General features: G+C 34.5%; 42 protein-coding genes and 1 tRNA gene (1 of these 43 running past the window's edge). 20 read left to right on the forward strand and 23 right to left on the reverse strand.

The window, feature by feature from the left end; genetic code table 11:
- Positions 1 to 27: 27 nt before the first annotated feature.
- Complete coding sequence (locus QLS31_RS05660) at positions 28 to 696, reverse strand: hypothetical protein (RefSeq protein ID WP_282743056.1); 669 nt, start codon at positions 694 to 696, stop codon at positions 28 to 30.
- Positions 697 to 1,101: 405 nt separating this feature from the next.
- Here QLS31_RS05660 and QLS31_RS05665 point away from each other — a divergent pair, with 405 nt between their 5' ends.
- Complete coding sequence (locus tag QLS31_RS05665; protein WP_282743057.1) at positions 1,102 to 2,376, forward strand: Y-family DNA polymerase; 1,275 nt, start codon at positions 1,102 to 1,104, stop codon at positions 2,374 to 2,376.
- Entirely contained in the window at positions 2,367 to 2,807 is a 441-nt protein-coding gene (umuD, locus tag QLS31_RS05670; RefSeq protein ID WP_099713767.1) for a translesion error-prone DNA polymerase V autoproteolytic subunit, read from the forward strand. Before QLS31_RS05665 ends, umuD begins: the two co-directional genes overlap by 10 nt.
- Before the next feature lie 108 nt (positions 2,808 to 2,915).
- Here the strand turns inward: umuD and QLS31_RS05675 are convergent, their stop codons facing one another.
- The 6 genes from QLS31_RS05675 to QLS31_RS05700 form a co-directional block, all read right to left on the reverse strand.
- Complete coding sequence (locus QLS31_RS05675; protein WP_282743058.1) at positions 2,916 to 6,092, reverse strand: efflux RND transporter permease subunit; 3,177 nt, start codon at positions 6,090 to 6,092, stop codon at positions 2,916 to 2,918.
- A 62-nt stretch (positions 6,093 to 6,154) separates the two neighbouring features.
- Positions 6,155 to 7,216 carry an efflux RND transporter periplasmic adaptor subunit gene (locus tag QLS31_RS05680; RefSeq protein WP_099713765.1) on the reverse strand — a complete coding sequence of 354 codons (1,062 nt, stop codon included), beginning with the start codon at positions 7,214 to 7,216 and terminating at the stop codon, positions 6,155 to 6,157.
- 5 nt (positions 7,217 to 7,221) lie between these two features.
- On the reverse strand, positions 7,222 to 8,562 hold the full coding sequence (locus tag QLS31_RS05685) for a TolC family protein (RefSeq protein ID WP_282743059.1): 1,341 nt from the start codon (positions 8,560 to 8,562) through the stop codon (positions 7,222 to 7,224).
- 3 nt (positions 8,563 to 8,565) lie between these two features.
- Complete coding sequence (locus QLS31_RS05690) at positions 8,566 to 9,162, reverse strand: TetR/AcrR family transcriptional regulator (protein ID WP_282713536.1); 597 nt, start codon at positions 9,160 to 9,162, stop codon at positions 8,566 to 8,568.
- A gap of 125 nt (positions 9,163 to 9,287) precedes the next feature.
- On the reverse strand, positions 9,288 to 9,473 hold the full coding sequence (locus QLS31_RS05695) for a hypothetical protein (RefSeq protein WP_282743060.1): 186 nt from the start codon (positions 9,471 to 9,473) through the stop codon (positions 9,288 to 9,290).
- A complete protein-coding gene (locus tag QLS31_RS05700) occupies positions 9,463 to 9,810 on the reverse strand; it encodes a YceI family protein (RefSeq protein ID WP_282743061.1) in 348 nt (115 codons plus the stop codon). Before QLS31_RS05700 ends, QLS31_RS05695 begins: the two co-directional genes overlap by 11 nt.
- A gap of 197 nt (positions 9,811 to 10,007) precedes the next feature.
- Between QLS31_RS05700 and QLS31_RS05705 the strand changes: the two genes are divergently transcribed.
- Positions 10,008 to 10,982 carry a polyprenyl synthetase family protein gene (locus tag QLS31_RS05705; protein WP_282743062.1) on the forward strand — a complete coding sequence of 325 codons (975 nt, stop codon included), beginning with the start codon at positions 10,008 to 10,010 and terminating at the stop codon, positions 10,980 to 10,982.
- A 137-nt stretch (positions 10,983 to 11,119) separates the two neighbouring features.
- Positions 11,120 to 11,476, forward strand: coding sequence for a hypothetical protein (locus tag QLS31_RS05710; RefSeq protein WP_282743063.1), 357 nt, complete (start codon positions 11,120 to 11,122; stop codon positions 11,474 to 11,476).
- Here QLS31_RS05710 and QLS31_RS05715 read toward each other — a convergent pair.
- Positions 11,473 to 12,033, reverse strand: a complete 561-nt coding sequence (locus tag QLS31_RS05715) for a hypothetical protein (protein WP_282743064.1) — start codon at positions 12,031 to 12,033, stop codon at positions 11,473 to 11,475. The two genes, QLS31_RS05710 and QLS31_RS05715, sit on opposite strands and share 4 nt — an antisense overlap.
- Positions 12,034 to 12,051: 18 nt before the next feature.
- Positions 12,052 to 12,594 carry a hypothetical protein gene (locus QLS31_RS05720; protein ID WP_282743065.1) on the reverse strand — a complete coding sequence of 181 codons (543 nt, stop codon included), beginning with the start codon at positions 12,592 to 12,594 and terminating at the stop codon, positions 12,052 to 12,054.
- Between the two features lie 119 nt (positions 12,595 to 12,713).
- Here QLS31_RS05720 and QLS31_RS05725 point away from each other — a divergent pair, with 119 nt between their 5' ends.
- The 3 genes from QLS31_RS05725 (at position 12,714) to QLS31_RS05735 (ending at position 20,100) form a co-directional block, all read left to right on the forward strand.
- Positions 12,714 to 15,488 carry a 2-oxoglutarate dehydrogenase E1 component gene (locus QLS31_RS05725; protein WP_282743066.1) on the forward strand — a complete coding sequence of 925 codons (2,775 nt, stop codon included), beginning with the start codon at positions 12,714 to 12,716 and terminating at the stop codon, positions 15,486 to 15,488.
- A gap of 96 nt (positions 15,489 to 15,584) precedes the next feature.
- Positions 15,585 to 16,808, forward strand: coding sequence for a 2-oxoglutarate dehydrogenase complex dihydrolipoyllysine-residue succinyltransferase (gene odhB, locus QLS31_RS05730; RefSeq protein WP_282743067.1), 1,224 nt, complete (start codon positions 15,585 to 15,587; stop codon positions 16,806 to 16,808).
- Between the two features lie 403 nt (positions 16,809 to 17,211).
- Positions 17,212 to 20,100 carry a T9SS type A sorting domain-containing protein gene (locus tag QLS31_RS05735; protein WP_282743068.1) on the forward strand — a complete coding sequence of 963 codons (2,889 nt, stop codon included), beginning with the start codon at positions 17,212 to 17,214 and terminating at the stop codon, positions 20,098 to 20,100.
- Between the two features lie 59 nt (positions 20,101 to 20,159).
- Here QLS31_RS05735 and QLS31_RS05740 read toward each other — a convergent pair whose 3' ends face one another.
- The 6 genes from QLS31_RS05740 to QLS31_RS05765 form a co-directional block, all read right to left on the reverse strand.
- On the reverse strand, positions 20,160 to 20,600 hold the full coding sequence (locus tag QLS31_RS05740) for a retropepsin-like aspartic protease (RefSeq protein WP_282713527.1): 441 nt from the start codon (positions 20,598 to 20,600) through the stop codon (positions 20,160 to 20,162).
- 284 nt (positions 20,601 to 20,884) lie between these two features.
- Positions 20,885 to 21,931 carry a WD40 repeat domain-containing protein gene (locus QLS31_RS05745; RefSeq protein ID WP_282743069.1) on the reverse strand — a complete coding sequence of 349 codons (1,047 nt, stop codon included), beginning with the start codon at positions 21,929 to 21,931 and terminating at the stop codon, positions 20,885 to 20,887.
- Between the two features lie 67 nt (positions 21,932 to 21,998).
- On the reverse strand, positions 21,999 to 23,483 hold the full coding sequence (locus QLS31_RS05750; protein WP_282717670.1) for a hypothetical protein: 1,485 nt from the start codon (positions 23,481 to 23,483) through the stop codon (positions 21,999 to 22,001).
- A 250-nt stretch (positions 23,484 to 23,733) separates the two neighbouring features.
- On the reverse strand, positions 23,734 to 24,597 hold the full coding sequence (locus QLS31_RS05755; protein ID WP_282717668.1) for a hypothetical protein: 864 nt from the start codon (positions 24,595 to 24,597) through the stop codon (positions 23,734 to 23,736).
- A 106-nt stretch (positions 24,598 to 24,703) separates the two neighbouring features.
- Positions 24,704 to 27,544, reverse strand: a complete 2,841-nt coding sequence (locus QLS31_RS05760) for a histidine kinase (protein ID WP_282743070.1) — start codon at positions 27,542 to 27,544, stop codon at positions 24,704 to 24,706.
- 3 nt (positions 27,545 to 27,547) lie between these two features.
- Complete coding sequence (locus QLS31_RS05765; RefSeq protein ID WP_282743071.1) at positions 27,548 to 28,243, reverse strand: LytTR family DNA-binding domain-containing protein; 696 nt, start codon at positions 28,241 to 28,243, stop codon at positions 27,548 to 27,550.
- Between the two features lie 600 nt (positions 28,244 to 28,843).
- Here QLS31_RS05765 and QLS31_RS05770 point away from each other — a divergent pair.
- The 4 genes from QLS31_RS05770 to QLS31_RS05785 all read left to right on the forward strand — a co-directional run bounded on the left by QLS31_RS05770 (position 28,844) and on the right by QLS31_RS05785 (position 31,979).
- A complete protein-coding gene (locus tag QLS31_RS05770; RefSeq protein ID WP_282743171.1) occupies positions 28,844 to 29,611 on the forward strand; it encodes a TatD family hydrolase in 768 nt (255 codons plus the stop codon).
- 65 nt (positions 29,612 to 29,676) lie between these two features.
- Positions 29,677 to 30,813, forward strand: a complete 1,137-nt coding sequence (locus tag QLS31_RS05775; RefSeq protein WP_282743072.1) for a 1-acyl-sn-glycerol-3-phosphate acyltransferase — start codon at positions 29,677 to 29,679, stop codon at positions 30,811 to 30,813.
- Entirely contained in the window at positions 30,803 to 31,831 is a 1,029-nt protein-coding gene (locus tag QLS31_RS05780; RefSeq protein WP_282713526.1) for an asparaginase, read from the forward strand. The genes QLS31_RS05775 and QLS31_RS05780 overlap by 11 nt, the downstream gene beginning before the upstream one ends.
- A 61-nt stretch (positions 31,832 to 31,892) precedes the next feature.
- A tRNA-Ser gene (locus tag QLS31_RS05785) sits at positions 31,893 to 31,979 on the forward strand.
- Between the two features lie 459 nt (positions 31,980 to 32,438).
- On the opposite strand, the gene QLS31_RS05790 is transcribed toward QLS31_RS05785, so the two are convergent.
- The 7 genes from QLS31_RS05790 to gnd form a co-directional block, all read right to left on the reverse strand.
- A complete protein-coding gene (locus QLS31_RS05790; RefSeq protein WP_282743073.1) occupies positions 32,439 to 34,124 on the reverse strand; it encodes a hypothetical protein in 1,686 nt (561 codons plus the stop codon).
- A complete protein-coding gene (locus tag QLS31_RS05795; RefSeq protein WP_282743074.1) occupies positions 34,121 to 36,106 on the reverse strand; it encodes a DUF87 domain-containing protein in 1,986 nt (661 codons plus the stop codon). Before QLS31_RS05795 ends, QLS31_RS05790 begins: the two co-directional genes overlap by 4 nt.
- Complete coding sequence (locus tag QLS31_RS05800) at positions 36,099 to 37,427, reverse strand: SIR2 family protein (RefSeq protein ID WP_282743075.1); 1,329 nt, start codon at positions 37,425 to 37,427, stop codon at positions 36,099 to 36,101. The genes QLS31_RS05795 and QLS31_RS05800 overlap by 8 nt, the downstream gene beginning before the upstream one ends.
- 24 nt (positions 37,428 to 37,451) lie before the next feature.
- Positions 37,452 to 40,757 (reverse strand): type ISP restriction/modification enzyme, encoded by a 3,306-nt coding sequence (locus QLS31_RS05805; protein WP_282743076.1) that lies wholly within the window; start codon positions 40,755 to 40,757, stop codon positions 37,452 to 37,454.
- Between the two features lie 234 nt (positions 40,758 to 40,991).
- The gene (locus QLS31_RS05810) at positions 40,992 to 42,410 is read right to left on the reverse strand and encodes a gluconokinase (protein ID WP_282743077.1); all 1,419 of its coding nucleotides are present in this window, start codon (positions 42,408 to 42,410) and stop codon (positions 40,992 to 40,994) included.
- A 20-nt stretch (positions 42,411 to 42,430) separates the two neighbouring features.
- Complete coding sequence (locus QLS31_RS05815; protein ID WP_282743078.1) at positions 42,431 to 43,750, reverse strand: gluconate:H+ symporter; 1,320 nt, start codon at positions 43,748 to 43,750, stop codon at positions 42,431 to 42,433.
- Between the two features lie 87 nt (positions 43,751 to 43,837).
- Entirely contained in the window at positions 43,838 to 44,737 is a 900-nt protein-coding gene (gene gnd / locus QLS31_RS05820; protein ID WP_282743079.1) for a phosphogluconate dehydrogenase (NAD(+)-dependent, decarboxylating), read from the reverse strand.
- Positions 44,738 to 45,035: 298 nt separating this feature from the next.
- Here gnd and QLS31_RS05825 point away from each other — a divergent pair, with 298 nt between their 5' ends.
- On the forward strand, positions 45,036 to 45,737 hold the full coding sequence (locus QLS31_RS05825; protein WP_282743080.1) for a porin family protein: 702 nt from the start codon (positions 45,036 to 45,038) through the stop codon (positions 45,735 to 45,737).
- Here the strand turns inward: QLS31_RS05825 and QLS31_RS05830 are convergent.
- Complete coding sequence (locus QLS31_RS05830; RefSeq protein WP_282743081.1) at positions 45,732 to 46,337, reverse strand: hypothetical protein; 606 nt, start codon at positions 46,335 to 46,337, stop codon at positions 45,732 to 45,734. The genes QLS31_RS05825 and QLS31_RS05830 overlap by 6 nt on opposite strands.
- A 379-nt stretch (positions 46,338 to 46,716) precedes the next feature.
- On the opposite strand from QLS31_RS05830, the gene QLS31_RS05835 reads away from it, so the two are divergent.
- The 8 genes from QLS31_RS05835 to dcm form a co-directional block, all read left to right on the forward strand.
- Positions 46,717 to 49,161: a bifunctional UDP-N-acetylmuramoyl-tripeptide:D-alanyl-D-alanine ligase/alanine racemase gene (locus tag QLS31_RS05835; RefSeq protein WP_282743082.1), complete on the forward strand. Its 2,445-nt coding sequence runs from the start codon at positions 46,717 to 46,719 to the stop codon at positions 49,159 to 49,161.
- Between the two features lie 85 nt (positions 49,162 to 49,246).
- Positions 49,247 to 49,663, forward strand: coding sequence for a large conductance mechanosensitive channel protein MscL (mscL, locus tag QLS31_RS05840; RefSeq protein ID WP_282743083.1), 417 nt, complete (start codon positions 49,247 to 49,249; stop codon positions 49,661 to 49,663).
- A 384-nt stretch (positions 49,664 to 50,047) separates the two neighbouring features.
- Positions 50,048 to 51,037, forward strand: a complete 990-nt coding sequence (locus tag QLS31_RS05845) for an aspartate-semialdehyde dehydrogenase (RefSeq protein ID WP_099713746.1) — start codon at positions 50,048 to 50,050, stop codon at positions 51,035 to 51,037.
- Between the two features lie 99 nt (positions 51,038 to 51,136).
- Positions 51,137 to 51,490, forward strand: coding sequence for a hypothetical protein (locus QLS31_RS05850; protein WP_282743084.1), 354 nt, complete (start codon positions 51,137 to 51,139; stop codon positions 51,488 to 51,490).
- 188 nt (positions 51,491 to 51,678) lie between these two features.
- Positions 51,679 to 53,910 carry a TonB-dependent receptor gene (locus QLS31_RS05855; RefSeq protein WP_282743085.1) on the forward strand — a complete coding sequence of 744 codons (2,232 nt, stop codon included), beginning with the start codon at positions 51,679 to 51,681 and terminating at the stop codon, positions 53,908 to 53,910.
- Between the two features lie 128 nt (positions 53,911 to 54,038).
- Positions 54,039 to 56,159, forward strand: a complete 2,121-nt coding sequence (locus QLS31_RS05860; RefSeq protein WP_282743086.1) for a prolyl oligopeptidase family serine peptidase — start codon at positions 54,039 to 54,041, stop codon at positions 56,157 to 56,159.
- Positions 56,160 to 56,406: 247 nt separating this feature from the next.
- Positions 56,407 to 56,688: a helix-turn-helix transcriptional regulator gene (locus QLS31_RS05865; RefSeq protein WP_282743087.1), complete on the forward strand. Its 282-nt coding sequence runs from the start codon at positions 56,407 to 56,409 to the stop codon at positions 56,686 to 56,688.
- Positions 56,678 to 57,671, forward strand: partial view of a DNA (cytosine-5-)-methyltransferase gene (gene dcm, locus QLS31_RS05870; RefSeq protein ID WP_282743088.1) — the 5' portion only. 251 nt of this gene lie beyond the right edge of the window; 994 of the gene's 1,245 nt are visible here — the first part of the coding sequence; the start codon lies at positions 56,678 to 56,680; the stop codon falls past the right edge of the window. Before QLS31_RS05865 ends, dcm begins: the two co-directional genes overlap by 11 nt.

Genomic DNA, 57,671 nt, shown 5'->3' on the forward strand with positions numbered 1-57,671 from the left:
AAACCATTTATATAACTAACTAACTAACTATCTTCTGTCTATTCTGATGGCTACACTTCCTGATACTCTAGTATCCTCGATTTTGGCTTTTGTACCATTTGTTCTGTAATAGTAGTAATCATCATCATTCGAGTTTTGGCTGTTGCCATAAGCGTTGCTTCCGTTGTTGTTTTGGCTATATTCATAACCTCTACCACCTTTTACGGCTCCAACAATATCAACAATTTGACCACGACGGTTGTAGATAATTTCTAAACCACCCACTCGTTCCAAAGCATAACGGTTGTATGTCATGTAAACTGAACCCACTCGTTTAACTCTGTCATTTGAGTCATAGTTGATCATCACGTTTCCAATACGTCTTACTCTGCCCATGTTGTCGTGTTCTACTTTTACACCATAATTTCCGTTGCGAACATTTGCTGGTGCACCATACGTTTTATTCATGCCACCTTTTTTGCTTGCTTTATAATACATGCCGCCAGTTGAACCGGTCGAAGGGCGTGTATTAAAATCAAATTGTCCGTCAGCGAATATGAAGAACTCAATTCCTCTTTCTGTGAACACAATTGGGTCGGCATCTCTAAAATCTACAATAGATCTTCTTTCTACAGAGAAATCGATTTTCTCTGCTGCGTTTGCTACACTACCTCCAAATACGAAGATACTAGCTACTAAAAGGGTAATTTTTTTCATGATAATTATATTTTTGAATTTTGCCTACTCTTGAGCTTTTCGGCTTTCGCTTTTTTTACTTATTTGATTAGGTATATCCAAGTAGCGTGCCAAAGATTTGAATCGTGGTTTTGTGTTTTTAGATTAAGAATTGATTTTTTGTTTTTAAAATGCTCAAAATCAGAACGTTGTTGTTTTTGAAAAAAAATAAAATAATTTTATTCAGAAGCGAATATTAAGATTTTTTTAATACAATTCTTGTTGGACCCGATATGTTTTCTTGTGCTTTTGACGAAGAAATAATCCTAAGAAAAGAGAAATCACCTCATTTTTAAAAATATTTTTATATAAAACTACTTATCAACATTACTTAAAATTAACTTTTGTTACGAACTCGCATCAATGGATATTGAGTAATTTTGTAACATGTATGCTTTAGTCGATTGTAATAATTTTTATGCTTCCTGCGAACGTGTTTTTCAACCGGAATTCGTTGGTAAACCGGTTGCAATATTGTCAAATAACGACGGCTGTGTGATTTCCAGAAGCAATGAAGCAAAGGATGTTGGAGTTCCTATGGGTGCGCCAATATTCAAGATTAGGGAATTGGTAAAAGAGAAAAATGTAAAAGTGTTTTCTTCGAATTATCCGCTGTATGGAGATTTGAGTAATCGGGTGATGGCAATTTTAGGTCAATTTACACCTAATTTAGAAATTTACAGCATCGACGAAGCCTTCCTGAATTTTGATGGTTTGACTATTTCCGATTATAAAGATTATGGAATCCAAATGAAAACCCGCGTGCAAAAATGGGTGGGAATTCCCGTTTGCATTGGTTTTGCACCCACAAAAGCATTGTCAAAAGTAGCCAATAAAATTGCCAAGAAATTCCAAGGCAGAACGCAAGGTGTTTATGTTATTGACACCGAAGAAAAGCGGATTAAAGCCTTGAAATGGACAAAGATTGAAGATGTTTGGGGCATTGGTTATCGGATGAATAAAAAGATGAAAGCCAAAAATATTGTGACTGCTTTAGATTTTATTGCACCACAACACGAAGCTTGGATCAGGAAAGAAATGGGCGTAACAGGACTGCGTTTAAAATTCGAACTCGAGGGTAAATCCGTTTTGGATTTAGAGCCCATTGTTGACCAAAAGAAAAGTATTGCAACCACCCGAAGTTTTCCAAAACAGATTGCTGATTTTGATTTGCTGCGCGAACGTGTTGCTACTTTTGCTGCGGTTTGTGCAGAGAAATTGCGAAAGCAAAACTCCTGCTGTCATACTATTATCGTAATGTTAGTTGTTGATAAACATACGGTGGAAACCTCGAAATATTATTTTAACATGGCGATTACGTTGCCTTATGCATCAAATTCTACACTGACGATTTCCAATGCAGCAATTGATATCTTGAAAAAACTGCACAAAGGAAATGAAACTATAAAATTCAAGAAAGCGGGCGTCATCGTTACCGAATTGATTGATCAGGACAAGAAACAGTTGCAGTTGTTTGACGAGGAAAACCCAAAACATTTGGTATTGATGAAAGTGATGGATGGACTCAATAACAAGATTGGAGATAAAAAAGTAAAGTTGGCTACGCAAAATTTAAGTTTGACCTGGAACATGAATCAGAATCATTTGTCACCCAGATACACCACTAATTTTAAAGATATTCTCGAAATAAAATGTCAATAAACAAAGAGCAAAAATTGAATTTTTTTCTGCCTGATTTCGAAAGTGAATTGCGAATTCCTTTCATAAACGAAGGTGTTTCGGCTGGATTTCCATCGCCGGCGGCTGATTTTATGGAAACGAATATTGATTTGAACAAGGAATTGAGTGAAAATCCGTTGGCGACTTTTTACATCAAAGTCAAAGGAAATTCCATGATTGATGCCGGAATCAATGACAAGGATGTTCTTGTTGTGGATAGAAGTTTAGAACCGCAGAACAATAAAATTGCGATTTGTTTTATCGATGGAGAGTTTACTGTAAAACGCATGCAACTCGAGAAAGACTGTTTGTATCTGATGCCAGAAAATCCAAGTTATTCTCCGATAAAAGTCACGGAAGAAAACCAATTAATCATTTGGGGAATTGTGACCTATGTGATTAAAAAGGTATAAAAAGCCAGTAGTTACCATTATTAAAATGGAATTCTTATTGGAATTTTTAACCATAAAAAAACCTGTTCAAATAAATGAACAGGTTTTATGTTTTAAAACAATTACGTTTTATACGGTATGTTTTGGATTAAATCCATCCTCGCTTAATTCGGTGTGTACGTAATCAGCAACCATTTCAGCTTCATAATCAACTTTTTCTCCTTTAGAAAGTTTATTGATGGCTTTTTCCATGATTTGGTAAATTACCGGAACTACTACTAAGGTTAAGAATAATGAGGAAATTAATCCCCCAATAATTACCCAAGCCAAACCGTTTTTCCATTCAGCTCCAGCTCCAGAAGCTAATGCAATTGGGAACATACCAAACACCATCGCGATAGTTGTCATCAAAATTGGACGAAGACGCGCATGATTCGCCTGGATTAATGCTGTTCTAACCGTTTCGCCAGCTTTACGCCTTTGGTTGGTATAATCTACAAGCATAATCGCGTTTTTACAAACTAGACCAATAAGCATAATGATACCTAAAATAGTAAAGATATTCAGTGTATTATTGGTTAAAGCCAAAGCCAACATTGCTCCAATAAAGGAAAGCGGAATCGCAAACAATACTACAAATGGATGTGCAAAACTATCGTATAACGAAACCATTACCAGGTAAACTAAGATAATCGCAGCTAATAATGCAATTCCTAATGTACCAAAACCTTCACTTTGGTTTTCCTGATCACCACCCCAAATGTAATTTACACCTGTTGGTTTTTTCAATTTTTCAATTTTTTCTTGCCATTGTGATACAATTGTTCCTGAAGCTACACCCACATTCTGACCTTTTACAGTTACCGATGCCGATTTGTCTCTTCGTTCTAATTCACTTGGTCCAGAACCTTCGGTTACGGTTGCAAATTGATTCAGTTTTATTTGCTGCCCCATATCATTAATGAAGATTAAGTTACTTACATCGGCGATACTTTTTCTGTCGAATGCATTGTATTTAATATTGATGTCGTATTCGTATTCACCAGCTCTAAATCTACCATCAGTATTTCCGCTAAAAGCAGTTTGCATGGTAATACCTACTGTTTGCAAACTCAATCCCAAAGCAGCCATTTTATCTCTATCCACTTTTACGTTCACTTCCGGATTTCCATCTTCTACTGATAATTCGATTTCTGTTGCTCCTGGAATGGTACGTAATTCTTTTTCTGCTGCTTTTGCAAATTGCATGGCGCTTTCTACATTTGGACCAGTTACAATTAATCCTAAAGTGGCATCTTCTGCAGTTCCTAAAATACCAACTGGAACCGTTTTAACTTTTGCTCCAACTAATATTTTTTCTAATTTACGTTTTGTTTTTGCAGCATACACATTTGCAGGTTCATCACGTTTATCTAATCCAACCATTTTAACGTTTATCTCAGACTTGTAAGCAGTTGCTTGCGAAGCACCAAGACCTTCACTGGTTTGCCCAATCGTTGTAATTTGACTAAAAACATACGCTTCGTTCTTCAAAAATGCTTCTGCTTTTTGCGTCATGAAATTGGTTTGCTCTAATGAAGCATCTTTTGGCATTTCTATTTGAACTAAAAACTCACCACTATCAGACGCTGCAAAGAATTCTCCACCAATAAATCCACCACCAAATAAACTAATCATAGAACCAAAAAAGATTACTAAAACGATAGCCAATGTTTTAAAATAATGATCCAAACACCATTCTAATAATCCTGAAACCCAATTTGTAAAACGTGTTAAATAGCTTTCAAATCCAAGGATAATTTTTCCAAAAAGATTTTTGCCTTCAATGTGTTCTAATTTTCCATATCGTGAAGACAACCACGGAATGATTGTAAATGAAGCTACTAAAGACAACAATGTTGAAATAATTACCGTTACACAGAATTGTGTAATAATATTAGAAACCAATCCGGTACTCATTGCAATTGGTAAAAATACCACCACAATTACTAAAGTAATCGATACAACGGTTCCACCAATTTCCGCAGTTCCATCATAGGCTGCACGAACCTTGTTTTTACCCATTTCCATGTGCCTGTAAATATTCTCCAGAACCACAATGGCATCATCCACAAGAATACCTACAACAAGAGAAAGACCTAATAAACTCATTAAGTTTAAGGTATAACCCATCAAATAAATTCCGATGAAAGTAGCAATTAAAGAAGCAGGAATAGAAACCATTACAATCAACGAGTTTCTAATACTGTGCAAGAAAAACAACATTACAAGTGCAACTAAAAGTACTGCAATAAGTAAATCATGTACAACAGCATCAGCAGCTTCAAGCGTAAAAATAGTACTGTCTTTTGCAATTTCTAATTTTAAACCATTCGCTTTATAATCGGTTTCCAGTTTAGCAATTGTTTTAACTAATTCTTCACTTACCGCAACCGCATTAGCATCCGATTGTTTAATAATTTGTAAAATAATAGCGCTTTTTTGATTGACACGTGCTACTTTTTCAGTGATTTTTTGAGTATCCTGAACATCAGCAATATCACTTAAACGTACTTGAATTCCGTTTTTAGAGGATACAACCAAGTTTCTTAATTCATCAACATTTTTATATTTTCCGGCCAAACGAATTAATATTTTCTGCTCACGAGTTTGAATGTTTCCTGTTGGAAAATCCAAATTAGAAGATAAAATATTTTGTTGTACTTGCGGAACAGAAAGTCCGTAGCCTTGCATTTTTACTGCATCAAGATTGACTTGAATTTCTCTTTCTTGACCACCAATAATATTTACTTGTGCCACACCTTCTACTCGAGAAATAACGGGTGCTAATTTTTTATCAATTAAGTCGTAAAAAGCAACTTCATCCATTTTTCCGTTGGCACCAATAGTCATAATTGGTAAATCGCTTAAGGAAAATTTACTCAACGAAGGCGTTTCAACATCATCCGGTAAATCACTAAGAATAGCGTTTATTTTACGTTGCGCATCGTTCATAGAGATATTAACATCAGCCGAAGAGGTCAATGTAATAGACACGGTAGACAAGCTTTCGTAGGACTTCGAGTCTATTTTTTTAATATTTTCTAAGGATGCAATCGCATCTTCAATTTTTTTAGTCACCGTATTTTCTACCTCACTTGGAGACGCTCCAGGATAAATAGTAGCAACAGTAATTACATTGGTTTCGAATTTTGGAATCAATTCGTAGCCCAATTGGCTGTAACTGAACAGTCCTCCTAATGTTAGAATCGTAAATAATACGATAACTAATGAGGGACGTTTTATGGATATTTCTGCTAATTTCATTTTTTTCTTTGCTTTAGGCTTTAAGCTTTAGGCTTTAAGCGGTTTCTTTATGACTTTAAGACTTATTTTATAACGTCCACTTTAGATCCGTCTTGAAGATTGATTTGACCTGTAACAATTACAGTTTCACCATCAGAAAGTCCGTTTAAAATTTCTACTTTATCACCAAGGATTCTTCCTGCTGTAACCGTTTTCAGTTTAGCAGTTCCATTTTCGATTACAAAGATTTCGTTGCTGCTCACACTTCCTACAAAAGCATTTCTAGGAACAATCATCAACGATTGTTTTTGTTGGTTTGAAGCAAATTCAGCAGTTCCGTACATTCCGGCTTTCAAATCATTTGAAGCGTTATTAGCAATTTCTATTTCTACTGGAAAGTTCAAACTTGCATCTGCTTTTGGTGCGATGAAGGTAATTTTTCCAGAGAATGTAGCGTCAGGATACACACTTGCTTTTACGGTAATTGTATTGCCTACTTTTAAACCTGCAACTTGATTTTCATTAACATTTACTTTCAATTTCAATTTTGAAACATTTACAATGTCAAACATTTGCGTTGCAGCGCCAAGAACTGATCCTGGTTCAATGTATTTTTTGTTTACGATTCCGTTAATTGTCGCTTTGATATTGGTATCGCCAATATTAACTTTTGCTTGTTGTAATCTTGATTTTGAAGTTACCAAATTCAATTTGGCCTGATCCAATTGTTGTTTCGTCACACCACCAGTTTTAAAAGCATTTTCAAAACGGCTGTAATCCGTCAATGCATTTTGATACGAAGCTTCTGCAGTTTGTAAGTCAGCCGAAATTTGTTCGCTTCTTACAACTGCTAAAGTTTGACCTATTCTTACTCTGTCTCCTTCCTCAACTAAAACACGAACTACTCTTCCTGGTTTCTCAGCAGAAAAACTCAATTCTTGTAGTGGCGCAAAATTTCCATTGGCAGAAAAATCAAGAGAAACTTCTTCAATTTTTACGGTTGCAACTTTTACAGAAACACTGGCATTTTTCTCTGCTACAATAGCAGTTTTTGCTTCATTTTCTTCTTTGTTTTTCGTTAAAGTATATGCGATAACACCTAAAGCTGCTAAAATTGCTACTATGATTATTATATTTTTTTTCATTTTTGTTAGTTATTTATAAGTGTTTTTAATTCGCCTTTTGATTTGATTAATTGTATTTCTGCCAGTTTGTAGTCTAATATTGCAGATGTATAGTTGTTTTGTGCTTCAGTCAATGAGTTTTCAGCATCCAGTAAATCAGTTAAAGAGGCTAATCCTTGTACATAATTGTTTCTGGTGTTGTCTAAAACTTCTTTAGCTAATTGCGCATTTTCTCTTTGATTGTTGATAGTGGTTAAGCTATTGTCAATTTGAGTTTTGGCATTGGCAAAAGCCAAATCAAGAGATAATTTTGTATCGTTGATGTCTTCTTTTATGGTTCTCAAATCAATATCGGCTTGTCTTACTTTGGAACGAGTACTAAATCCAGTAAAAATAGGCACCTTTAAATTCAATCCAATTGAAGAGAAATCAGACCAATACACGCCATCAGATGGTTTTCCTCCAATAGGCATTTTTGGACCCTGACCAATATAATTGTAACCTGCGTTCAATGATAATGTTGGGTAATATCCTGCTTCAACAGCCTTTTTTTGATAAAATAAAAGTTGTTCTTGTTTTTTCAAAAGCAAATATTCTGTTCTGTTTGCCGTATTTGGAACTTCTGACAATGATTGTGGGCTCACTTCAAATGCTGTTTGTGGAATCTCGATTTGAGTTTCTATTGGCATTCCCATGTAAAATTTCAATGCATTTTCTTGAATTTGAACTGCATTCAAAACTTGTTGGCGTTGCGTATTGATGTTTGAAATCCTTACTAAAGTTCGATCTAAATCAATTTTTTTGGCTAGACCATTATCATACTGACCTTTAATGATGTCTTTTACTTTTGTGGTGTTTTTATACATACTGTCAATAACAGTCAGTTTTTGTCTTTGAACATAAACCTGATAATAATTATTGGCCACACGCTCAATTACTTGCTCTTCGGTTAATTGTTCGTTGATTTGGTAAAACTCTCTAGTGGATTTTGCCGCTTTCAAACCTGTAAAAACCGTTTGGTCGAATATAGCTTGTGTCAAAGAAACACCGGCTGTTGAAACCCATTTTTGACCAAAAGCAGCCTGAATGGTTGTTCCCGGTGCGCCAAATCCTGCACCATCAATAACGGTTGTTTGTATTATAGGATTGTAAGTCAAATTACCGTTAGCAGAAATTTGTGGTAACGCTTGTGAACGCACTTCCTGAATTTGGTACTCACTATTTTCTACTTGTAGTTTTGCTTTTTTGGCTTCCGCTTTATTTTCTAAAGCGTAGTTAATCGCTTCTTTTAGCGTAAGTGATTTGACTTCTTGTGCATTGGCACCAAGTGCAAATGTTAGGGTTAATAGTATGATTATTTTTTTCATTGTTTATGTAATTGGATTAAGTAAGTTTTTTTCTAATTCGGCAATTCCTTTTTCTGTAGCCATTGCTCTGGTGTGGTATTGTAAAGCTTCCATTTCTAATGAGAACACTTCTCTTTCAGATCTTATGTTTTCATTAATGGTAAAAATTAATGAGTAATAAAAATTAACATAAACTTCGATATTTATGTCATTTCGATATAAACCTTGTGCAATTCCTTTTTCAATATTTTCTCGAAAACAAGTTTGGCACATTTCCACTTGGTAGGTTAACACTTTTTCATGGATTTCAGGATAATGCTTTTTTAATTGATAAAGAGGGGAAGTGTCAGTGGCTTTAAACATCTCTGCAAACATGCGTCTTATTTCAAAGTTTTCTTCGATTGCATTAAAGTCTTTAGAAGTAATTTCGGCAATTATTCCATTAACTTCTGTATGAATAACTTGAACACTTTCCTCTATCAATAATTCTTTATTGGCAAAATATTTATAAATCGTTTTCTTGGAAATGCACATTTCACCGGCAATATCATCCATAGTAATACTTTTGAAACCAAGTTTCAAAAACATTTCTTTTGCTTTGGATATAATTTTCTCTTTCATTTTCTTTATTCTTAATCAGTTGTGATTTATTTAAACTGTTAAATTTGGTGCAAATGTAATTTGGAAACTTTGAAAACCAAAATAGTTTCCTTAAATTTTATGTTTATTTAACATTTGCTTTCTTATTAAGCGGTTAATTCTAAGTTTGCCATGAACTTAATGTCTTGTCCTAAAGCTAAACCGCCAGTTTGATTAAACGAAGTAAAGTTCAAACCAAAGTCTTTGCGATTAATATGACCAGTTATTTCAAAAGCAGCTTTTTGATCGCCATCATACGTATTGAATCCAATGAATTCAGCATCAAGCTCCACTACTTTTGTGATGTTTTTTTATGGTAAGATTTCCTTTCAAAAAATTGATGTTTTTATTGACTTTTTCGAATGAGGTCGACTTGAAACTAATAATTGGAAACTCCTTAATGTCAAATAAGTCATTCAACCCCAGATGAGTATCTATTTGTTCTAGTTTTGCATCTTTATTATTTACATCCAAAGAGAATTCAATCGAAGCATCTTCTATTTGATTATCCTCAATATCAATATGTCCGTTGAATTTATTTATGGAACCTGCCAGATAAGCAATTATTGAGTGCCTCATTTTTATCAGAACATCTGATTGATTCGAGTCAACTGTCCATTTTGTTTTCATAATTCGTTGCGTTGTATTTGGAATTTATTTTAAAACCGCTAAAGATTTCAAAACGTTAAATTTTCGTTGGCAAATGTAAGAAGGAAACTTTGAATACTAAAATAGTTTCCAATGTATTTTGATTTATTTAACATTTGATGACAAAAGGAAGTTTGTAATGCAAATTGAATACTGTAAATTAGCCAAAAAATTATTTTATGCATTCTATTTACCAGTATCAAGAGTTTCTTTCGGATTATTTGAAATCACAATATGAAACCAAAGAACCGAGAAATCTATACGAACCCATACATTATATATTAGATCTTGGAGGGAAAAGAATGCGTCCGGTGCTTACATTAATGAGTGCAGAGGTTTTTGATGCAGATTATAAAAAAGCGTTACCGGCGGCTTTGGCTGTTGAAGTTTTTCATAATTTCTCATTGGTTCATGATGATATTATGGATGATGCGCCATTGCGAAGAGGACAGGAAACGGTACACGAGAAATGGAATTTAAACACCGGAATCTTATCTGGTGATGCCATGCTGATTTTAGCGTACCAATATTTCGAACAATATGAACCTATTATTTTTCGAGATTTAGCGAAGTTATTTAGCAAAACCGCTCTTGAAGTTTGTGAAGGGCAACAGTGGGACGTTGATTTTGAAGAAAGAAATGACGTTACCATTCCTGAGTACCTGAAAATGATTCAATATAAAACGGCCGTATTGGTTGCTGCCGCCATGAAAATGGGAGCGATTATTGCAGAAACTTCAGAAGAAAACGCAAATTTGATTTATGATTTTGGACTGAATTTAGGTTTGGCTTTTCAATTACAAGATGATTTTCTAGACGCTTTTGGTGATCCTGAAACCTTTGGAAAACAAGTAGGTGGAGACATTATAGAAAATAAAAAAACGTATTTGTATCTTAAAGCGGTTGCTTTTTCAAATGAAGTAGAAGCAGAAGAATTAAGACGACTGTTCTCTATTCAGCCAGAAGGCAATACGGAGAAAATCAAAACGGTAAAAGAACTTTTTAACAGCTCAGGTGCTTCAAAAGCAACTCAAGATGCGATTCAGGATTTTACGTTTAAGGCTTTTCAAACGTTGGATAAAATGAATATCAGCGTAGATAAAAAAGAAATGTTGAAGGCTTTTGGTGAAAACTTAATGGGAAGAAAAGTTTAGATTTTTGATCGCAGAAGTTTTACTTCGGATAAATAATGGTTTATTTCAAAAATCAGTATAATTCAAAAAAATCAAACATTTTGAGCAGTTTCTTAAAATCAAAAATCTAAATTCGTTAATCAACAATCTGAAATCAAATGTTTATAGTTCCAAAAAATACCGATTTACTACTTACTGAAGCAGAAGGCGAAAACTTATATTTGAAATTAATCGAACAAATGAATAAGGATTTTAATTTGGCTAATGAAGCAATTGATTTTCCTTTGAGTATTTCTCCGAATGAATTGAAGTTGCAATTGCATGAGAAAATCTATCGACTCATTCAATACAAGTTTGCTGAATACCTCAATTTACTTTACATAATTGATGTTTCTGAGGAAGAAATAAAAAAACTAGACGGTTCTGATTTAGTAGTTCTTGCAGAACAAGTCGCTTTTTTAATTTTAAAAAGAGAATGGCAAAAAGTCTGGTTCAGGAATAAATATTCAAATTAAAAAGAAATATTTACAAAAGGAATCACTGGGCTAGTATAAACGCTTTTTCCTTCTTTATACAGGAAATTATATTTAGCTCCAAAGGAGATTTTACTTGTAACGTTGTATCCAGCGCCGACAAAAAGTGCTGAATCCCAATAACTATTGGTGCTTTTCTCTGTTGGAGAATCTTTTTTAGTGGAAACCCTTAATTCAGAAAATTCTAATAGAGTCGTTATTTTTTTTACTGGATTGTACCGCCCTAATACGTTTGCTCCAAAAGTAGTTGTGTTTTGTAAATTTTTTATTGCTGCGTAACTTCCTTGTAATCCTCCTCCCACTGCTATTTTATCGCTAATAGTGTATGTTAAATTAGGAGAAACACTAATATTTGTACCCCCAACAAAGTTCAGCCCGAATCCACAACCGAATTTTAATTTTTCTGGTTTTTTAACAACAGTGGTATCAGCTACTTTTTGAGTCATACTATCTTTTGAAGTTTGCGAAAATATTTTTGGACAGCCAATATATAGGCATAAGTAAATCATAATCTTGCAAATGGTTTGTTGTTTTTTCATAATTATTTTAGTTTTTCTTTAAAAATAAACTCTGATAAATGGCATAATGGCACTGCCGTAAATATTGTTTTTGTCAGTCAAAACATTGTAACGAGCGCCAATTGTTGCATTTCCGGATCGGTAACCTGCACCAATAAACAATCCCGTATTCCAGTAATCTTGTGAATTGCTATTGGATCCCTCTAGATTTACATTAACCCTTAATTGTTCCAGTTCAGCCGAAAGTTGGATTTCTTGTATTGGATTAAAAAGACCTATAACACTGCCGCCATACAAATGGGAAGCGTAATAATCTCTTTGTTTTAAATATTTATATTGTAGGCCAACACCCAAAGCCACATAATCATTGAAATTGTAAATGGCACTTGGCGCCAATGAAATGTCCGTATAGCCAGAACCAAAGCCTAAACCTATTCCGCCTCCAAATTGTACGTTCCTCCAAAACTCATTTTGGGTTTTAGTAGAGGATGTGTTTTGTTGTGCAAACAGGCAACTTGAAAAAAATAGGATAATAATCACCATTAATGATTTGGAATCGTCTAAAAAGCTATTCTTTGTCATAAGTTTTCAGTTTTTTAACATTTTTCAATGTAAAAGTATCTTAAAATAAATTATAAATTTATTCTATTATTGTACTTTTGCCAAACTATTTTAACAAAAAAGTATATTCACTAAATATTATGGATAGGTTTTCATTTTTAAACGCAGCACACACCGAATTTTTCGCACAATTATACGATCAATATTTAGAGAATCCAGATAGCGTTGAGCCAAGTTGGAGAGGTTTTTTTCAAGGTTTCGATTTTGGGATGACTACTTACAACGAGGAGAACAAGGTTGAACAAATCGCTAATTTTGCAGCTAATAATTCAGATATTAATTTAGTATCAGATAAGCTTCAAAAGGAATTTAATGTATTGAAATTAATAGATGGATACCGTTCTCGAGGGCATTTGTTTACCAAAACAAATCCGGTTCGTGAAAGAAGGACTTCATCACCTACACTTGAAATTTCGAATTTCGGACTTTCAGCAGCAGATTTAAATACTGTTTTTGACGCGGCAAAGGTTATCAATATACAACCGTGTACGCTTCAAGAAATAATAACTCACCTTGACACTATATATTGTCAGCATATTGGGGTGGAGTATATGTACATCCGTAATCCAGAAGTGGTGGAGTGGATTCAGAAAAAATTGGGGGTTAATGACAATCAACCTAAATTTTCTTTGGACGAAAAGAAATCAATTCTGAATAAATTAAATCAAGCCGTTTCTTTTGAAAATTTTTTGCATACTAAATATGTAGGTCAAAAACGTTTTTCTCTTGAAGGTGGAGAATCAATCATTCCGGCTTTGGATGCTTTAATTGAAAAAGCAGCCGAAAAAGGAGTAGAGCAGTTTGTAATGGGAATGGCACACCGTGGTCGTTTGAATGTTTTGGCAAATATTTTTGGCAAATCAACCCAAGACATTTTTGGTGAATTTGATGGTAAAGATTACGATCAAGAATACTTTGATGGAGATGTAAAGTACCATTTAGGACTTACTGCTGACAAAGTTACAAGCACCGGAAAAAAAATCAATATCAATTTGGCTCCAAATCCTTCGCATCTTGAAACTGTTGGTGCAGTTATCGAAGGGATTACAAGAGCAAAGCAAGATAAATATTTCCCTAACGATTTCTCTAAAGTATTGCCAATCGCTGTTCACGGTGATGCTGCAATTGCAGGTCAGGGAATTTTGTATGAAATTGTACAAATGGCACAACTTGACGGTTATAAAACCGGAGGAACTATCCATATTGTAATCAATAATCAAGTAGGTTTTACGACTAATTACCTTGATGCACGTTCTTCTACGTATTGTACGGATGTTGCCAAAGTAACACTTTCGCCAGTATTACACGTAAATGCAGATGATGCTGAAGCGGTAGTTCATGCGATGTCATTTGCGTTGGATTTCAGAATGCAATTTGGCCGCGATGTATTCATCGATTTATTAGGATATAGAAAATACGGACATAACGAAGGTGATGAGCCTCGTTTTACCCAGCCGGTATTATACAAAATCATTGCAAAGCACAAAAATCCAAGAGATATCTACATGGACAAACTGCTTGCAGAAGGTTTGATAGACAGTACTTTTGTAAAAGGATTAGAGCAAGAATATAAGTCAAACTTGGAAGTGAATTTAGAAGAATCGCGTAAAAAAGATTTGACTATTATCACTCCGTTCATGAAGAATGAATGGAAAGGTTTTGAGCAAGTTTCAGATGTTGAAATGCTTAAAAAAGTAGATACTACTTTCCCAAAAGAAGGACTTACTGAGGTTGCAAACGTGATTTGTAACTTACCGACAGATAAAAAATTTATCAGCAAAATACAAAAACTGATCAACGACAGAAAAACAATGTTTTTCGAAACGAATAAGCTGGATTGGGCTATGGCCGAACATTTAGCGTATGGTTCGCTTTTAAAAGAAGGATACGATGTTCGTATTTCCGGACAAGATGTGGAGCGTGGGACATTCTCTCACCGCCATGCTGTTGTAAAAGTAGAAGATTCAGAAGAAGAAGTAACTTTGTTAAGTAATTTAGAAGGAGCAACCGGAAAATTCAATATTTTCAATTCTCTTTTATCTGAATACGGTGTTTTAGGATTTGATTATGGATATGCTTTGGCAAACCCAAATACATTAACCATTTGGGAAGCACAGTTTGGAGATTTCAGTAATGGAGCCCAAATTATGATTGACCAATACATCTCTTGTGGAGAAGATAAATGGAACAACCAAAACGGAATTGTTTTATTATTGCCTCACGGATATGAAGGACAAGGAGCAGAGCATTCCTCTGCAAGAATGGAGCGTTATTTACAACTTTGCGCCAGACATAATATGTATGTTGCCGATTGTACAACGCCAGCCAACTTCTTTCACTTGTTGAGAAGACAAATGAAAACAACTTTCCGTAAACCGCTTATTGTGTTTACACCAAAGAGTTTGTTGCGTGATCCAAGAGTAGTTTCTTCTGTTGAAGAATTTGCAACAGGAAGTTTCCAGGAAACATTTGATGATGAAACAGTGAATAAAGCCGATGTGAAAACATTAGTTTTCTGTACCGGAAAATTCTATTACGACATTACTGCCGAAAGAGAAAACAATGGTCGTAAAGATGTAGCAGTTGTTAGGATCGAACAATTATTCCCATTGCCTGTTGAGCAATTAAAAGCGATTATTGCTAAATATCCAAACGCTGATGATTATGTTTGGGCACAAGAAGAGCCAAAAAACATGGGAGCTTACAGTTACATGTTGATGAATTTCGATTTAGTAAAATGGAGATTGGCTTCACTAAAAGCCTATGCAGCTCCAGCGGCTGGAAGTTACACTAGAGCAAAACGTCGTCAGGCCGATGCGATAAAAATGGTTTTTGATAAAAATTTATTTAGATAGAAAAAAGTTTAAAGTTTAAGGTTTAAAGTTCCATTTGTAGAACTTTAAACCTTAAACTTTAAATGATTTAACTTTAAACTTTAAACTAAAAGAAAGATGATTTTAGAAATGAAAGTCCCATCACCAGGGGAATCTATAAAAGAAGTTGAAATTGCAACTTGGTTGGTAAAAGACGGAGATTATGTAGAGAAAGACCAAGCAATTGCTGAGGTTGATTCTGATAAAGCAACATTAGAATTGCCAGCAGAAGCAAGCGGAATCATTACTTTAAAAGCAGAAGAAGGCGATGCAGTAGCAGTAGGAGCGGTAGTTTGTTTAATCGATACTAGTGCAGCAAAACCAGCAGGTGATGCACCAGCAGCAGTTGAAGCTCCAAAAGCTGAAGTTAAAGCAGAAGCACCAAAAGCGGCTCCGGTAGCAGCAGCTCCAGCAGCAACTTACGCTTCAGGAACTCCATCTCCAGCAGCAAGAAAAATATTAGACGAAAAAAATATAGCGCCAGCTTCCATAACAGGAACTGGAAAAGACGGAAGAATAACTAAAGATGATGCAGTAAATGCTGTGCCTTCAATGGGAACTCCTACAGGTGGTTCTCGTGGAACAGAGCGTACTAAATTATCTATGTTGCGTAGAAAAGTGGCTGAAAGATTAGTTGCCGCTAAAAACGAAACAGCAATGTTGACTACTTTCAACGAAGTAAATATGACGCCAATCAACTTGATTCGTAATGAATACAAAGATGCCTTCAAAGCAAAACATAGTGGAATTGGTTTAGGATACATGTCTTTCTTTACTAAAGCAGTAACCAGAGCATTAAAATTATTCCCGGATGTAAACTCAATGATGGATGGTGATCATAAGATTGCTTTCGATTTTTGCGACATTTCAATTGCGGTTTCAGGACCAAAAGGATTAATGGTTCCTGTAGTTCGTAATGCTGAAAACTTGACTTTCCGTGGAGTTGAAGCTGATATTAAAAGATTGGCATTAAAAGCACGTGACGGACAAATCACAGTTGATGATATGACTGGCGGAACGTTCACGATTACTAACGGTGGTGTTTTTGGAAGTATGTTGAGTACGCCAATTATCAATCCTCCACAATCAGGAATCCTTGGAATGCACAACATTATCGAGCGTCCAATTGCTGTAAACGGTAAAGTGGAAATTCACCCAATGATGTACGTAGCGTTGTCTTATGACCATAGAATTATTGATGGGCGTGAGTCTGTTGGGTTCTTAGTAGCAGTTAAAGAAGCGTTAGAAAATCCAATGGAATTATTGATGGATAATAATCCTAAAAAAGCGTTAGAGTTGTAAAATTGGTTTTATCAATTTTATAAAAATATATTTTAATCCCGCCTTGTTTTGTAACAGGGCGGGATTTTTTTTGCTGGTGAATTATTGAACTATAAATATGTGATTATTTTTGGTTTTTATTGCGATTATGATTTTTAATTACATAATTAATTATATTTTATTTAAAAACAGGTGTATTGTTTTAAGGATTAACCATAACATTACCACAACATTTCGTGTTTAGATGCTGTTGTGCTTCTTTTTTATGCCTCATAAAATAAAGTTAAGTCTCAGTTATAGTAGGATTTTAGGCTGTTTGTGTCTGTAAAATTTCTTTGTTGTGCTGTATAGTTTTTAGATAGGTCTCATTTTAAATCACAACACAATACATTCATAAATTTGAGAATAACTAAACCTCAAAATTATGAAGAACTTTACTTTATTTATTTTCCTGTTGTTTTTTTTAACAGGATTCTCACAAAATGCACCAGTCACCTTTGAGAACGGAGAATTCGGTTCCACATGGTCGTTTACTACTTTTGAAAATGGAACTGGAGCTGGTTATTCTAAAGTTTCCAATCCATTCCCTGGAGGAATAAATAGCTCAGCAACGGTTGGGAAATTTATAGCTGGCAGTAGTGCTTCTGGAGCTGCTCCTTATGCCGGATTTGAGACGGCCCATGCTTCGGGAGTCAATGGTATTGGAACTTTTACTTTGAGCGCATCCAACAGCATTGTTAAAATAATGGTTTATAAATCAGTTATTAGTGATGTAGGTATCAAATTTGCAATAGGAAATGGTGGCGCACAACAAGAAATTAAAGTAGCTAACACTAAAATCAATGAATGGGAAGAACTAACTTTTGATTTTTCAGGAAAAATAGGATTGTTTGAAACTATCAATATTGATCAAATCATATTCTTTTTGGATTTCAATGCTAGAACAGCGGAAACGACCAATTATTTTGATAATGTAACTTTTTCAGCAAAACCAGCAGCAACTGTGCCAACTGTTGCTGCGCCAACACCGACTGTTGTATCCACGGACGTTATCTCGTTATTCAGCAATGCTTATACAAATGTTACTGTTGATAATTGGAGAGCAGATTGGGGACAATCAGGGAATGTTTTGTCTGATATTCAAATCGCTGGAAATGACACTAAAAAATATACGGATTTAAGTTATTTTGGAGTAATTACTGAAGCCAATAAAATTGATGCTTCAGCTATGCTTAATTTTCATATTGATGTTTGGACTCCTGATGTTACAACTTTTAAAATTAAAATAGTCGATTTTGGAGCTGATGGTGCATACCAAGGCGGTGACGATAAGGAGTTTGAAATCACCCGCACCTTAACTTTAAGCGGATGGAATAGCTTAGAGATTCCGCTTTCTCAATTTACTGGTTTGACGACAAAAGCACATATTGCACAGTTCGTTTTCTCAGGTTCAGCAGGAACAATTTTTATAGATAATGTATATTTTAATAAGGTCGCAATAGTAGCTCCACCCGCTGCAGCGCCTTATGCACCGGTTACCTTTGAAACTGGTGAATATGGGTCTACTTGGGTCTTGACTTCTTTTGATAATCCATCGGGAGGCTCAACAGCTTCTTTGTTAGCAGCAAATCCTAATAAAACAGGAATTAACACTTCAAACACAGCAGCTAAATTTACTGCTTTGGTTGCCGGTGCTTGGTATACTGGTTTTGAAACGGCTCATGCTTCTGGTACAAATGGTATTGGAACGTTTACGTTGAATGAAACCAATAGTACGATTAAAATGATGGTGTATAAAGATGTAATCAGCAAAGTAGGTATTAAGTTGGCACGCCCTGATGGCGGTTCTACCGGAGAAATAACAGTTACCAATACTAAAATTAATGAATGGGAAGAATTGACATTTAATTTTGCAGGAAAAATAGGAGAAGGAGTTTCCACCGGAATTGATCAAATTATTGTTTTTCCTGATTTTATTCCAGAAGGAACCACAAGAACGGCTGATCATGTATGTTACGTTGATAATATTACGTTTTCTGCAAAAATAGCTGCTCCAGTTGCCGCAACTTCGCCAACAGTAGCTGCACCTACTCCTCCGACACGAGTTGCTACGGATGTGAAATCTATTTTTAGCGATGCTTATGCCGTATACAAAGCAGGTGACTGGTGCAAATGTTGGGGTCAGTCTACTGATGTTACCGATGAACTTATTGCAGGCAATAACACAAGAAAATTAAGTAACTTCAACTATCAAGGAATTACTTTACCCGGTGCTGAGGTTTTTGATCTTTCTGATATGACAACGATGCACGTAGATTTATGGTCTTCAAGTGCAACTTCGGTAAAAATTAATCTTATCAATCAAGGTCCTGTAGAAGCCGGTGTAACATTGACAATCGCAGCGGGATGGAATAGTTTTGATATGGTTTTAAATGCTGCTAATTTCCCCGGGATAAACTTTAGTACTGTTTTTCAAATGAGTTTGTCATCTGTTCCTACCGGAACAACGGTTTATTTGGACAATTTTTATTTTTATAAATCAACCGTAGTAGTAACACCAACGGAACCAACCGTTGCAGCGCCTACACCAACTAGTGCTTTAGCAGATGTTATTTCTATGTTCAGTAATGCTTACACGAATGTACCTATTACTACTTGGAGAACGGATTGGTCCGCAGGAAGTAATTTAACTGATTTGCAAATTGCGGGAAATGACACTAAAAAGTATACTAATTTGAGTTATTTTGGAGTAGATGTTACCGGAACAATAGATGCGACTCAAATGTTATATTTTCATATCGATGTGTGGACGCCAGATTTAACAGCTTTCCGAGTTAAATTAGTTGATTTTGGTGCAAACGGAGTGTATCAAGGAGGCGATGATGTAGAGTTTGAAGTTACTCGCACGCCAACATTGTCAGGATGGAATAGTTATGATATTCCTTTGTCAGAGTTTACAGGGTTAACCACCAAAGGACATATTGCCCAATTAGTGTTGTCTGGAGCACCAGCGGGGACGGTTTATATTGATAATGTCTATTTCAGTAAAACAGTTTCTAACTTAAGTGTTGCTAATTTTGAAATTTCAAAAGTGATAATGTATCCAAACCCAGTTACTAATTATTTGACAATTGAAGCGAATAGTGCCATCGAAAAAGTAAGTGTTTATACTGTTTTAGGTCAGGAAGTTTTAGTAAAAAGTCCAAAAAGTAATTCCACAACTATTCAAACAAGTCAACTTTCAAAAGGAGTTTATATAGTAAAAACAGCTGTAGATGGAAAAATAACCACCACTAAAATGGTTAAAGAATAAATTTGTTGAGGTTTGTAGTAGGAAATAGAGCGTATTGATTTTCGATACGCTCTTTTCTTTTATTTCAACAAATACAAATAATGGTTGTAATAATCCACAATCGCTTTCCCTTTCATTAAAATATCAGCCCCTATAATGCCATGAACCGGTTTGGTCTTGTGTTGTGTTAGCGCTTCATTTACATGAGATAAATCAAAAATAACGAGTTCAAAATCAGAATCTTTCCAAGTGCCAAGTTGCAATTGATTTTTTAAAGCCAGTTGCGTAAACATTCCTGTGGCTCCTGCACCAGCGGCTTTTGTCTTTGATTTTTTGGCTTCCAATAAAAACAAATCGACACTCTCAAATCCTACACAGCTGTTTGAAGCTCCTGTGTCTAGAATGAAGTTGCCTGTTACACCATTGATTTTTGCTTTTATCAAAAGATGCTGTGTTTTAGTTATCTTAAATTTCACTTTTCTGTAGTTTTCTTTTTTAAGAATATCGTGTAGGTTCTTCATTATGCTGAATTTATTTCAGTGATTTATTTCTGTTTTACAAAGATACATGGAGTTGTTGAAGGAATTGTAAGGATCTTTTATCTTAAGGGCAGATTTATGAATAAATTTTCTTAAAGGTCTGATACCAATTTTTTACCAATTTAGTTTTTGGAAATTGGTGTCAAAAAGTTGGAAGAAGTCTTTGATTTGATACTGCTTTTATGGGTATTGAAAATTTTAGAAACAAAAAAAGTGACAAATAAATTATCACTTTTAAATTAAAATTGAATGGTAGTCTTGTTTCTTTAGTTCGTTCTCCACAGATTTATAGTGCCATGTGTGCTACTTGCAACAACGGTTTGGTCATCAGGACTAAAACATACTGATTTGATATAGTTTTTATGACCAATGAGTACTTTTAAAAGTTTACCTGTAGCGATTTCCCATAGTTTTACTGAATGATCAAAATTTCCTGTGACTAATTTTAGCCCGTCGTGGCTTATGGCTAAACAATCTACACTTTGACCATCTATAATAGTATTAATAAGTGTGCCATTGTTTGCATTCCACATTTTAATAATTCCTTGATAGGGATCTTTGTTAAATCCACTTGTAATTATTGTCTTGCCATCAGGGGTGAATGAAGCATCAGTAGCATATTCTAGGTCTTTTTGATAATTATGAATGTCAAAATTGCGTATTTTAGTTCCGCTACTAGTATCCCAAAGTGAAATTTCTTGATTATCAGCAACCGCAATAAGGGATTGGTTATCAGGACTAAATTCGATAGAAATTATAGGGCTTGTTCTTGATATTGGTATTAAAATTTCTTTACTTGAATTTGTATCACATATTGATATTGATCCATAAGTACCCAATGCTATTAAATTTCCATTGGGGCTAAATGCGAGAGAATAAACACCGGCAGTTTTTTGACTTACTCTTTTCATTACTTTTCCTAGAGCAATATCCCAAAGTTTTGGTAATGAACTTTTTTGACCAGAGATAAAAGTATTTCCGTCAGGACTGTAAGCAACTTCTGTTACTGGGTAAACCACACCTGAACTTACTTTTTCTGCAGGAAAATTATTAATTTCTTTCCTGGTTGCAATATCCCAAAAGCGAATGGTTCCATCATCGCCTGACGAAAGTATTTGTTTTCCATCTGGGCTCACACAAACGGTATTAATTGGGAAAGTGTTATTGGCAGAAAGCATTGCAAAAGGACTTATTTGGGGTGCTGTTATTACTTTTGAAATAATTGCTTTTTTGACTGTTTTAGTCTTTTTTTTCTGTGCCTGAATTTGGGTTACTCCAAAAACTAATAGGATAAGGATGAATATTTTTTTCATATTTCTTATAAATTAATAAAACGGATTCGTTAAATGAAGCCGTTTTAGAATAATGAATTATTTGCTACTATTTTAGAATCTCAATAGCTCCGATAGTTATATCTGGTTTTGGTGTTACACCATTTACCATTCGAGCATTACTTGTACCCATTGATCCATATTGAGTTTGTCTTGACCATACGCCACAACATTTTACATAATGAGTGATTTTAAAACAACTATTGTTTGGTAATCCACCGTAATAAAACCCATAAGGCGCTGCTGTACCTGCTGTAACTCCAGTTCCCGTTCCTATATTTGCAAAAACACCTGTAGCAGTAACATGAGCGCCCGCAGCAGTTGTACCGCCCGTAATTTCATTTAATAAAATAGGAGATCCTGGTATAGTACAATTTGGATAAGTGCCGTTATATGAAATTCCCCAATAATGCTCAACTCCTGAAGTAGTAGTAGGCACTGCATTGATATTTAGCAATCCGTTTGGCATTTGAACTACCGATATTAAAAATGCAGGAGAAGAATTCAATGGAGCAAGTGCCGTTATTGTTTTTGTACTTATGTATCGTTTTTTTCCACAACTAATTGTAAGACTTAATGTATATGTTCCCGCAGGGATTGAATTAAAAGAAATACTATTTGTACCTTGACCAGTAAATGGGATTGAAGGAGAAACGGCCCATGTTGTGGTGGCTCCAGGACAATTTGAAGTAGTGTATTGTGCCGATGCTCCACATTCTACTTTTTCTAAACCTGCTATTTGAGGTTTTGTAGGCAAATTATAGGCCTTGTCACAACAAAAACAGTCTTTTGGGGAGTTAGAGTCCCATGTTCCTTCTGAGTCTTTTGGATTCCCAATATCTACTAGATCACCATCAGCAGTTTTGCATTGCCAACAAAAATTATCAAAATTTATTGTTTCAGATGGATCCCCATTATAATCTGTTGCCAAAGCAAAACCTGTTACATTCTGAATAAGATTATCCCAAGCTGTACAAGCAGCAGCACCTGTGAGTTTTCCGTTTTCGTTCACAATTTCCCATTGCCCAAAAGAGTTAGATGGTAACTGACCTCCTGAAGAAAGTCCAACGGGTAACGACCATGTTTTCCAAACACCATTTGCGATAATAGGAAACGACGGGTTTGGAATAAGCCATGCTCTTAAATAATGTTGTCCAAAATTGGCTTGATTACCTGAAAGAGTTATAGAGTTTCCTTGATAAAGCCAAACAAGTGGCGATTTTGCGATAGGCATACCTGATGATACATTATATGTTGCCATATAGTCAAAACTTAAGCATTGCCCAAAACCTTTTGTTATCCAGTTTCCTGAAAAATCAATATAATTTATGGCAAACGAACCGTGTTGATCATCTGTAAGTTGTAAATAGTTTTTATGGAGAACATCTGTAGCTTTTGCAACTGTCGCATTAAATGGTTTCCAATTGTTAAAATTGTAATTTCCTTCATGGTCAATACATGTTTGCGCTTGTAAACTTTGTCCTAAAAACAAAGTAATTATAATTATTTTTAATTTTTCTGTAATGTTTCTCATAATGATTTAAATGTTGTTAAGTTGATACTAAAATAATTTTTGATGTTGAATCTGGTGTGAATTATAAATTAGTTGTGAAATACATATTTTAGCGTTACAGCACACGTTTTATCTGCTGTTCGTAACTAATATTTTATATTTTGGGAAACAACAGATGTAGAACAATAAAAATAGAGTCTATGTTTTTTTTATAATTTCTATTTTGATAGGTGGAGTTGTTTAATTTTATGCTTGAACTTATGCCTCTTTATTATCTACCTCCAAAACCCCACACTACTCCAAAATTTAGTCCTAAAGCACTATATTTTGAATCACTTGAAGCGGTAGTGTATGTCCCTGCATCCATTTGTGCAACGCTGTAAACGGTTTGAGTATCGGAATCCCTTTTAGGCTCAAAAGTACTAGTGTTGTTTTTGGCAGTCTGTCCAATTAAATAATTTACTTCGGTCCAAACACCGATGGTGCTATTAATCATATAAGTTACCCTAGCTTTTGGTATAAAACCAACTCCAGAAATTTTAGTTTCGTTTTGCGAAACTAAAACATAAGTCTTGGTATAGTCAGCCATTGCACCTCCACTAATCAGGGTGGTTTGTGTCGCTTTAGATTCGTTTTGTTTTGAACCAAAATACCCTAGTTGAAAAATAGGACTTAATACAAAATGATTGGCAAAATGAATATTAAATTGCGGGCCAGCACCAACAAAATAATTTGAATTTTTGCTGTCTCCAGACGATGTGACTACACTCGAAATTTGATTGGTAATTAAATAAAGTTCTGGCAAATAACTTTTAAACGGATCGCTATTTCCAGTGAAATATTGACCTCCGATATTAAACCCAATCGAAAATCCTGGCTTGCGAAGTATAGTTTGCGAATAATCTAACGTTAAGCCTGATGTTTTTCCAGAATAATTTCCAGATGACTTTTGGTTGCTGTTTACATTAGGATTATTAAAACCTCCACCAAGATAAATTACTTTGTAATAGCAACAGCCACGTTGATGTGTGTGTGATTTTACCCCTTGATCCTTAATCCCTTTAGCGGTTTCTTGTGCTTGTGAGATTTGTGTGAGTACTGTTATTGCAAAAAGCATTTTGAAGATTTTTCTCATAGTTTTAAGATTAAATATCTTATAAAACTATGGGAAACAGGATAAACAAACCTAAACCTTTTAGAATACGGTAGGTTTCATTTAGGTAACGGTAAAAAAAGTACTTCTATTGAAGAATTGTTACCACAATTATCACTTTATGCCCTTTACGAATGGCATCAGGAAACGCATCTTGTTGTTTTATAATAAACACTTTTTCAGGATAAGATTGTTGTAAAATCTCCATTCTTTCATTAATAATTACAATCCCTTTTGAAATGTGGCTTGCATTATTTGGAGTGCTCATTTTAGGACTAGTGTGAGTAATCCCATAACCGTTATCAATAATTTCGATGGTTAACACCTCTTTTTTTAAGCGAAAATTCAAATCAATCTTTCCGTCATTTTCCTTTAAATGTGAAACACCGTGCAGAATGGCATTTTCTATAAAAGGTTGCACAATCATATTAGGTATTTTAATTTGATTGATGTCAATCTTATCATCAATGTTGAAATTAAAATCAAAATTATTAAATCGTACTTTTTCTAGTTCTAAATAGATTTTTAATCGTTTGATTTCATCCTCTAAACTAATAAAAGGTTCTGATGCGTGTGACAAAAACAACCGAACCAGTCGCGCTAGTTTTCCTAAATGCTCACTGCTTTTTTCTTTTTGATTGCTGTTTACAAAATACTGGATTGCATTGAGTGAGTTAAATACAAAATGTGGATTCATCATTGCCGAAAGTGCACTTTGACGCAATTCGGCAACTTTGTTATTAGTGATAATTTCCTGCTGTTTATTGCGCTTTATCTTTGCAATTTGATGGCGATAAATGAAATAAATTAACCCCACAACTAGTATATTTACTACTAGAATAAACCACCATTTCAGATAGAAAGGGAAAGCTCTATTGATCTGAATTTTATTGGTCGCCCAATCTGAATTGACGTCCTTTACACGAAAAATTAGTGTATTTTTTCCATAAGAAAGTGATTGGAAATCAACAGTAGTGCTTTGTGAATTTGTCCATTCAGTAGTGTTGATTTTATATTGAATGATTTGATTTTTAGGTGAATTATAATTTTGAATTGCCAGTTTTATCTTGACTAAATTTTGATACGAGGGTATTTCTAATTTCTTAATTTTTGAGTCATAATAAAATATATCAAATATTGGTTTGTCTGATTTTTTTTGAAGTAATAAGTTGTTTATTTTTCCTAAGCCATCTTTAGTGGCAACTAATAACTCATTATTAAAAAGGGCTACATTGTATACATCGTTGTTGGGCAAAAAATTGTATTTATTCAAAACTTGATTTCCATTTGCACTTATTTTAAATAATCCATTATTAGCGCATAGATAAACAGCCTCGCCAATAGGTTTTATTTTATGAATAACATCGATATTCACATTATTGATTTGGGTAATCCTATCTACAATTTTTTCATTATAAACTTTATAAACACTATTGTTTGCAGCAATCCACATGGTGTCTTTTATAAAAATAAAATCTTCGATGTATCCTTTGATGTTAAATTTTAAATCCCGTTTTTTATAAATAAAATGGTCATTAAAAGTTCTAATATTTATTTTTTCGGAATTGTTAAAATAGTATTCATTTTGGTGCAAAATAATTTGTTTTATTTTTTCTTTTTTTTCAATTTTTGAATTAATTGATTTGCAATCATATTTCCCTTTTATTGAAATGTTTATAGATGAATTTCCTGCAAAAACATAATGTTTATCTTTTTCATTTTTTAAAAGTATTTTACCAGTAACTTTTAACAACTGTAATTTTGTGTCCCAGTGTATGGGCTCATTTATGGGTAGGTATAAAATGGGGACTTTATTATAGTTGCCAATTTTAATTTCTAAGGATGAGTTCTGTAAAAGATTTAATGTCTCGTTTTTATAGGAGTACAATCTAAATTTTGAAGAAACAAACAATGATTTTTTATCTTTTGAATGGGCGAATCCGTTGAAATAGTTTTCTTTATTTTTAAATCGAAAAGCCGTTATTAAAGTATTTGGAATGCAAAAAAGCCCATTTTCATTGGTAGCAATCCATATTTTTCCTTTTCTGTCGCAATACAAAAAATTAATATTTTCAGTTGTGTTCAGTCCTAAATTCTCGCTAATGGAATTCCAGTTGTTGTTTTTTAAAATAAAAAGTCCCTTGCTCTGAATACTTAACCAGCAATTGTTTTGAGGATCTACAATAAAGTCATTTTTGTAAATTGGATTCACTGATAGGGATTGGGGTAGTTTTATTTTTTTTAAAATGACCCCATTAAAATCTATCGAAAAAAGAAAATTTTCCTCAAGAACCCAAACGTCATTTTTTGTAAAAACCACTTTATGTACAAATTTAACTTCATTAGGTATCGGAACTTTATATTTATTATAAATTAAATGATTGTTTAAAACTTGAATTTCTTTCTTGTTTTGAACTAATATGGGTGGCGCTATTTTTTTTGGAATTTTAAAATTTTTGGACTTTGTAACCTTCCAGTCACTTTTGCTTACCTCGTTGTATGTGTAACATTTATTGGCATATCTATTTTGCAAAGTGTAAAGAAAAAACTTATCCTTGGTCTCTATAATTTGGGTGTAGTACTCTGAAAATATTGTAGTGTTTTGAATCTTATTATTCTCGTATTTTTGAAGTTTTTCTCCATAATTAATAAACCAAATCACTCCTTTTTCGTCTACCGAAACCCAAACAATGTAAGGATTTATTAATCCGTCTTTTACATTTAAGGTTTTGAAATTATTTCCGTTGAAGAAAGTCAAACCATTGTCTGTTCCTAAAATAATTTCTCCATTATTGTTTTCTGTAATACAATAAATAGAATTGGTTGGCAAGCCGTCATCAGTAGTAAAATGGTTGAATTTATATTGAATTTGAGCATTGGAAAATGATGAAAAAACCGTTGTAAATAATATTAAAAATACACTTTTCATTAATTATTTTTTTAAAAAAGTATTCAATGATTTGTAATTTCTTCTAGAAACAGGTAATTGTGTTCCTTCATTTAATTCAAGGAAATAGGCTTCTTTTGATAATGTTTTAGATACAAAATTCAGATTCACAATAAATGATTTGTGAATTCTAAAAAAGTCATTTTTTAAAATGCTTTCAAAATGCTTTAAGGTTTTAGCAACTGTTATTTTTCTTTTTTTTGTTAGATAGATAGTTGTTATATTATCAAAGCCCTTTAGATATAAAATTTCATCAAAATCTAAAATTGATTTCCCGCCTTCGTAAGTTAGGGTTAGTTTATTTACAATCTCAGGTTTGCATATTTCAGATACTTTGGTAATAGCGATCCTTAATTCCGAAATGAGTATGGGTTTCAAAATATAATCTATGGCTCCAACACGAATGGCATTTATTGCAAAATCTTCGTGAGCGGTGACAAATATTACCTGAAAGTTTCTCACCGGAAAATGAGCTAATAAATCGAATCCATTCTCTATCGGCATCGATATATCTAGAAATAGTAATTGAATAGGATTGTTCTCTATAAATAACTTTGCATCCTCAGTAGTTTGAAATAATCCTAGAATTTGGATTTCTGGGAAATTTTCAATCAAGATAATTTCTAAATTTTTGAGATTTAGGATTTCATCATCAACAAGTATAGTTTTTATTCGTGTCATATATTTTCTAAATATAAAAAAAAGTGATGAGCAAATCATCACTTTAGCTTATTTCTTTTTAGGATTTACTCAACAGAATTGATTAGGGCTACTATCTAATTTTGTGTTCTCAAAATGTTTTGGTTAAGGCCGTTTTAGTAGTTTTAATTAAAATAACGATCTGATATTGTGGTTTAATTTAAAACAGTAGTGTAATTGCTTAAAAAATAACTTACAGAAGTTCTTTTTCAAGCAATTGAATTCAAGGACTTCTAAATGTAAAAACAAAACAAATAGAGTTTTTCCTGTCATAAATAAAAATAATTTATAACTGGAGAAGATTAGTGTCAAGTTTAATCTATAGTAAGGGTATCTTTGTGTCTTTTACTAAAAAAATGATTGTTTTCAGCTTTAGATTATATGATTTCCACAAATTAATTGGGAGAAAAATAATCTTGTAAAATCTTTTTAATCTCTGGCAATAGCAACACAGTTACTTAGAGGATAGTTAAATCATATAGTAATTTGAGGATCATAAAGAAGTTTATCGCTTTAGTATTTTTTTAAACTAGCTTTATTCTTGTAATTTTGTACCCTTAAACTTTACACTTGGAAGCAGCTATAACAATCACCGATACGCATACACATTTATATTCAGAGGAATTTGATCAAGACCGAAACGAAATGATTCAACGAGCTATTGATGCCGGCGTTTCCCGTTTTTTTATACCTGCAATCGATTCTTCCTGTACCGAATCGATGTATGAATTGGAGAAAAATCATCCCAATACTTTTTTCTTAATGATGGGGTTACACCCAACGTATGTAAAAGACAATTATCTGGAAGAATTGCAACATGTGGAAAACGAATTGGCGAAAAGAAAATTCTATGCAGTGGGCGAAATTGGGATTGATTTGTATTGGGATAAAACCCATTTGCCTCAGCAACAAATCGCTTTCAAAAGGCAAATCCAATTGGCAAAACAATATAAATTACCTATTGTGATTCATTGTCGTGAAGCTTTTGATGAAATTTTTGAAATTCTGGAAGAAGAAAAATCAGATGATTTATTCGGGATTTTCCATTGTTTTTCAGGAACTTATGAGCAGGCATTACAGGCGATTTCGTATAATATGAAATTAGGAATTGGCGGAGTTGTGACTTTCAAAAACGGAAAAATCGACCAGTTTTTGAATCAGATAGATTTGAAACACATTGTTTTAGAAACGGATTCCCCATATTTAGCACCGATTCCTTTTAGAGGAAAAAGAAACGAAAGTAGTTACATTGTTAATGTTGTAGATAAGTTAGCGCAAATTTATAGCCTTTCGGCAAATGATATTGCGGCAATAACAACGGAAAATTCTAAAGCTATTTTTGGGATTTAAAGTAGAATTTACCTTATTTTGATATTTTTTTTGTTCATTTGTCCACACAAAAATTGAGAACCAAAATGCAGAAATTTGACGCTATTCGGCCTTTTTATGATTCCGAAATAAACGAGGCACTTCAAGATGTCATCCATCATCCAATGATGAAGGCATTAATGAATTTTACTTTTCCGGATGTTGCAGACGAAGTTTGGAAAGAACAACTCAAAAAAACGCATTCCATTCGCGACTTTCAATGTAATTTTATTTATCAATCGGTTCAAAAAATACTAGAAAAAAGCTCGGAAGGTTTGACTACTTCTGGTTTTGAAAATTTAGAACCCAATACTTCGTATTTATTTATTTCGAATCATCGAGATATACTTTTGGATACCACTTTATTAAATTCGGCCTTGTTTGAACATGGTTTAGTGATGACTGCATCAGCCATTGGAGACAATTTAGTAAAAAAATCTTTTTTAAAGACATTAGCAAAACTGAATCGTAATTTTCTGGTACAACGTGGCTTGACGCCAAGAGAAATGCTGCAAAGTTCAAAGCTATTGTCTGAATATATTGGAAACTTATTGCAGCATGAAAACCGTTCCGTTTGGATAGCACAACGCGAAGGAAGAACGAAAGACGGTAATGATGCCACTAATCCAGGTGTTTTGAAAATGCTGGGAATGGCTTCTGATGAAAAGAATTTGATGGATTATTTCAAGAAAATCAAAATCGTACCGGTTTCTATTTCGTATGAATATGATCCAACGGATGCTTTAAAAATGCCCCAACTGATGGCTGAAGCCAATAATGAAATCTATGTTAAAGAAAAAAATGAAGATTTTATGACCATTCTTAGTGGAGCTTTGGGTCAGAAAAAAAGAATTCACATTCATATAGGTAAAGTTTTGGACACTGAAATAGATGCCATCCAAGTTGAAAACGATAATTCTAACAAGCAAATAGTAGCCTTGGCACAAGTAATTGATGATGCAATATTGAGTAATTATAAGTTATGGCCAACGAATTTTATTGCGTACGATATTGTAAACAAGATTGACACCCATTCGCATCTTTATACAGAAAATGAAAAATCACTTTTCGAACGCAGATTAGAAATGCGTATCGATGAGGAAAATCCAATTGCATTACAAGGATTTTTGGCAATGTATGCAAATCCGGTTATGAATAAATCAAAATATCACGATGTTATCTAAAGCTAAAATACTTTTAATTTATACCGGTGGAACCATTGGTATGAGAAAAGATTTTGAAACTGGAGCGCTCAAGGCATTCAATTTCAGTAAATTATTGCATAGGATTCCAGAGTTGAAACAATTGGATTGTGAGATAGAAACTATTTCTTTCGAAAACCCAATTGATTCGTCGAATATGAATCCTGAAAAATGGGCTAAAATCGCGACGATTATCGAAGAGAACTACGTTTCATTTGATGGATTTGTGGTGCTTCATGGATCAGATACGATGTCGTATTCGGCATCGGCATTGAGTTTTATGCTAGAAAATTTATCGAAACCAGTTATTTTCACAGGCTCACAATTGCCAATAGGAGATTTACGTACCGATGCAAAAGAAAATCTGATTACCGCCATTCAAATTGCGTCTTTGCGAAACAATGATGCACCGGTTATCAGTGAAGTGTGTCTTTATTTTGAATACAAGTTATACCGAGGCAATAGAACCACAAAGATTAATGCGGAACATTTCAAAGCATTTACGTCTCCAAATTATCCTGAATTAGTTGAATCAGGAGTTCATTTAAAATTAAACCCGGAATTATTTTTGGCTAACAGCCAAAATAAAGAATTCAAGGTTCATAAAAACTTAGACAATAACGTAGCAATTATAAAAATGTTTCCGGGTATCAGCGAAGCAGTTTTAGCAGCTATTTTAGATATTCCAGATCTTAAAGGAATTGTTTTAGAAACCTATGGAGCAGGAAATGCACCTACTGAAGATTGGTTTTTGAACTTATTAAAAAAAGCAATTGGTAGGGGTTTGCACATCATCAATGTTACACAATGTTCCGGCGGAAGCGTGAGTATGGGGCAATATGAAACCAGTACAGGGATGAAAGAAATAGGTGTGATTTCAGGAAAAGACATCACAACCGAAGCTGCTATAACCAAATTAATGTATTTGTTAGGTCAAAAAATAGCTCAAAAAGACTTCAAAACTATTTTTGAAACTGCTTTGCGAGGAGAAATAGCATAATAGTTAGATTTTACTTTTCTAACTCATTTTTTTTATGGTTATTTGCAACCTCAAATAAAATAGAGAGGTGTCCGAGTGGTTGAAGGAGCTAGCCTGGAAAGCTAGTATGTGGGTAACTGCATCGTGGGTTCGAATCCCATCCTCTCTGCAAAAAAACTAATGCTTCCTGAAAGGGAAGCATTTTTTGTTTTATAGCGTGGCAAACTTTTTAGTTTGTCTAAGCTATAAAACAAAAAAGAATCTGGCATGAAATGCCTTGCATTAATTTTTATGTGAGACGCCCTTCTTGGGATCAACGATGTTAATCTCTTTCTCTCTGCAGTGTCATTTGATTTTCAGTGTGTTACGATTTTTTCACCCAGTTTCACACCCAGAAAACGATATTTGATCGAAGTTTTAAATAAAAAACCAACTGCTTCAGTTGGTTTTTTTATGCTGTTTTGAATCTTAAAAGGGCTAGCAAATTTTAGTCTCTTGTTAATATTTTCTGTTTTCCTTAACTTGATATCTACTACGTGTTAACTTATTTCTCTTTTGTTAACATGACAATACAAATATGTTTTAGTGCAATGGAATTAATTAAGGTAAATTATTCATAAACCATTCACTATTTATTCCATTGCTCGTAAGATCTGTTTTTAATAATTTCTCTTCCATTTCTGCATCTTTCAAGAGATTTTTGTATATCGTTGTAATCGATAAATAATCCCCGTAATTCAAGTATGGTTTTAATTTTGTCGGACAGTTCATCTCCTGACTGTATATCTCTAGTGTTAATTCTTTCAACAATCTGTTGGTATTCCCTTTCATATTCGCCTCTAATTCTTTTCTCAATATCGAGTTTTGTGAATTCTTCATTTGCTCCTTCATTCGATAAAAACTTTTTTCTAAGTCTGTCAAATTCCTCTTGTTCTTGTCTTTCAAGCTCTGCAAATTTCTGTTCAAACTCTCTTTCTTCGTTCTCAAGTTGAAGTCTTTCTCCTTCAAAATTTTCCTCAAATCCTGATTCTGATTGGATAGATTCCTCGATATATCTCTTTTCTCTTTTAATGCTGTCAAGCTGGTTGCTAATTCTTGCTTCTTTTGGGTCAAATTGTCTTCTAATATCTTCTTCAGCTCTTCCAACTCCTTGTCTAGACTTAAGTTCCCTGTTAACAATTGCTTGCTCAGCTCTAATTGACTCAAGTTTTGCAATATATCTTCCTTCCAAATTAGTTTCTTGTCCCTCAATATCTGTTTGTTCTCCATTATACTCCTCGTATAGCTGTCTTTTAGCATCTTCAAGTGTATGTTCAAATTCGCTTTCCTCTCTCTCAAGGATATCGTACGCTTCTTTAAATCTTGATTCAACTGATTTTCTATGTTGGATTCGTAACTGTTCCAATTGCTCTCGATCTCGCTCTGTATTATCCTTAACTCTTGATAATTCTGATTCAAGTTTTCGTTCAATGTTGCCGTAGTGTTGCGATTCCACACATTTTCTAATTCCTCGTATAATATTCCTAATTTGGTTCGCTCTGCAGGTGACAGATTCTCTGAAAAATCCCATTTCGATTGAATCAATTGGTAATATTGCCTTTGAATTTCTATCGGAAAGCTGAAAGTAGTTGGTGTTTTGTTCGACATGATTAAATACCCATTTTGTGTTTTTAGTGACTAGAAAATTATTTGCAATATTTTCAGGGGAATCTTTCGGTATAGATATTTGAATTGTATCAATTCCCAGTCTTTTTATTTTAGCTTTTTTTTCATCATCTAGCTTATGTGAGACTACAATTTCAATAAGAAGAATTGGTTTGCCATGAATATCAAAGAAGGTTACGTCAGGTCTGATTAATAAATTTTTATTATCTATCTCTGGATTTTTGCCCCAGTGTACCTTAGCGTCATCATCTTCATAAAAAGTTAGTTCAGCTCTAACGGAGTGGGCTTCTATGAATTGGGTTTCTTCCAGTAGAATGGCTTGTGAACCATCGGGGGCGTACTTGTAGAGATTAGGTACTTTGATTCTTTTTGTCCGTTGCAATATATCAATTGCTAGTCTGTGCCGATAGTCCTGATTACTAAATGTACATTTCCTTTCAATTTCTACATCTTTTGCACAATGTCTAAAATAGGACTTATGGTGGATGTTTTTAATTTTGCGTACCGCTTCCATCTCCTCACCACACCCAATGCACCAGTAGCCTTTGCGACCACTTTCGGCCTCAAGGATAAAGATAGGTTCTGCCTTTACGTTTTTAGCATATTCGTTTTGCTCCTTTGAGATTGTTTGTTTATTTTGATTGCTCATTCTTCAAAAACATTTTTAGGTATAAACCAATGTTTGGCAATATCGCTATTAGCACTATTTGGTAATGGATCAGCATTATTTACTTTGAAAAGAGCTGGTATTTGTACAGAACTACCAAAAACTAGTGCGTGTTGAGTTGGTATTGATGGTAGTCGGTATAATATATTTGAGGAAATATGAGGCGTCATTTGCCTGATATGGTTTAAATCATCTGGATTTTGAATTCTATGAACAATAAAATTACTACATTGAGATAATACAGTTTTTGATAATTCACTAGGCCTTTGAGATGATACCATTAGAAATAAACCATATTTCCTTCCTTCTTTTGCTACTCGATTAAAAATTTTATTTGCTTCTCCAAAACTACTGTTTTTATGTTCTGAAATATAACGGTGGGCCTCTTCTAATACGAGGTTAACTGGAAAACTATTTCGAGGTTCAATCATCTTAATTTGATCAAAAATCATTCTTGTTAATACGCAAGAAATAACTTCAATAACATCATCTTCAATCGTATTCAAATCAATAATTGTTATTTGAGTTTTTTTGATTTCATTTGTTTTACCTAAAAATTCATCAATATAATTTTTATTTGAAATATCCTCTGTTTGCTTTGCTAAAAAGTTAAATTCTTTGCGATCTCTTAAGCTCTTATATCTAGTCATCATGGATGAACAGAAATCCCTTATTTGACTATTGCCATGAGCCTCTTCAAATAAAATTGCAAGGTCCAAAGATTGTTCAATTTCATCAAAAGCACAGTGAACAAGGCTAGATGAATATGGGATATCAAAATTTTCCAAATAAAATAACTTCCCAGCTTCTTCCTCTTGTTCTAAATAGCCAATTATCAATTCTTGCTGTGGCATTGTGCCGAAATCAATTCGGAGTGCATTTCTCAGACTTGTGGTTCCTTTAACTATGGTATTTAGGTTAATTTCTGGTGTGTGAAATTTACTTAGAATAGCAATAATTCGGTCTTTAGTAGCAGCTGGACTTGTGCCGTCCCTGAAAATATGCAAAAGACATAAGTATAAAATATGATTTTTAATTTTATTGATATTTCCTTCTTCAGATTTGAACATTTTTAACAAATTGATAGCATTTCTTAAAATAGGAAGTTGGGTTCGCTCACTTGCTTGTAATAAAAGTGCCCATTCATCAATGTTTAAAAACCAATGCGGTAATTTGAAATTGTTATAGTCAACTATCCTTTTAATTTCATCTTTGTATTCGAATGAGTCATTGTTTTTGGTTTCATTGATTGAAAAATATTTAACCTCTACATCGTTATTCTTTAATTGACTAAATGCTTTGTGATATTCGCCATTAACATCAAAAAAGATGAATGATGCACCCACTGCACTATAATTTTTTTTATTAAAAAGAGTTTGAATCATCGAAGAAATAGTACACGATTTTCCGCTTCCGGTGTTGCCTAAAATAGCGGAGTGTGCTCCACAGAAATCATTGATATTTACTTTTACTTTGTAATCGGGAAATATCGTTGAAGTTCCAATTTCAAGTAGTTTAAGTGCTGTTGAATTGTCAGTGCCTTCGATAGGTTCAAAATCATCATTGTATTCAAATATGGTATCTAACTCTTCTTTTTTTATATAAAGTACATCTGTATAAAGCGTTGGGAATATAGAGACACCGTATTTAAATTTTTTTTTCTGAATGGTTCCAATAGGATTAATATCTAAGTATTTAACTGAATTGGACTTATTGAGAATTTGTTCTTTTTCTCCCTGCCATTTTATATCAGAATCTCTTTCTCTAACACCAAAAATCTCAGCTACGATATAAAAATCTTGATAGGGTAGAATAACATAACCATTGATTTGAGCATATTGGTAGATATCTTCAAAACCATTAATGGTGAAATTTATGGATTGATTTAATAATTCAACTGTGAATTTATCGGAGTTGATACTAATTAATTTACCAATTACTCTTTGCTTATCATCTTTAATCATTTCCTCCTACTTTAGCTCTAATAATTTGCTCAATAAGGTTTTTATTGGCCTCTTCTATCTTATCTTGGGTGAAATCTGGAAATAAATCGTTTGCTATAGTTTGAAAAAAATGTAATTCTTTTTCGCCAGCATTTTTTATCTCGCCCATTATATTATCACCTTCGTAGTTTGAACCAATTATCCAAATCCTTGGGTCATTTAAGTTCTTTAGTTTTTCGATATTTTTTCTGGTGATTTCATATTGACCATTACTATAAAAACCTAAATCAGAAAATATTACTAATCTGAATGATGGAATGGTTAGAGCCTGATAAATAATATTATTGATATGCTCATCGCCAAAACTAAAGCCCATAGTTACCAACGTACTTTGCTTTTGAGTAATCCTTTTTTGGAATTCTCTAAATAAATCTGCATATGGAGACCCCAAACTAGCATTTTGTTTTAATGGAGATGGATATATCATGTAATTCGCCTCCTTTTTTAGCTTTTCAAAATCTACATCTTGTAATTCTTGAATACTAAAAAGTTTATTGTTACTATCTTTCTCAACCCAATTTACTGAGCCATGAATCTTAAACAAATAAATAAAACTATCTATAACACTCCATTTTAAAGAGCTAATATCCATTTGTTCTGCAAGTGCATAATTGAAAATTGAAGGATTAAAAAAGCGTTCTATAAAGCCCGAAAAACCATTTGTATAAGAAATCCCCAAGTTATCCATAGCTCTTTCAGAGAACAAGTCGTAATTTGTTGTAAAAACGTTCGGTTTTTGTAAATTACTGTCTCTAAGTGATAATTTTCTGTAAAACTGTCTGTATGTTTCAACAATATTATCGTCTTTACCTTTATTTTTTTCATTTAGGCATTCAAATAAAATGTACTGCTTTGTTTTTAAAATTATCTCATTTAGGTCTGCTAGATCTTGATTAAATGAATCTTCTCGTGCCTCCTTAAGTTTTTCTAAATAAAAACTATAACTATAAAGCGTGCCTAAAAAAGTCTCTAAATTTGATCTAAATGGCTCATTCTTATAATTAATTTTAAATTGCTCTAAAATTTTAATATGCTTAGCTTCAAAAACTTTGTCTCTAAGTAAAATATTTAAATCATCTGAAGGCTCGAAAAGATTATCTGCTAATTGTTTCATCGTAGGAATACCATTTGGACCTAACGAGCAACCTGAGCCAATTAAAAATGATAAGTTCCGAGTATCTAAAATTTTAGACAAATCCTTTTTAATAAATTCAATTGTTTTTTCATAATCCGTAACATTAGAAAGTACGTTTTGATTTCCCTTATAAAAAAAGTGTTTCATATAATGTTGTGAGTATATTGTGTTTTAAATCTCAATCGTATCTATTTCCTTCATAATTCTACTTGTCTCACTCAACGCCACAATAATCTTTTGGTAATGTAGAATATCCTCAAAGGATAATTCTCTTTCTTTACGGTCTTTGAGCCATTTTTGAGCGGGTTGGTAACCACCGATGTAAAAATTCCAAGCGACTTCGGGAACGTTATCAAAATATTGGGTGTCGTTGATATAAACACGCCCCATTGGTTCGGTAGTATCATTATGGGTTATAGTGTCGTTCTCCATTACAAAGTTGCGTTGTTCGTACTTTGGTTTACCTACAATGTTGTCGCCATCTTCGGGATATTGTGTAATGTATTTTTCGGTTACTTCGCTTTCCAGTAAATGGATTTGGCGTAGCTCAGCACCTAACGCTGTCAGGGTTCTAAACCCTGACAGCGTTGTAGGAAACGGAACACGTGGAAAATCAATTTTTAAAAACTCCTTGTATTTTTCTCTATAATTCGGGCTGTGTAATACGGCGTATATGTAATCGAGAATGTCGATTGGGGCGAAGGTGTTGGGGCTTTCTTTGTCGGTATCATCTAACCCTGTCAGAGTTTTGAACTCTGACAGGGTTGTTTTTTCCGAAACAAACCCAATACCCAATTGCTCCGCCATTTGATTCACAATTTCCATGTTTAAATTTGGCGTGCGAACTACCTCATCTAATAAACTTTGCTGGGCGGTTTTTTCTGGGTAAATGTAAAGTGGGAAAATGGATGGAATTCCTTTATAACTAAATTGACATCTATTATCAATGATACTTTTTGTTACTTGGATTATAGACCAATCTTTTTCGGTGGACTGTTTAGCAGTAATTAATCCTATATTTTCACCTTTTAAAAAATGTTGCATTACCTCAATTCTAGGAGAATTTATCCAAAACTCGTTTTTTTCAAATGGTAAAGTATACTGGACATCGAATGGTCTATAGTTTATTGGAATAATTCCTTTTTTATAAGCGTTTTTTAAATCTTCTATTCTTCCTTCTTTAGTCGTTCTTCTAGAATCTTTAATTTGATATTCTTCGAAAGGATTATCCATCGATAAAATTTTCTCGATTGTATTTTTTAATTCTTCTTTTGATTGGAAAATTGATAATCTATCAATTCCTGTAACAATTCCCGTATTATTTAGTTTAAATAATTCATTAACAGAAAATCCATTTTCATATTCATTTCTTCCTTCATCATTTCTCGGGACAAAAAAGTAATTTGGTTTATTAGGAATTAATTCTTTAAAGGAAACCGAACTTAAAAAATTATCAGAAAGAAAATTATATTTTAAATCTCTTTTTCCAAACAAATCATAATGAAAAACTTGTCCTAATTCATTGTCTTTTTTCTTACCAGTTTTTATAAATAAGTTGATGGAAACGCCTTGCATGATATCAAATACATTTTGGTCAACTGAACCATCAATTGCTGTTTCTTTTTTCTTACTATTTCCATGTAAATCTATCGTGTAAATTTTATCAAAACTCTGCATTAAATGCCAACGCATTCCTCTAAATGTAGGATTGTCGAGAAAACCATGAGGATTAATAAATGCTAAAATTCCACTACCGTTTTTATCAATAAAATGTTGTCCGAAACGCATAAATTTTACATAATCATCATTTAACCAATGTTTACGTTCTTTAAAATGTTCTCCATCAACATATTTATAATCTTCAATTAAACTTTGAATCCATTCTCCGTTATTAGATGAAATTCCACTATAAGGCGGATTTCCCATTACTACCATTACTGGTGCATCGCGTTTTATTGCGTTGGCTTGGTCGGCTTCGTCACTCAACCAGCTGCTAAATAAGGTTTGGGTATCAGGGTGGGCTTCTTCTAAACTATTGGTTAGGAAAATTCTAAAACGTTGGTCATCGGTGGGTTTGTAGCCTGTTTCGGTTAACAGCATATCCATTTTAAGGTGTGCCATGGCGTAACTCGCCATTAGTAACTCAAAACCATTCAAGCGCGGGATTAAATCGTTAGTAACATACTTGCTCCAAATGCCTTGTTGTCCTTTGAATTTCTTGTGAATGTGTTTTACCACTTCGGCTAGAAAGGTTCCTGTTCCGGTGGCGGGATCTAAGATTTGTACTTTGTGAACTTCGACTTCGGTTTCAACTTCTACAATTTTAGATTTAGCACCTACACCAGTTTGCGTAACCGCTTTTTTCTTAATTTTTATTTTGCTTGTATCGGCTAAACCTTGTGGCAAGTTGAACTCGGTTTTTAAAATATCATCAACAGCACGTACTATAAAATTCACTACAGGTTGTGGCGTGTACCAAACTCCTCGAGCTTTACGTAAGGCTGGATTGTATTCTCCTAGAAAGGTTTCGTAAAAATGCACCACAGGATCTTCTTGCTTGGTGCTTTTCCCAAAGTTCTTCATAATATCTTCGACATCACTGGCCAAGAAAATAGAAATTAATTCATCTACTATCCAAACCAAGCGCGTATCTAAGTCATAACCTGCTATATCTTGAAATAATTTTCGTAAAAACGGATTGCTTTTAGGTATAAGTGTGGCAGCTTCTTCTCGTGAAAAATTTTCTAATGTTGGGTCATGATAACGAGCAGCAAACATTCCGTAAGCAATGGTTTGTGCATAAATATCGGCGAAAGCTTTATTGTCAATATCATGAATTAGCATTTGCTGAAACGACAACATTTGCGATTTTAGTTGCGAACGGTTGTTGTGTTCATCATCATTGATTAGAGATTTTTCAATAACATCGGCCATTAACTTTGCTTTACCCGCCATCATCTGCGCCAGTTTTGTGGGGCTTTTAATGGTTTGCGAAATGGTTTCGGCAAAGTCTTTTATCAGGTTTTTAAACTGCTCGAAGTTTTCGGGTATAGGAATAATTTCTGCGCCTGAAGAACCACCCCGACCTTCGGTCACCCCTCCAGAGGAGGGGAATTGTAAACGTGCAATTTCAATTTTGGTAACAAATTGGCCATCTTTATAAAAATGGAAATCCATATAATCTGTAAAAATCAAATTTGTTAAACCTGCTTTGTATCGATCAAACTGTTCTTTTAGTTTTTTATCTTTAAGATCTACACCAATATCTTTAGCTTCTACATACCCAACAGGAATGTCCTTACGAGTCAATACATAATCAGGTGCTCCACAAGCCACTCGTGCTGGCTCATTTGTAACTAAAACATCTGGCAAAATGGCCATTAAAAGATTTTGCAAATCCCCACGGTAGGAGTGTTCTCGTGCGTTACCGGTTTGAAATAAAATATTTATTTTATTAATGTATTGTTCAATGGTCATGAAGTGATTTTTTCTTAGTTTGATTTCTGCTTTAAGTACAGTGATCTAATTAAAAACAGTTTTAGAATTGTCGCATCTTATAATTGTGTAATCAATTTTTTGAAGTGGTGACATGTAAAGATGCTTTCGTATAGAATCTGAAGGCTAAATGTAAGAAATTTGCAAGTGAATTTAATAATTTGTTATTAACAAAAAAGGATGCAGCATGAAGCGCCGAGCATTAATTTCTTCTTTTTAAATATCTTTCAACAAGGAATATACCTTTTTGAATTTCTCAAAACTTTGTTCGTAGATTTCTTTATGATTTCTATTTGGCGAAAAGGTTTTTCCAACTTTATTTTCAGTTGGGATTTCAATAGCAGTAGCTTTAAATCCAATCAGAACGGCTCCCCAAGCAGAAGCTTCGATTGTTTCAGCAACGATTACTTTCATTTGAAAAATATCAGCGACCATTTGCAACCAAAGTTCACTTTTTCCAAAACCGCCACTCGCCATTATGGTGATTTTGTGTCTTTCTTCGGGATTTGGAAGTAAGATTTCGGTAATGCTCAATAGTCCAAATAAGATGCCTTCCAGTGTTGCTCTAATCAAATGCGCTTTGGTGTGAAAAATTCGGATTCCTAAAAGTGTTCCTTGAGCAGATGCATCCCAAATAGGAGCTCTTTCGCCTAATAAATAAGGAACAAAAAGTAAACCTTCGGATCCGGCAGGAATGGTTTCAGCCTGTTTGAACAATTCTTCGAAAGATTCATCTGTTTTTAAGATGGATTCTTTCAGCCATTGCAAAACAATTGCGCCATTATTAACCGCTCCCAGTTTCAAATACTGATTGTCCATCAAATGATAACATTGCGTTCGCATTTCCGGATCAATAAAAGGTTTGGCGGCAGGTAAGCGTACTGCGCCGCTGGTCCCAATGGATAACGCCATTCGGCCGGCTTCCATAGCTTCGGTTCCTAAATTTGCCAATACGCCGTCACCGCCACCCAAAATATACTGAAAACCATCGGATAGTCCTTTGGCTTTGTGGGTTGGACTAACAATGGTGGAAAGCTGGGATGCTGCTATTTTCAAATAATCTAAAATATCCGATTCCCATTGTAGGGAATGAATGTTCATTAAACCTGTACCTGATGCCATCGAGGAATCAATTACATATTCGCCAGTAAGATGATGCCAAATGTATTCTTTGATACTAATGAATTTATACGTTTTAGAAAAATTTGGCGCATCGTGCTCCTTTAACCAAGCAATTTTGGTCATGGGTGAAAAGGTATGAATGGGAATTCCTGTTTTTTGATAGAAATTTTTTCCTTGTTCGGATTTTTTTAATCCTTCGGCTAATGCATGCGCTCTATTGTCGGCCCAAATAATGGCATCAGTTAGCGGTTTTCCATTGCTGTCGATTGCTATTATACTTTGCATAGCTGAACTAAAACTGATGAACTGAGGCTTAATCCCTTTTGTTATTTCTTGGATGCATCCTAAAACAGCCACTAGAATTTCATCGGGTTTTTGAATGCTCCAATCGGCTTTCGGATGGTACATAGAATAGGATTGACTACATTCCCGAATCACTTTTCCGGTTCTGTCAAAACACACGGCTTTTGTTGCTGTGGTGCCAATGTCTATTCCAATGTAAAATAACTTCATTTTCTTTAGTTTAATTTGGATTATGCGACTAGTAAATTAAGCAATAGTACGCCAATCAATCCCATCACTCCAATGATGGTTTCCATAACGGTCCATGTTTTAAAGGTATCCGAAATACTGATTCCGAAATACTCTTTAAACATCCAAAATCCCGTATCATTTACGTGAGAGCACATTAAACTTCCGGCTCCAATTGATAAAACCATCAATTCTGGACTTATTCCTGAGCTTACCACTAAAGGTTGTACAATTCCTGCCGCAGTTAATCCCGCAACAGTTGCTGAACCCAAAGCTATCCTGATAATTGTAGCCACAAGCCAGCCCAATACTAACGGAGAAAGTGTAGAAGTTTCGAAAAAAACAGCTAAATCAGTACCAATGCCACTGTCAATCAGTACTTGTTTGAAAGCGCCTCCGGCCGCAATAATCATAATAATCATAGTTGCTGAACTCAGTGCCGAACTGGATTTGTCCATAATGTCCTGCATCTTTCGACCGCGATTGATGCCTAAAAAAACAATGGCAAACAATACCGCAAGAAGCATAGAAGTGGTTGGACTTCCAATAAATCCAAGAATCTGACGTATAGAAGATATTTCTGGTAAGGTCAACTCGCTTATGGTAGCCATAGCCATTAAGATAACAGGAATCAGAGCCGTTATAAAACTGATCATGAAAGAAGGGATTTCGTTTTCAGCGAATGTTTTACTTTCGAATAGTCCTTTGGGTGGATTAGCGACAATCTTCTTAATGAATTCTGGAAAAACAATTCCCGCAATCAATAAAGTAGGAATGGCAATTATCAATCCGAATAACAGCGTTTTGCCAATATCAGCCTTGAAAATTACCGCAATGGCTGTAGGTCCGGGATGTGGTGGCAAAAAACCATGAGTTACCGAAAGTGCAGATGCCATGGCAATTCCAAGATAGATTATAGGCTGCTTCGTACTTTTTGCGACAGCGAAAACCATTGGAATCAAAATCACAAAACCGGCATTGTAAAACATCGAAATTCCTACAGCAAAACCCGTAAGTAGCATCGCCCATTTGATGTGTTTCACTCCAAAAGATCGAATCATCACTGAACTTATTCGTTGTGCTGCGCCACTGTCTGAAAGGATATTTCCCAATATAACTCCAAGTGCAATAATCAAAATTAAAGAACCTAGTGTGCTGCCAATTCCTTGTTGGAGGGAATTTAGGATGTCAGGAAATAGCATGCCTTTGGCAATTCCCACAAAGAAAGAAGCGATAATTAAGGAGATGAATGCATTGAGTTTTACTGCGGATATCAAGACAAGTAATAAAAGGATACTTGCAATTAGGATTAATATGGACATAGACGGAATTTGATAAATTAGAAATCAAGTAATGGGTGTCAAATCGAGCGCAGTCGAGATTATTTTTAAATGGAATAAAAAAATCTATTACTCATTTTTTTCGACTGCATGGCCGCCAAATTCATTGCGAAGTGCCGCTACCACTTTTCCGGAGAACGTATCTTGCATCTGGGAACGGTAACGCATCATTATTGACAACGCAATAACCGGAGTAGGAACGCCTAGATCTAAAGCGGTTTCCAGTGTCCATTTTCCTTCGCCGGAAGAATGCATGATTCCTTTGATACTGTCTAATTTAGGGTCTTTCGAAAAAGCATTTTCGGTGAGTTCCATTAGCCAACTGCGTACAACGGAACCGTGATTGAACAGTTTGGCTGTTTTTTCGAAATCTATGTCAAATTCAGAATGCTCAAAAACTTCGAAACCTTCAGCAATAGATTGCATCATTCCGTATTCGATTCCGTTATGAACCATTTTTGTGAAATGTCCGCTTCCTGCTGCACCAGTATAAAGATGTCCGTTTTCGACAGAAATATCCTTGAAAACTTGTGCTACATATTCAAATACGGCTGGTTCTCCGCCTATCATTGTACAAGCACCATTCAACGCTCCCGAAGTTCCGCCTGAAGTTCCACAGTCTAAAAAGTCAATACCAAGTTCCTTGAGTTGGGAATAACGGCGTTTGGAATCTTTATAGTTAGAGTTTCCGCCGTCAATGATAATGTCGTTTTTTTCTAAAAAAGGAAGCAATGAAGTGATTACTCCATCTACAATTTCTCCTGCAGGAACCATTAACCAAATCACTTTTCGATTGTTTAATTTTTGACATAACTCTTTAACAGAATGTGCCGTTGTAATTCCTTCCTGACCGATTTTCTCTACGAAGTCAGTATTGACATCTTGGGCTACTACGTCGTAACCATTTCGCTGTAAATTAAGGGCAAGGTTGAAGCCCATTTTTCCTAATCCTATAATTCCAATTTGCATGGTTGTATTGTTTTAAGTCTGATTTGAAGACGTTTTTGAGTAATCGTTAAAATTTTTAAAGTAAAAATATTGGTTTTAATTTTTTAACAAGCAATTTATTCGAAAAATATTAAACTTGTTGGATTCAATATGTTAATTATTTTTTTGAGGTTTTGTATCGACTCATTTTTATGAAAGTTTATTTGTTGTCATAATCTATAAGAAAACTATCAAAATGGTATATTTGTAACGTTATAATGAGAATTAAAACCTGAAATGTGTTTTAAACAACCATTGAGCAATTTAAATCCAAAACAATATGCGAATTTTTCTTAGTTGTTTTCTTCTTTTATCGGTTTTGAATGTTTTTTCACAAGAAAATACAACAACTGAAAATGCTCCGGAAATAAAGGTTGATTCCTTGTATAGAGAGGATCAGTTTTATTTTGCAATAACGTATAATACCTTGATGAATAAGCCGTCCGGGGTGACGCAAAGTAAGTTTTCTTCGGGGCTGTCGGCAGGTTTTTTGAGAGATATGCCCATTAATAAAAAACGAACTGTTGCTATAGCTTCCGGTATTGGTTTTTCATATAATAATTACAATCAGAATCTAGCCATTTCTTCACCTGCAGGAACGCCGGTATATACTATTATCGATTCGGATATTGCTTACGATAAAAACAAATTCTCTCTGCTTTCTGTTGATGTTCCTCTGGAGTTCAGATGGAGAACTTCTACTTATGAAAGTCATAAATTTTGGAGAATTTACGGAGGATTTAAGCTGAGTTATTTGCTTTATGACAGATCTATTTTCAATAGTGCTGATGGGAAAGTGGTAGTGACGGGAAATCAAGATTTCAATAAATTTCAGTATGGCGCTTATATTTCATCGGGTTACAATACAATTAATTTATACGCCTATTACGGTTTGAATTCGCTGTTTAAATCTGCTAAAGTCAATGACGAATCGGTTGATATGAAATCACTGAATATTGGAATTATATTCTACATTTTATAACCACAGCACTAACAAAAGCAACTGAGGAACTGCTCCGAACATAAAACCTATAACCAATTCTTTATTGGTGTGTGCTTTCATTTCTAATCGGGAGGAAGCCACAAAACCATTAAGGAGAATCAGAACAGCAATTGTAAATGTGTTTTGAATTTGAAGGTGCAAACTCAATCCAATTATAAAAACCGTCAAGGAACTGATTGCTATCATGTGAAGGCTCGCTTTTATATTAGCAAACAAAAGAATAAGCGCCAATATAGTGCTCAAAAGTGCGCCTAAAAGAAAAAAATGCAACTCAGGATATCGGTCTATTGTTATGCTTTTTTTTACCAATAAAATAAGCAAAAAGCAGTGAAGTATTAATGGGATTTTGCGTTGGGATACTTCGGCAAGCATTATGGAATCTATGTTTCCTGCCGTGCGTAATAATAAAAACACCAAAGAAGGCAGAATTACCGTTACCACCAGAACTTGAAACAAAACAAATAGTTTTTCTTGACTTACAAAATCAGCACCGCTAAAATAAAGGTAAAACAACGTAGCCATTGCCGGTATGAATATCGGATGGAAAACATAGGAAAACAATGGGAGGATTTTTTTCAAAACGTTTGATTTTTATCTAAAAACAAATATAAGTAATCTGTCAAAATTAGTAAAGCTAATGCTATTGTTTCTTTTTTGTTCTACCGGATGTTTTGTGAAACATATTCTATTTTATAGTTAAATCATTAAGAAATTAAGTTTCATTAATCGCTACTTCTTAATGAAACTTAATTTCTTAATGGTTTGAAATTTTTTTTTAAATTTTCCACAAAAAAGCCAATAAGCCATTTTTCTTAAATAAACGGAATTGGGTATAATTATAGTGTGTCTAAGTCATCGTTTTGAAAAGAAGTGTTATTTTTGAGGAAGTTTTATAATAGCGAACTATTAAAAGAATAATTTCTATACCAGAAATCTACTCCAAACTCTTTCTAATTCCATGAGCCAGAAAATCTTAAAAAGTATTCAAAATATTCCTGCTACATTCATTGGTAACAACGCTAATTTAGCCATAGATGCTATTGCTATAGACAGTCGTTCTTTGCAAAACGGACCGCAGACTTTGTTTTTTGCATTGGTCGGAGCCAATAATGACGCCCATCAGTACATCAAGGATTTAATTGCAACTGGCGTTCAGAATTTTGTGGTTACCCATATTCCTGAAGAATGTGAAGGCAAAGCTAATTTCTTTGTTGTCGAAAATACACTAACCGCTTTACAGCAATTTGCGGCAAACTATCGCAGTCTTTTTGATTTTCCTATTATTGGATTGACCGGAAGTAACGGTAAAACGATAGTTAAGGAATGGCTTAATTTTTTATTGAGTCCGGATTATAACATTATTCGAAGTCCAAAGAGTTACAACTCACAAATTGGTGTTCCGTTGTCAATAATTGCAATCAATGAGCAACATAATCTTGGGATTTTTGAAGCCGGAATTTCTACCCATTCCGAAATGGAAAAACTGCAGAAAATAATCAAGCCTACGATTGGGATTCTTACCAGCATTGGTTCTGCACATGATGAAGGTTTTATAAGTTTAGAGAATAAAATAAGAGAGAAAATTACCCTTTTTGAAGATTCAGAAGTGGTTATTTATCAAAAAAACGAAATGGTTGATGCCATTATTTTTCCAAAAACAAATGTGTTTACTTGGAGTTTTGACTCACAAGAAGCGGATGTTTTTGTCTATAATGCAACGATAAAAAACGACACCACCACCATTCAATACCGATATAAAGGAGATTCATTCAAACTGATAATTCCTTTTCAGGATAAAGCATCTGTTGAAAATGCGATTTCCTGTTTGATGGTTTTATTGTATTTTAAATACGATGAAAAAACCATTCAAAATAGAATGGAATTGTTGTACCCGGTAGAAATGCGTTTGAAAGTCAAGAACGGAATCAACAACTGCAGTATTATTGATGACAGTTACAGTTCCGATTTTCAGTCGTTGAAAATAGCGTTGGATTTTCTCGAAAGTCAAAAGCAATACAAGAAGAAAACGGTGATTCTTTCGGATATTTTTCAAAGCGGTTTGTCTAATGACGAATTGTATGCTAAAGTTTCCCAGTTGATTGTTTCTAATAAAATTGACCGCGTTATTGGGATTGGAGAAACCATTTCAGCATTTGAAAAAAAGTTTGCCAATTGCATAACGTATAAAAATACAGCCGAGTTTATATCAAAATTTGATGATTTGAATTTTGCCAATGAAACCATTCTAATCAAAGGAGCGAGAACGTTTCAATTTGAGGAAATTGTCTCTTTGTTAGAAGAGAAAACCCATGAAACTGTTCTGGAAATCAACCTGAATGCGATTAGTCATAACCTGAATTTCTTTAAATCAAAATTGAAGCCGAATGTCAAGATTATGGTCATGGTCAAGGCTTTCGGATATGGAAATGGCGGTTTTGAAATTGCTAAATTACTGGAACATCACAAAGTGGATTATCTGGGTGTGGCTTTTGCCGATGAAGGAATTTCGCTGAAAAGCGCAGGAATTCATTTGCCTATTATGGTTTTAAATCCTGAAACGACCAGTTTTTCTGCGATTATTCAACACCAATTAGAGCCTGAAATTTATAGTTTAAAAGGACTTCATGCGTTCCTTAAAATTGCCGAACAAAAGAATTTAAATCAATTTCCGATACACATTAAGCTCGACACGGGAATGCATCGTTTGGGTTTTGAGAACAATACGATTGATGATTTGATAGCGACTTTAAAAGGAAATCAAACCGTTAAAGTAAAAAGTATTTTGTCACACATGGCCACAAGTGATGACCTGGAATTCAAGGATTTTGCACATTCACAAATAGATTTATTCGAAAAATTATCGTCTAAATTGATGTCAGAATTACGAATAAAACCACTCCGACATATTTTGAATACTTCAGGAATCAGTAATTATCCGGATTCACAATACGACATGACGCGCTTGGGAATTGGTCTTTATGGAGTTTCGAATGATGCCGAAGAACAAAAACACCTTGAAAATGTGGGTACGTTAAAATCCGTGATTTCACAAATCAGAAGTATTGCCGCCGGTGAAAGTGTGGGTTATGGCAGACGATTCATTGCGGAGAAACCCACAAAAATAGCCACAATTCCTATTGGATACGCCGATGGTATTTCTAGAGCTTGGGGAAATGGTTTAGGTTTTGTAACGATTAAAAAATCAAAAGCATCCATTGTTGGCAGTATCTGTATGGACATGCTGATGGTTGATGTTACTGACATAGAATGTTCAGAAGGTGATCAGGTAATTATTTTTGGCGAATACCCAACAGTAACTTATATGGCACAAAAACTAGACACAATTCCTTATGAAATTCTGACCAGTGTTTCTCAACGGGTAAAACGTGTATTTTATCGATAATTATTAATTTTTTGTATAAAACATTAAAAATATGTTAAAATTTAATTAGTTTAGGCATAAATTTTAACAATCTAAAAAAAAAATTATGGGATTTTTCAGTGATTTCAAAGCTTCTTTAATGAAAGGAGATGTTTTAAGTTTGGCAACTGCAGTTGTTATTGGTGGTGCATTTGGTAAAATCGTGGGTTCTGCCGTCGATGATGTTATTATGCCAATTGTAGGTTTGCTAACTGGTGGAATTGATTTTACCCAGAAATTCGTAACCTTAGACGGAAATAGTTACGAAACGCTGGCTGCTGCTAAAACTGCCGGTGCCGCTGTAATTACTTATGGAAACTTGGTACAGGCGATTATTAATTTTATCATTATTGCTTTCTTTATTTTTGTTGTTTTAAGAGCTGCTGAAAAAGCTAAAAAGAAAGAAGAAGTCGCTCCTGCTGCTCCAGCAGGTCCTACTCAAGAAGAATTATTGACTCAGATTAGAGATTTATTGAAAAAATAATTTCCGCTACATTATATATTCTAATTTATCCTGAATTAATTTCAGGACTAAACCGCTTCGTAATTGAGGCGGTTTTTCTTTAAAATTTTGTCTAAAACAGTAGGGGCTATTTTACCATTAAGAAATTAAGATACATTGAGAAGCACTTTAAAACTTAATCTTCTTAACTTCTTATATGGTTCAAAAATTATATAGAACGTTATTTCACAAGCTTTACCATTCAAAAAAATTAGTACTCGAAACAATTTTACTTTCTTTTTTCATGTTTTTCAATCAAATGTTATAAATTTAACATTTTGTTATTTTTTGTTAACACCCTTGTTTTGATTTCAATATTACTTACTTTTGTACTTCAAATTTAATATTCAATAATATAAATATAAGATGAGAATAGCAGTTGTAGGCGCTACCGGAATGGTTGGCGAGGTAATGTTGAAAGTTTTGGCAGAAAGAAATTTCCCTGTAACAGAATTAATTCCGGTTGCTTCTGAGCGATCAGTGGGTAAAGAAATTGAATACAAGGGTAAAAAATATAAAGTAGTGGGCATGCAAACGGCAGTAGATATGAAAGCGGATATTGCTTTGTTCTCTGCAGGTGGCGATACGTCATTGGAGTGGGCTCCAAAATTTGCGGCAGCAGGAACAACTGTAATCGATAATTCATCGGCTTGGAGAATGGACCCAACCAAAAAATTAATCGTTCCGGAAATTAATGCAACTGAATTGACTGCAGCAGATAAAATCATTGCAAATCCTAACTGTTCTACGATACAAATGGTGTTGGTTTTGGCTCCTTTGCACAAAAAATACAACATCAAACGTGTAATTGTTTCTACCTACCAATCCATCACTGGAACAGGTGTAAAAGCAGTGCAACAATTGGAAAATGAATACGCAGGTGTTCAAGGTGAAATGGCGTACAAATACCCAATTCACAGAAATGCGATTCCACAATGTGATTCTTTCGAAGAGAATGGATACACTAAAGAAGAGATGAAACTGGTTCGTGAAACCAAAAAAATCTTAAGTGACAACACGATTGCCGTTACAGCAACTGCAGTTCGTGTGCCAATTGTAGGCGGACACAGTGAAGCGGTAAACGTAGAATTCTCGAATGATTTTGATGTAAATGAAGTGAGAAACATTTTGCATCATACCGATGGAGTGGTGGTTCAGGATAATAATGATACTTATACGTACCCAATGCCAATGTATGCGCAAGGAAAAGATGAGGTTTTTGTAGGTAGAATTCGTCGTGACGAAAGCCAGGAAAACACATTGAATATGTGGATTGTTGCAGACAACTTGAGAAAAGGAGCAGCGACAAACACAATACAAATAGCAGAATATTTGATTGCAGCCAAATTGGTATAAATCAAATTTTATTTTAAAATGAAACCATTTGTTTCGCAAAAATATATTTTGTGAGACAAATGGTTTTCTTTTTTCCTGTTTTTGTTACCTTTGGCTCGAATGAAAAAGAATAAACTCATACTAAGTCTTTCTCTGGTTATTACAGTATTGTTTTCATTGCTGTTCCAGTCATTGCATACGTATGAGCATTTGGCAAAACAGCTTTCCCAAAAGCAATGCCACCATAAATACAATGTTACAGGTACGGAGATAACGCACCAACACCACAAATTAGAGCACTGTTTTGTATGTGAATTTGCTTTAGGCAGTTACATAACTCCAAAAGATTTCTCCTATCAATTGTATTCCAGTATTGAAGAAATCCCTTATTTTTTTACTGCAACGGAAACCATTATTTCGTTTTCCGGCAGTTTGTATTCCCATCGCGGACCACCTGTAAATAGTTTAAGCTGAATTTATTTCAGCTTCTGCTGAATTTATTTCAGCTTCTGCTGAATTTATTTCAGCTTCTGCTGAATTTATTTCAGCTTCTGTTGAATTTATTTCAGCACGTTTCACACGTTTTATTTACTAAATAATTCCGGTCTCGGTTCCCTCTCCTTTGGAGAAAGCTGACAGCAGGAATACTACAATCATTTTCAATGAAAAAATTTATCATAGCCCTATTCTTGGGGTTTTCGGCGATGCTTCAAGCACAAAATACCCTTTCAGGAACCGTAACTGATTTAAAAAACCAACCCCTAAAAGGCGTTTCGGTATATGCATCAGAATTGCATAAAGGAACCACTACAGATGAAAACGGAAAATACACACTTTCCAATCTTCCAAATAGAAACTTAAAAATCAGCTTTACATTCGTAGGATTTGCAACCCAAAATAAAACCATAAACAGTCTTCAAAAAGAAAACACACTTGATATAATCCTTGAAGAAGCAATTTTCGAAATGGATGAAGTTATTGTTTCTACCGCTTTCAATAAAATACAATCACAGAACGTGATGAAAGTGGAGCATGAAAGCATCAAAAATTTGCAAAGAAAAGGAACTGCCACTTTGATTGAAGGATTAGCAACTATTCCCGGAGTTTCTCAGGTTTCTACCGGAACATCTATCGGGAAACCGGTGATTCGTGGTTTGAGCGGCAATCGTGTTTTGGTGTATTCTCAAGGTGTTCGAATAGAAAATCAACAGTTTGGTGACGAACACGGTTTGGGATTGAACGACTCAGGAATAGAAAGCGTTGAGGTAATAAAAGGACCTGCTTCGTTGTTGTACGGTTCCGATGCTTTGGGTGGTGTTTTGTATTTTAACCCCGAAAAATTTGCTGATGCGAATACATTTAAAGCGAACTTCAGTCAAAAATATTTCTCGAATACTGAAGGAAGCAGTTCTTCTTTAGGTTTGAAAACATCTACAGACAACTGGAAATTCATGGCTCGTGGAAGTTACAACACGCATTCTGATTATAAAATTGCCGAGGGTGACCGAGTGACAAATACTCGTTACAATGAAACTGATTTCAAAACAGGAATTGGTTACAGTAATGCCAAGTTCTCAAGTGTATTGCGTTACAATTACAATGAATTGGATTTAGGAATTCCGGAAGATGGTCCCGAAGCGTCGGGAGCAGACCAATCGACGAGTAAGAAAACCGGATTTCCAAAACAAGGCGTTTTCAATCATTTATTGAGTTTAAACAATGTTTTCTTTTTCGAAAAATCAAAACTGGATCTTGATTTGGGTTATGTTGCCAATGATCGAAGTGAGTTTGAAGACAGCAATGTGGCCGTTTTACATATGAAATTGAAGACTTTCAATTACAACGCAAAATACCATTTGCCAAAAATGGGAAAAATAGAAACCATAGTGGGAGTTCAAGGAATGTACCAAACCAATACGAATTCAGGAGAAGAATATTTAATTCCGGATGCTGTTACGAATGATTTTGGTATTTTTGGAACGGCTAATTATGAGTGGAATTCCAATGTGTTGCAAGCAGGATTGCGTTTCGACAATAGAAAAATTACTACTGATGCGCAAGGAATTGCAGGCGAAGAAGGCTCTTTTGAAGCCATCGATAAATCATACGACAGTTTTAATGCGTCGTTGGGTTATAAAACCAATCTGACTGATGATTTGACGTTGCGTTTGAACGTTGCTTCTGGCTTTAGAGCGCCAAATCTTGCCGAATTAACTTCCAATGGAGTGCATGAAGGAACGAATCGCTATGAAGTAGGAAACAGTGATTTAGAAACCGAGCAAAACGTGCAAACGGATTTAAATTTAGAATACAAAACGGATCATTTTGAGTTTTTTGTAAACGGATTTTACAATCACATCAATAATTATATCTACACTTCTCCAACAGGAGCAGTGATTGACGAAAATGCTGTTTTTGATTATATTCAGAATAACGCCAAATTATATGGAGGTGAAGTTGGACTGCATTTTCACCCGCATCCATTGGATTGGTTGCATTTTGAAACCAGTTTTGAAACCGTGACCGGCGAAAAAGAATCCCGAAGCGTCGGGAGAGATTACTTGCCGTTAATCCCTGCTAACAATTGGAACAACACCATTAGAACCGAATTCAAAATCAAGAAGTGGTTGGAAGATGGTTTTGCAACTTTGAATGTTTCCAGTACCTTCAATCAAAAAAATGTAAGCGGATTTGAAACAGCATCGAATGGGTATAACTTAGTAAATTTAGGTTTTGGCGGAACTGTAAAATTGGGTAAAACCGCTTTTGACGTCAATATCAACGGGAATAATTTATTTGATAAAAGATACATTGCGCATCTTTCCCGTCTAAAAACAGATGGTATTCCAAACATTGGAAGAAACATCGTTTTAGGTGTGAATTTTAATTTGTAATTCATTTGCTTGAGCAAAAAAAAACGCTATTCGAAAGAGTAGCGTTTTTTTTGGTTTTATTTAAGACTTGGTCAACTTTAGAACACTAACTATTTCCTTATTTTTGTAACAACCTAAAAAATTAACTAATGAAAAAAACTTTTTTAATAATGGCTGTATCTTCTGCAATGGCGACTTTTGGACAAAACCAAAAACCGGTAACTTATCCCGTAACCACCAAAGGGGAAACTGTTGATGTGTATTTCGATACTAAACTTCCGGATCCGTACCGCTGGCTTGAAGACGACAAATCTGCTGAGACTGGTGCTTGGGTAAAATCCCAAAACGAAGTGACTTATGGATATTTGGCTCAAATTCCGTTTCGTGATGCGTTAAAAGCAAGAATGGAAAAACTGTGGAATTACGAAAAAATAGGAGCGCCTTTCAAAGAAGGGAATTTCACGTATTACTATAAAAACAACGGTTTACAAAACCAATCGGTGTTGTATAGAAAAGACGCCAAAGGAACCGAAACCGTGTTCTTGGACCCCAACACGTTTTCTAAAGACGGAACCACTTCGCTTGGCGGATTGGATTTCTCTAAAGACGGTTCTAAAGTAGCCTATGCCATTTCAGAAGGCGGAAGCGACTGGAGAAAAGTCATTATTATGGATGCCATTACCCAAAAAATTATTGAAGACACTATTGTTGATGTGAAATTCAGCGGCGTGTCCTGGAAGGGAAACGAAGGTTTCTACTATTCCAGTTATGACAAACCAAAAGGAAGCGAATTATCGGCAAAAACCGACCAACATAAACTGTATTTCCACAAGTTAGGAACCGCACAAAAAGACGATAAAGTAATTTTTGGTGCCGATCAAAAACGCCGTTATGTAGGCGGTGGCGTGACTGAGGATGACCGTTATTTAGTTATCACAGCGTCTAATTCTACGTACGGAAACGAGTTGTACATCAAAGATTTGACAAAACCGAACAGTCCTATTGTGACTATTGTGGATAATTTCAAAAGCGGCAACAACATCATCGAAAACGAAGGCGGAAAATTATTCATAGAAACCGATTTGAATGCGCCCAACAAACGCATCGTTACCGTGGATGTCAACAACCCAAAGCCGGAAAACTGGAAAGACTTTATTGCAGAAACGGAAAATGTGTTGTCTCCATCAACAGGTGGCGGGTATTTCTTTGCTAATTATATGAAAGATGCTGTTTCGGTGGTGAAACAATATGATTATTCCGGGAAACTGGTTCGTGAAATTAAATTGCCGGGCGTAGGAACTGCCGGTGGTTTTGGCGGAAAGAAAAAAGAAAAAACCTTGTATTATTCGTTTACGAATTACATTACTCCGGGTTCTACTTTTTCATTCGAACCACAAACCGGAACTTCGGCGGTGTATCAAAAACCAAAAGTAGATTTCGACAGCGAGCAATACGAGTCCAAACAAGTGTTTTATACCTCCAAAGACGGAACCAAAATCCCAATGATTATCACCCACAAAAAAGGATTGAAACTTGACGGTACAAATCCCACGATGCTTTATGGTTACGGAGGATTCAACGTGAGTTTGACACCAAGTTTCAGTATTGCTAATGCCGTTTGGATGGAAAACGGAGGCGTTTATGCTGTGCCTAATTTACGTGGTGGTGGCGAATACGGAAAAAAATGGCACGATGCGGGAACCAAAATGCAAAAACAAAATGTATTTGATGATTTCATCGCAGCGGCAGAATACCTGATTGCTCAAAAATACAGTTCTTCGCAGTATCTAGCCATTCGTGGTGGGTCAAACGGAGGATTGCTCGTGGGCGCTACCATGACGCAACGTCCGGATTTGATGCGAGTTGCTCTACCGGCAGTGGGCGTGATGGACATGTTGCGTTACCATACCTTTACCGCAGGAGCAGGTTGGGCGTATGATTACGGAACGGCGCAGGACAGCAAGGAAATGTTCAACTACATCAAGGGATATTCTCCCGTACACAACATACAAAAAGGGATTCAATACCCGGCAACCATGGTGACAACGGGCGATCACGATGATAGAGTAGTACCGGCGCACAGTTTTAAATTTGCTGCCGAATTACAGGAAAAACAAACTGGAACAAACCCAACCCTAATCCGTATTGACATCAATGCAGGACACGGCGCCGGAAAATCCGTAGCGGCAACCATTCAGGAAAATGTCGATATTCAGGCCTTTACCTTATTCAATATGGGCGTAACCGAATTGCAAAAATCACCTAAATAAGATTTATTTTTAGGAGCTTATTCCTGCTATCCGTTACAATCTTTATATCCGCCGAAAAGTCGGAAATAAAGGATTTTCACTGTTATCAGGGCTAGGGCATTCGATTTCTCACACGATTGTCATTGCGAAGAACCACGCAATCACATCATAAATTGATACAAAATTCAAAAAACGCTATTCGAAAGAGTAGCGTTTTTTTGTGGAATAAATTTACTTATCAAAAAATCAGGTTGAAAACTAAAAATTAATGAGGTCAATTGTAGGCGGGTCAATTGTAGGCGTAAAACTAATTTTATCAAATATGGATATTAAAGAAAAATTCGGTCATAAAGTAAAAGAATTAAGAGAGAATAAAGGCTTTTCTATTGAGCAACTCGCTAATATTTCGAATGTTGACAGGAATTATATTTCTGATATCGAGAAAGGAAAAAGAAATGTTTCTATTGAAATAATGGAGAAAATAATCCTTGCACTCGATACTGATTTCCCAATTTTTTTTAACAACAATGAATTTAAAAATGGAATCTAAAAAAATAAAAGTAGTTGAGCTATTTGCTGGCGTGGGAGGATTTCGACTTGGTTTAGAAAAAACAAAAAATTATGATGTTGTATGGAGTAATCAATGGGAACCATCAACAAAAATACAGCATGCTTCAATGGTTTATGAAGCAAATTTTGGCCCTGAAAATCATTCAAATAAGGATATTGCACAAGTTTCAATTTCAGAAATTCCAGATCATGATTTATTAGTTGGAGGCTTTCCTTGTCAGGATTATTCTGTGGCAACTACTTTGCATAATTCGAAAGGGCTTATTGGAAAAAAAGGAGTTTTGTGGTGGTCAATCCATAAAATATTAAGTGAAAAGAAAAATAAGCCAAAATACTTGTTTTTGGAAAATGTTGACAGACTTTTAAAATCTCCATCTAGTCAAAGAGGAAGAGATTTTTCTGTTATGCTTAAGAGTTTAGATGATTTAGGATATGCGGTTGAGTGGAGAGTTATTAATGCCGCTGAATACGGAATGCCTCAGCGTAGAAGGAGAATTTTTTTTCTTGGATACCATAAATCGACCGAAATCTATAAAAAAATGAAACAATCTGAAAAAGCAGATTGGCTACTTGAAAAAGGAACAATTGCAAATGCTTTTCCTGTAACTATAGAGAATATTAAAAATGCAAATTCTTTTAAATTAGATGGAGATTTGGTAGAAATAACAGAAAACTTCAATAAAGGAGGGAAATTGTCACCTTTTCTTAATACTGGCTTATTGATAAATGGTAAAATTTATACAATGAAAACAGTTCCAAATTATGATGGAAGTAAAACGGTATTAAGAGATGTTTTACAAAATGGAGAAGTAACAGATGATTTTTTTATTGATGCTGATGATTTACCTAAATGGGAATATTTGAAAGGTTCAAAAAAAGAGATACGTAAAACTGCAAGTGATTTTGAGTATAGTTATAGTGAAGGGTCAATGATTTTTCCAGATGCATTAGATAATGCATCAC

The organism is Flavobacterium sp. XS2P24, from assembly GCF_030010285.1.
In the GTDB taxonomy this organism is placed as follows: Bacteria; Bacteroidota; Bacteroidia; order Flavobacteriales; family Flavobacteriaceae; genus Flavobacterium; species Flavobacterium algoritolerans.

What these genes read in the sequence shown, in the direction of transcription:
- QLS31_RS05660 (WP_282743056.1), bottom strand. Translation starts at nt 696, where the DNA reads ATGAAAAAAATTACCCTTTTAGTAGCTAGTATCTTCGTATTTGGAGGT.
- QLS31_RS05665 (WP_282743057.1), top strand. Translation starts at nt 1,102, where the DNA reads ATGTATGCTTTAGTCGATTGTAATAATTTTTATGCTTCCTGCGAACGT.
- umuD (WP_099713767.1), top strand. Translation starts at nt 2,367, where the DNA reads ATGTCAATAAACAAAGAGCAAAAATTGAATTTTTTTCTGCCTGATTTC.
- QLS31_RS05675 (WP_282743058.1), bottom strand. Translation starts at nt 6,092, where the DNA reads ATGAAATTAGCAGAAATATCCATAAAACGTCCCTCATTAGTTATCGTA.
- QLS31_RS05680 (WP_099713765.1), bottom strand. Translation starts at nt 7,216, where the DNA reads ATGAAAAAAAATATAATAATCATAGTAGCAATTTTAGCAGCTTTAGGT.
- QLS31_RS05685 (WP_282743059.1), bottom strand. Translation starts at nt 8,562, where the DNA reads ATGAAAAAAATAATCATACTATTAACCCTAACATTTGCACTTGGTGCC.
- QLS31_RS05690 (WP_282713536.1), bottom strand. Translation starts at nt 9,162, where the DNA reads ATGAAAGAGAAAATTATATCCAAAGCAAAAGAAATGTTTTTGAAACTT.
- QLS31_RS05700 (WP_282743061.1), bottom strand. Translation starts at nt 9,810, where the DNA reads ATGAAAACAAAATGGACAGTTGACTCGAATCAATCAGATGTTCTGATA.
- QLS31_RS05705 (WP_282743062.1), top strand. Translation starts at nt 10,008, where the DNA reads ATGCATTCTATTTACCAGTATCAAGAGTTTCTTTCGGATTATTTGAAA.
- QLS31_RS05710 (WP_282743063.1), top strand. Translation starts at nt 11,120, where the DNA reads ATGTTTATAGTTCCAAAAAATACCGATTTACTACTTACTGAAGCAGAA.
- QLS31_RS05715 (WP_282743064.1), bottom strand. Translation starts at nt 12,033, where the DNA reads ATGAAAAAACAACAAACCATTTGCAAGATTATGATTTACTTATGCCTA.
- QLS31_RS05720 (WP_282743065.1), bottom strand. Translation starts at nt 12,594, where the DNA reads ATGACAAAGAATAGCTTTTTAGACGATTCCAAATCATTAATGGTGATT.
- QLS31_RS05725 (WP_282743066.1), top strand. Translation starts at nt 12,714, where the DNA reads ATGGATAGGTTTTCATTTTTAAACGCAGCACACACCGAATTTTTCGCA.
- odhB (WP_282743067.1), top strand. Translation starts at nt 15,585, where the DNA reads ATGATTTTAGAAATGAAAGTCCCATCACCAGGGGAATCTATAAAAGAA.
- QLS31_RS05735 (WP_282743068.1), top strand. Translation starts at nt 17,212, where the DNA reads ATGAAGAACTTTACTTTATTTATTTTCCTGTTGTTTTTTTTAACAGGA.
- QLS31_RS05740 (WP_282713527.1), bottom strand. Translation starts at nt 20,600, where the DNA reads ATGAAGAACCTACACGATATTCTTAAAAAAGAAAACTACAGAAAAGTG.
- QLS31_RS05745 (WP_282743069.1), bottom strand. Translation starts at nt 21,931, where the DNA reads ATGAAAAAAATATTCATCCTTATCCTATTAGTTTTTGGAGTAACCCAA.
- QLS31_RS05750 (WP_282717670.1), bottom strand. Translation starts at nt 23,483, where the DNA reads ATGAGAAACATTACAGAAAAATTAAAAATAATTATAATTACTTTGTTT.
- QLS31_RS05755 (WP_282717668.1), bottom strand. Translation starts at nt 24,597, where the DNA reads ATGAGAAAAATCTTCAAAATGCTTTTTGCAATAACAGTACTCACACAA.
- QLS31_RS05760 (WP_282743070.1), bottom strand. Translation starts at nt 27,544, where the DNA reads ATGAAAAGTGTATTTTTAATATTATTTACAACGGTTTTTTCATCATTT.
- QLS31_RS05765 (WP_282743071.1), bottom strand. Translation starts at nt 28,243, where the DNA reads ATGACACGAATAAAAACTATACTTGTTGATGATGAAATCCTAAATCTC.
- QLS31_RS05775 (WP_282743072.1), top strand. Translation starts at nt 29,677, where the DNA reads ATGCAGAAATTTGACGCTATTCGGCCTTTTTATGATTCCGAAATAAAC.
- QLS31_RS05780 (WP_282713526.1), top strand. Translation starts at nt 30,803, where the DNA reads ATGTTATCTAAAGCTAAAATACTTTTAATTTATACCGGTGGAACCATT.
- QLS31_RS05790 (WP_282743073.1), bottom strand. Translation starts at nt 34,124, where the DNA reads ATGAGCAATCAAAATAAACAAACAATCTCAAAGGAGCAAAACGAATAT.
- QLS31_RS05795 (WP_282743074.1), bottom strand. Translation starts at nt 36,106, where the DNA reads ATGATTAAAGATGATAAGCAAAGAGTAATTGGTAAATTAATTAGTATC.
- QLS31_RS05800 (WP_282743075.1), bottom strand. Translation starts at nt 37,427, where the DNA reads ATGAAACACTTTTTTTATAAGGGAAATCAAAACGTACTTTCTAATGTT.
- QLS31_RS05805 (WP_282743076.1), bottom strand. Translation starts at nt 40,757, where the DNA reads ATGACCATTGAACAATACATTAATAAAATAAATATTTTATTTCAAACC.
- QLS31_RS05810 (WP_282743077.1), bottom strand. Translation starts at nt 42,410, where the DNA reads ATGAAGTTATTTTACATTGGAATAGACATTGGCACCACAGCAACAAAA.
- QLS31_RS05815 (WP_282743078.1), bottom strand. Translation starts at nt 43,750, where the DNA reads ATGTCCATATTAATCCTAATTGCAAGTATCCTTTTATTACTTGTCTTG.
- gnd (WP_282743079.1), bottom strand. Translation starts at nt 44,737, where the DNA reads ATGCAAATTGGAATTATAGGATTAGGAAAAATGGGCTTCAACCTTGCC.
- QLS31_RS05825 (WP_282743080.1), top strand. Translation starts at nt 45,036, where the DNA reads ATGCGAATTTTTCTTAGTTGTTTTCTTCTTTTATCGGTTTTGAATGTT.
- QLS31_RS05835 (WP_282743082.1), top strand. Translation starts at nt 46,717, where the DNA reads ATGAGCCAGAAAATCTTAAAAAGTATTCAAAATATTCCTGCTACATTC.
- mscL (WP_282743083.1), top strand. Translation starts at nt 49,247, where the DNA reads ATGGGATTTTTCAGTGATTTCAAAGCTTCTTTAATGAAAGGAGATGTT.
- QLS31_RS05845 (WP_099713746.1), top strand. Translation starts at nt 50,048, where the DNA reads ATGAGAATAGCAGTTGTAGGCGCTACCGGAATGGTTGGCGAGGTAATG.
- QLS31_RS05850 (WP_282743084.1), top strand. Translation starts at nt 51,137, where the DNA reads ATGAAAAAGAATAAACTCATACTAAGTCTTTCTCTGGTTATTACAGTA.
- QLS31_RS05855 (WP_282743085.1), top strand. Translation starts at nt 51,679, where the DNA reads ATGAAAAAATTTATCATAGCCCTATTCTTGGGGTTTTCGGCGATGCTT.
- QLS31_RS05860 (WP_282743086.1), top strand. Translation starts at nt 54,039, where the DNA reads ATGAAAAAAACTTTTTTAATAATGGCTGTATCTTCTGCAATGGCGACT.
- QLS31_RS05865 (WP_282743087.1), top strand. Translation starts at nt 56,407, where the DNA reads ATGAGGTCAATTGTAGGCGGGTCAATTGTAGGCGTAAAACTAATTTTA.